The following is a 56686-nucleotide window of genomic DNA, read 5'->3' on the forward strand; positions in this document are numbered from 1 at the left end:
CCTGTCCGCGGGTGGCGGCCCCCCGGGGGGGGGGGGGGGGGGGGCGGGGGGGGGGGGGGGGGGGGGGCCCGGGGGGGGGGGGGCCCCCCCGGCCGCGTCGGGTCAGTCGAGGACGACGACCATCTTGCCCAGGGCCTGGCCGGCCTCCATCACCCGGTGGGCCTCGACGATCTCGTCGAAGCGGAAGGTCCGGGTGGGGCGGGCGCGGAGTGCGCCGGACTCGACCCGGGCGTAGATCTCGTCCAGTGGAACGTCCGAGAGCGGGAAGGCCGGGGTCCCCAGGACGAAGGCGCTGCCGAAGAAGCTGAGCCGGACGCCGCTGGGCAGGTCGGCGATCGGGTCGAAGTCCGCCACGGGGGCGAATCCGCCGAGGAAGCCGACCTGGCAGACCCGGCCGCGCGGCCCGACGGTGCGCAGCGAGTCGCGGAGCACCGTGTTGCCGACGACATCCAGAAGCGCGTCGACGGCGAGGCCCCTGCGTTCGGCCTCCGCGGCCAGCCGCCCGTCGTCGATGAGCACCTCGGAGGCCCCGAGGTCCTTGAGCAGGGGCGCGTGTGCGGGGTTGCGGGTGGTGGCGAGCACCGTTGCGCCGTGGTGGACGGCGAGGCTGACGGCGGCCTGCCCGAGCGAGGAGGTCGCGCCGCGGACCAGCAGGGTCTCCCCGGCCCCGAGGGCGAGGTTGCCGTGCAGGGCGCTGTACGCCGTGGCGTACACCTCGGGCACGGCGGCCAGGTCGGCCCAGGGCAGGGTCGAGTCCACGGCCGCCACGTTGGTCGCGGGGACGGTGACGCGTTCCGCGTAGCTGCCGTTGCGGGTCCGTCCCATGCCGCCGAGGATCGCCACCACCCTTGTCCCGACCGGGAGTTCACCCGAGGGGTCGGCCTCGACGAGGCCGGCGCACTCGATCCCGGGGACGGCCGCCACCTGACCCCAGGCGCCGCTCCGCATGTACGCCTCGGCGTGGTTGAGGCCGAACGCCTTCACCCGGACGAGGACCTCGCCGGCGGCGGGCACCGGGTCGGGCAGTTCCGTGGCGGTGAGGACCTCGGGGCCGCCGTGGGCGGATATGACAATGGCCTTCATGTCCCAAACCTCATTCTTGAATAGTCATTCATCTATAGGGCCGACGAAAGGGCCACCGCGTACGGTGGCCCGAGGTGCCATGGCGTCAGGCGAGCACGGCGAAGGCGTTGTCGACGATCGCCCGCAGCACCGCCTCGTCGGGATTGGCCTTGCCGACGACCATGAGCCCCTGGCAGGTCGCGACCAGCAGCTTGGCACTGCCGCCCGGATCGAGCGAGGCCCGCACCTCGCCCCGGCGCACGGCGTTCTCCAGGGCGTGGGTCATGCACCGCTCCAGACGCGCCAGGTGGCCGCGCACGACGGCCGCCGCCGCGTCGTCCTCGGCGGCGTTCTCGATCGCCGTGTTCACCAGCAGGCAGCCCTGGCGCCCCTCGGGGCTGAGCAGGTCGCACACCAGCCCGTCGAAGTAGCCGCGGACCTCCGCCACCGACGCACCCGCCGCCTCCAGCTCGCCGAGCTTGCGGGGCACGACCAGCTTCGAGTAGCGCTCCAGCGACTGGACGAAGAGCGCACGCTTGCCGCCGGGGAACGCGCCGTAGATGCTGCCGGGCTTCACGCCCGTGGCCTTCACCAGGTCCTCGATGGACGTCGCCCGGTACCCGCGCTCCCAGAACCGCAGCATCGCCTGGTCGAGGACGGTCTCGGGGTCGAACTCACGGGGCCTGGGCATGGGGGAACCATATCTGAATACCTGTTCAAGAACAACGGCCCCGGGAACAACGGCCCCGGTCCGGCCCCCTCACGTCGTGATCACCCGGGCAGCAGCGGGCCGCCGGGACGCTCCGCCGGCACCGGCCGCCCCAGCGGGAGCAGGTACTGGACGGGCTCCTCGATGTCGTCCAGGCCGAGGAGTTCGTGGGCGAGGTCGTCCTGGAGGCCGCCGAGGGGGGTGGTGCCCAGGCCGTGGGCGGCCGAGGTGAGCAGCAGGTTCTGGGTGAGGTGGCCGGCTTCGAGGAGGCCGAGGCGCAGCGCCCGCAGCCCGTAGCGGCGGCGCAGGAGGGCGAGGTCGAGGTAGACGACGAGGACGGCGGGGGCGCTCCCGATGTCGATCGCCGCCGGGTCGCCGGCCGGACGGGAGAGATAGGAGGAGAGCGCCTTGAGGTCGTCGAGCTCGGGCGGCGGGCCGATCGGGCGCAGGCTGCGGTGCTCCGGCAGGCACTCGTAGGTGCCGGGGGGCAGGCCGTCGACGGCGAGGGCGACCAGCCGCAGGCGCACGGTGTGCAGGGCGCCCGCGCTCGGGTACGGGCGGTGGCCGGTGCCCTCGCCCTCGCCCTCGCCCTCGGCGAAGGCCGGCCACAGCAGGCCGCCGAGGGTGGCGGCGGTGAGCGGGCCGGTCAGCGGGCCGCGGCTGGAGCGGCGGGTGAGCAGCGCGTCGGCGAGGGTGACCGGCGGCAGCGGGTCGGCGGGCAGCGGGACGTCGCCGGGCCGGGGCCGCTGGGCCGGGACGGGCGGCAGGTCCCGCAGGGTGGTGTCCTCGGTGCGGCCGATCTGGAACTTGCTGCGTTCCAGGTACTGGTGGTCCGGCGCGTGGTGGTCGGCGGGGAAGAAGGTGAACGGCTGCTCGGTCTCCAGCAGCGTCCGGGCGGCGAGGCGGCAGACCGCGCGCTCCTCGTCCGGGCCGACGCCGAGCCGGTTGAACAGCATGTGCAGCTGCGAGGCCCAGACCCAGGCGAGGCGTTCGGCCGGTTCCGGGGCCCCGGCGGCCCGCATCCGGGCGGCGGCGTCGGCGACCTCGGCGGCCCAGTCGCCCAGCCACGGCGCGGCCGTTCCCGAGCCGAGGGCCGCGCGCAGGGCCCGGGCACGCCCGGCCAGGGCGTCGCGCTGCCGGGCGAACACCGTGTTGACCCGGGTGTGGACGGCGGCGCCGGGCAGCGCCCGGTACTCGGTGACCCAGCGCCAGGAGGCGGCCTGGCGGCGCAGCCAGCGCGAGGCGGCGAGCTCGTCGAGGCCGAGCGCGTGCGCGGTGGTGTGGGCGAGGTCGAGGGCGATCGGCAGGCGGGAGCCGGGGGCCGCGTCCAGCGCGCGCAGGGCGTGCACGGCGGTGCGGGTGGAGCGGGTGAACAGCTCCTCGGCGATCGGCAGCAGGGCCGGGCCGCCGTAGCGCTCGGTCTCGGGCACGTACGGCACCTCGGTGACCTCGCCGTGCCGCGCCGCCCAGGGCTCGTCCAGGGGGGTGCGGCGGGTGGCGAGCCGGGAGAGCTCGGCGGCGAGGGACGCGGGCGGCGCTCCGCGGCCGCGGAGGCGGATCCGCAGGTGGGGGCCGCCCTCGCCGTAGCGGATGAAGAACCAGTCGGTGTCGGCGAGCCCGTCCATCAGCGGGGCGAGGTCGGCGGTGACGAAGGCGTCCGCCTCGTGGGCGGGCAGGGGCAGCGCGAGGTGCAGGCTGTGCCAGCCGGTCGGGGGTGCGGCGTGGCCGGTAGGCGGCCGGTGGGCGGTCGTCACGTCCTGCATGGTCATCGTGTCCTTCCCGGACGGCTGGAGGGCTGACGGGCTAGGGGAACGGGTGCGGGTGGAGCGGCAGTTCGTCGTGGCGCAGCGGGCCCGGGGTACGGCCGAGCCGGTACGGGACCTCCAGCAGCCGGGGCAGGCCCCGGGTGCGGCGGTTGACGTGGCCGAAGGTCATCGGCAGCGTGCCGGGCACGATCACCTTGGCGCAGTGCAGGCCCAGCCGGTCGCGGACGCCGGGCTCGTCCTGGGTGACCACGACGACCTCCAGGCCCTCGCCGGCGAGCCGGCGCACGGTGTCCTCCAGCAGCTCGGTCAGGTCGGTGACCGGTGCGGGGGCGCCGGGCCAGCGCTCGGCCGGGGGCACCGGTGGCGGGCCGGCGAAGAGGAAGTCCAGCCGGGGCTGCGCCTCAGGCAGGGCGTTGAGGCCGACGTGGTCGTCCAGGGTGACGACCAGGTCGGGCCGGTCCAGCAGCTGCCGCAGCCGCTGCGGGTCGCGCGGGCCGCCCGGGGCGGTGGAGCGGTGCGGGGCCTCCTGGACGTTGGTGACCACCTCGGCGACGGCGGAACGGATCGCCGTCAGCGGGTCGTGGTGGGCGCCCGCCGCGAGGAAGGTGCGCGGGGTGTCCGGGTGGCCGCCGTGGTGGCGGCAGAGGGCGATCACGGCGGGGATGCCGAGGTCGTTGGTGGCGTCGAGGAGGGTCAGCCGGTAGCCGAACAGCCAGGCCCGGGCGGCCAGGTCGGCGACCTGCGGGTCCTCGGTGGGGACGGCGACGCCGGGCAGCGGGGTGCCCGCGTACCAGGCCATCAGGAAGGCGTCGCGCTCGGCGACCTCGAACAGGCCGTAGAGCGCGGCCTCCTGGGGGCTGTTGCCGAGTCCGCAGCCGTTGGAGGACTCGTAGACCACGCGGGGGCGGTCGCGGGCCGGCAGGTCCCAGTAGGCGACGTGCTCGGGGACGGCGACCGGACGGCGGTGGGTCAGCGACCAGCCGTGCACCCAGTCGAGTTCCAGGTCCGGGGTGTACGGGACGGTGGTGGCGGCGGGGTGCCCGTGGTGGCCGGGGTCGGGCAGGCCGAGCCGGGCGGGGTCGAGGACGGCGTCGCGGCCGAGGTCGCGCCGCAGGTCGGCGAAGGAGGCGCGCAGGACGGTCCGGCGGCCGAGCGGCCGCATGCCGGCGTACCGCTCCACGGCCTCGAACAGGGCGACCCGTTCGCTGGAACGGAAGTCCTCCGCGCGTCCGTAGCCGCCGTCGTCGACCGTCCGGCCGTCGGTCGCCCAGGCGGTGGTAAGGGCGAACGCCGAGTCCTCGGTGCGGAACAGCCGGCGGACGGGGCCGAAGCGCTCGTCGTGCAGTTCGGCCCGCAACTGCTCGGCGCCCGTACGGTCGTTGGGGCCGCGCAGCACGGCCGGGTCGGGCAGCGGGCGGGGCGTCGCGGGCAGCCGGGCGGCCTCCGCGGTGTCGGCGGGCAGCGGGCGGCAGACGGGGCAGCCGCCGACGGGACGGACCCGGTGGGTGGACCAGGTGGCGCGGGCGCCGTTCACCAGGTGGACGGTGGCGTGGCCGACGCCGACCGGCTCCGGTCCGGCCGCGGACCGGACCGGTGCTTCGGCGGAGGCCGGTGCTCCTACGCGGGCCGGTACGGCTGCGGCCAGCTCGGCGGCGAGTGCGGCCACCGCGTCGCCGAAGGCCGGGGTGCCGGTGCCCGCGAGCGCCAGTTCGGGGCTCTGCCAGGGCACCCGGCCGCCGGCGGTGGCGAGCCGCTGGTACTCGGTGCAGCCGAGGCAGGCGGGGGCGCCGGGGTGCAGGACGGGGCCGACCAGGGTCAGCGCGCCGTCCTCGCGCACCGGCACCAGGCGCACGGGGTGGGCCAGGGCGTGGCGGCTGAGCCGGGCGGCGAGGCCGAGGGTCCACTCGGTGAGGTGGACCACGGCGGTGCCGCGGGTGGTGGCCAGGGCCTGCGCCGGGGTGAGGACGGGGAGTTCGCTCATCGGCTGTCTCCTGAGCGTACGAGTGCGGTGAACCCGCAGCCGTCCAGGGCGTTGGCGAGCGGACGGGCGGCGGGGGTGGCGGGCCGCCACGGGGCGGTGCGCAGGCCGGTCAGGCGGTGCAGGGCGGCGCGCAGGTCCGCTTCGCGGTCGGCGAGTCCGGTGAGCCAGTGGTCGGTCCAGCCCTCGTCCGTCCAGGCGGCCGGGTGGCGTCCGGCGGCGGCGATGGGGGCGGCCGCGCCGGTGAGGGCGGTGTGGTGGGCGGCGGCCAGGCCGCTCCGCCGGGCGAGGAGGCGGGTGAGGGCGGCCAGGGCGGCGTGGGCGACGGCGTCGGCGGGGGTGGCCTCGACGGCTCGGCTCCCGTCGACCTCGGCCAGGAACACCCGCACACCGTGCGGAAATTGACGAATCGTCAGAGATGGCGACCGGCCGAGGAGACGGGCCAGCACGGCCCACCAGTGCGCGGCCTGCGGGTGCTCGCGCCAGGCCGACTCCGGCAGCGCGGGTCCGTGCGAGGCGGGGCCGTCCGCCGCGGCGCGGTCGAGGGCCGCCGCGCGCAGGGCCCGGCCGAGGGCGTGCTCCGGGTCGGCGCCCACCACCGGGGCCGCTCCCCCGTCGACGGCCGCCAGGTGGAGTTCGGCGGACCGGCAGGCGGCGGCCAGCCGGGCGAGGTCCGTCCGGGCCGCGCCGGCCACCAGGGTGCCGGACGGCGTGGCGCAGGAGACCAGGGCGACGGGCAGTTGGGGCAGGTCGCCGGGCGACGGCGCGTCGAGGACGCCCAGCTGTGGATCGCCCAGGACGGTCACCCGTCGGAGGGCCTCGACGAGATCCGTGGGCGGTTCGGCGGCACCGCCCGCGCCCGCCGCCCACGGGTGGTGCTCGGCACGCGTCGGGCGGGCCTCGGCGAGCAGGACGGCGGGGCGACCGGCGAGCAGGCGCGGGTCGTCGCCCGGCTCGCCCGGGTCCGGCAGGCCGGCGACCGCGCACAGCAGCCGCTGAGCGGCCGCGGCGGCGAGCAGGACGGGCAGCGCGCCGGGGTGTCCGGCGACCGGGTTGGTGCCGGGGCCAGGGTCGGTGCCGGGGCCGGTGCCCAGTCGGGCCGCGAGGGCGGCGGCGTCCGCCCGGGTGCGCGCCGGGTCGGCGGGCTCGGTGACGAACCCGTCGTCCGCGCCGCACTGCACCGCGACCGCCACCGGCGGGGCGCCCGCCGAGGCCACCACCCGCCCGGCCGGCAGCCCGGCGTCGGCGACCACCGCCGGTGCGGCCGTCCCGCCCCGGGCGAGGGCACGGGCCACCGCGCGGGCCAGCGGGCCGTCCGGGTCGGCGGCGGACACCACCGGGCGGGTGGCCGCGAGGGCCGCCGCCGCGCCACCCGGCTCCGCCGCCACCGCGCCCGGCCAGCGCGGCAGTCGGGCGCCGCTCGGGTGGTCCACGATCAGGTCGTGCTCGCGCAGCCGGGCGGTGACGGTGGCCAGCGCCGCCGCCACCTTCGGATCGGGGACCGGCGCCGCCGGGTCCGCACCGGGCGCGAGCCGGGCGTCGAGCAGCTTCCACAGCGCGGGGAGCGCGCGGCTGCCCTCCAGGGTGAGACTGCTGCCGCGCCCGCGCAGGTGCAGTCCGTCCCGGAGCCGGGTCACCGCCACGCCCGGGCGCAGGTGGGGCCGTACGACGCCCCCCTGCGGACCCTCGGCCCGGCCGGTCACGCGACGCCCTCCACGGCGGCGATGACCTCGTCCACCCGGTCCTGCCAGCGGTGCCCGGTGAGCTCGGGCACGGTGCGGACCACCAGGTGCGCGGCGAGGTAGCGCTCCACCGGCCGGACGTCGCAGATCGCGAACAGCCGGTACAGGCCGTTGGTGCAGGCCCGGTAGATCAGGTAGTCCGGGCGGGTCCACATCGTGCCGCCGGGGTCGGAGCGGTGCAGCAGCCAGTGGAAGTCGCTGTAGCGGGTGCGCAGGGCGAAGTCCCAGCGGGCGGCGGTCTCCGGGTCGCCGACCGCGGCCGCGCGGGCCCGGTACTCCTCGCGGCTGCCGCCGAGGTCGATCCCGGCCGCGTGGCGCCGCTCCGCGAGGGCCCAGGCGGTCGCCGACCAGTGCGCCCAGTCGCGCTCCCAGCCGCGCGCGCCGCCGTCGGTGATCCGGCCCACCAGTGCGGTGACGGCGCCGCCGACGCGGTCCCAGCGCCGGTCGAAGGCGGCCCGCAGGCTGCCGTCCGGGTCCTCGTGGACGAGGAAGTCCTCCAGGTGCGAGACCATCGAGTAGTGCCCGCCGATCAGCCCCTCCGGGTGCGCGGCGGCGTGGGCGGCGAGCGCCGACACCACCAGCTGGACGCGGGCCTCGGAGGCGTCGCCGTGCGCGCCGAGGAAGTCGCACCCCGCGCCGAGGGCGGGCAGGCCCAGCCGCATCAACTCGTCGCGCAGGTCGGCGGATCCGGCTCCCAGCAGGGCGTTCAGCGCTTCCCCGGCGGACGGGTCGACGGGCAGCACGCGGACGGTGTTGTCCGGCACCAGCGGCCCGTACGGCGGCGCGATCAGCTCGACCCGTCCGGCGACGGCGGCCTCGGCCAGCAGCTGCTCGTCCGTCCGGTCGGCGACCGACGGGTGCGCCGCCGTCCAGGCCCGCAGCCCCTCGGCGGCCCGCTCGGCCGCGGCGGCCACCCGCGCCCCCGGGCCGCGCAGCCGCAGTCGCAGGTGCGGCCCGAACCGCCAGTGCCGCTCGACGTGCGCCTCCAGCCCGTCCGCCGCCGCCTGCCGGGCGGCCGGCAGCACGGCTTCGCGCAGCGCGCGGGCCTTGACGGGCTGGTAGTAGGTCAGGACCACATCGCGGGCGGTCACGGCCTCCGGGCCGTCGGCCAGTTCACTCATCGGACGCCTCCTCGGCAGTGCGGAGCGGGACGGAGGGAAGGGCTGGGGAACGGACTCGCACCCGGGGGCGGGCCGCCGGCTTCCGCGGCACCGTGCCGCGGGCCGCCCGAGGGCCGGCCGGCATTCGCGTGCGACGGCGCCCGGGTCACGGGGCTCCCTCCTCGGGGCCCGTGGCGCCCGCCCGTCCGGGCCGGTAGGTCTCCGCCACCAGCTCGACCGTCCGGGTCGGCTCCGCCGTGCCGGCGATGGCGGGCAGCGCCTCCTCCAGCACCACCCCGTTCGGGTACCGGGTCAGCCACTTGGCGAGGTGGCACAGGTGCAGGGGGTTGCCGAGGTCGACGGGTTGGGGCTTCGGCGCCCGCAGGTGGGCCACGAAGGCGTCGGCGGGTGTGTCCGTGGTGGCGGCGGCCGGTACGGGGTGGAGGAACAGCTGTTCGGGGAGGCCCAGCAGGGCGCGCCAGCGCGCGGTGGCCCCGGCCGGGATCCCGTCGGTGCCGGGGTCCGCGGCGAGGTCGGCGCGCAGGGCGTCGAGGACGGCCGGCGGCAGGTACCAGCGGCGGCGGGCGAAGACGACGTGGCGGTGGCGCAGGCGCGGGGTGCCGGTGACGGTGCCGCCGGGCGCACGGAGGGCGGTGCGGGGCAGCAGCGGACGGAAGTCGACGACGCCGTTGGGGTGGTCGGCGAGCAGCGGGGCGAGCCGCTGGGGCAGCATGACCGGCGCGAGGAAGCCGAGGTAGAGGACGTCCAGCAGTTCGCCGGTGCTCCGCAGGCGGAAGCGGAGCTGGTCGGAGGCGGGGTCGTGGACGAGGTCGAGGTCGGCTTCGACCAGGTTGGTCCAGCGCCGGTCGGGGCCGATCTCGTCGGCGAGCAGCAGGGGGTGGAGGTTGGCGTTGAACCCGCCGACCGGCCGGATCTGGGCCGCGCGGGCTCCCTCGCCGAGGCCGCGGCGGATCTGCCGGGTGACGTCGGCGGCGGCCCGCGGTGTGGTGGCGTCGAGGAACCGGCTGGCGAAGCGCCCCCAGCCGCCGTAGACGTGGTTGACGCACAACAGGCCGTCGGTGGGGTCGGATTGGACGAACCACGAGTAGCTGAGCGGCCGGGCCGCGGTCCAGTCGGGCAGCCGGGCGGCCAGCGCCCGGACCCGCTCGGCGGGGAGGACGATCTCGCCGTCCGCCTCCGGCACGGCCGCGAACTCGGCCCGCAGGGCGGCCAGTTCGTCCGGTACGGCGATGGCGGACCAGGCCTGGGCGGCATCGGCGGCGAACTCCCACGGCGTGCCGCAGACCCCGCCGACGCCGTAGCGGGCGACGAACCGGTCGCAGGCGGCCCGTCGCATCAGGTGGCCGTGGTCGAACAGCTCGGCCAGCGCGGTGAGTTCGGCGAGCGCTGCGCGGTCGGCCCGGCTCGGCCGGCGCTGCGGCGGCGCGGGCGCGTGGACGTCCTCGCTGAGAACGGTGAGCGGTGCGGCCTCGGCGGGGACGGGTCGGCCGGCGGCGGCGAGCACCCGGTGCCAGGTGTCGGCGAGCGCGGCGAGCAGCGCGGGGCGGCGCTCTCCGGGCGCGTCCGCCAACTCGGCCGTCCGGTCCGCCAGGTGGTCGACCAGGGCGACGATCGCGGTGTCCTCCGGCCACTGCCGGAGCCAGTGGGCGAGGCTGCGCAGCGGCTGCGGGTCCTGCGGGTCGACCGGGTCGGTGGGCACCAGCAGGCGGGCAGTGCGGAGCTGGCCGACGAAGCGGCGCACGACGGGGTCGTCCTCCGGGCGGCGGAGGGCGGCGGCGAGGCCGGTGGCGAGGCGGTCCGGGGTGTCCGGGGTGTCGGCGAGCGAGGCGAGCAGCGCCAGTTCGGGCCGGTCGGCCAGCTCGACCTCCTCCTCACGGGTGACGAGGTAGCGGCCGCCCGCGAACACCACCTCGCTGCGGGCGTAGTGGGCACGGCCGTCGGCGACGCGGGCGGCTCCGGTCATCCGGTGCGGCAGGGTGCGGCTGCGCCGGGGGTCGTCGAGCAGGGCCTGGACGAGCGCGGCGACCAGCGTCCGGTTCTCCCGGACCACCGCGTACGGGGGCACCGGCGTTCCGGCGGGCGCGTCCGGCACGGCGTTCGGCGCGGCGTCCCCTGCGGGCCCGTTCGGCGCGGCGTCCCCTGCGGGCCCGTCCGGCAGGCCGTCGCCCGAGGACCAGCCGACCGAGGTGAACCAGGTGAGCGGGCTGGTCTTGGTGGTGGCCCGCAGCGCGTGGCGCAGGACGGCGGCTTCCTCCTTGCGGGCGCGGGCCGGCCGCTCCCCCGTCGAGTCGGCCGCGCGCGCCGTGTTGGCGACCGCGCGCAGCAGGTCGGCGCTGGTGAGGGCGACGGCCCGGGTGAAGGCGGACGCGCGGCAGAGTTCGGCGAGGGCGGCACGTTCGGCGGCGAGCGCGGGCGGGACGGCGTCGGCGAGCGCGGCGAGCAGCCGGGCGCGGCGCTGCCGCAGGTCCAGCCAGTCGGCGAGCCGCGGGACGCGCTCCGGCAGGTCGGCGAGCCGGTCGAGCTGGGCGGCGCGGGGCGGGCGTCCGTTGTGCAGGTCGCGGCGGAGCGGGAGCACGATCCGGCGGTGGAACTCCTCGTCGTGCCCGGTGCGGCTGTCGTACAGGTCGTCGCAGAGGTCGGTCCGCAGGGCCGTCTCCGCGGCTTCGACGGCGCCGAGTTCGGCGAGCAGGCTCCGTACGGCTGCCGACGCTGCGGACTGTGCGGGCCGGGCGAGCACGGTGGCGCGCACCAGGGCGTGGCGGGCGGTGTGGGCGACCGGTGCCGGCACGGGTGCGGGGACCGGGCGGAGTACGGGACGCGGCAGGGCTCGGTTCGGCATGGCGGCTCCCTCCGACGGGCCTGGGCGGTGCACGGCAGGAACCCGGCGCGTCCGCGCGAACGCGCCGGGTTCAAAGTTGTTGCGCTGGTGGTGCGGGGCGGTGCTCGGCGGTACCGGGTGGTTCGGTGGGGCCGGTTCTCAGAAGGTGTCGAGGACCGGCGGGTGCGGCGCGCCGCAGGAGGACGATCCGCAGGAGGTCGAGCTGGGGCCGCCGGAGGCGCCGGTCTCGGGCAGCGCGACGGTGTCGCGCAGCGAGGTGACGGTCAGCTCCCCGAGGTCGAGGCCGTCGAGGGCGAGGATGTCGTCGAGCGCGAGCGTGTCCTGTGTACGGTCGGACATGATGTCTCCCTTGATTCTCGAACGAGGCTTGCCGGACAGTGGTGTGACGAGTCGTGAGCTGATGAATCGTCAGGAAAGCGGGGCGACCATGGTCTCCGGCTGGGCGCAGGAGGACGAGCCCTGGCAGGAGCAGGAGCCCCAGGACGCGCCGTTCTCCGGCAGCGCGACGGTGTCGCGCAGCGCGGTGACGTTCAGCTCGCTGAGGTCGAGGTCCTGGAGGTCGAGAGCGTTGTCGGACATGGCGGACTCCCTTGAGGTGGCAGGCGTGCCGGATGATCCGGAACGGGTCTGCGAAGCGGGTGCTGTGGGATGTGCCGGGCCCCCCGTGGGTGCGTCGGTCGAGGGTCACTCGAACCCTGCTGTCGCGCTGCCCGAGGACGACTCTAGGCCTCGGGAACCCGCCGCCGACATGGCCGACGGGGCGTTTGGCCGGTAGTCCGTGCCCCCACGGCGCATCGCCACCGCCTCTTCAGCGGCGCTTGAGCGATCCGCCAGCGACCTGCGATGTTTCGCCCTCGAACACGACCTGACAGCTCGTCGGGAAAGGTGTACTGGGGCGGGCTCGCCTCACGCACACGGCACGGGCCGGCCCGGTACCCGTCCTTCGGGTACCGGGCCGGCCCGGGCAGCGCGTGACGGCGGGTCAGCGCGCGGCGGTCTTGCGGGTGCGTCGGGACACCGAGTCCAGGACGACGGCGGCGAGCAGGACGGCGCCGGTGATCATGTACTGGATGGCCTGGTTGACGTGGACCAGGTCGAGCCCGGTGATGATCGACTGGATGACCAGGATGCCGAGCAGGGCCGACCAGGTCTTGCCGCGTCCGCCGAACAGGCTGGTGCCGCCGATGACGGCCGCCGCGATGGAGTTCATCAGGACGTTGCCGCCGCCGAGGATCTTGTCCGCGGAACCCTGCTGCGAGGCGATGAACAGACCGCCGAGGGCCGCCATGCCGGCCGAGATCATGAAGACCGAGATCCGGACCCAGGCGACGTTGATGCCTGCGCGGCGGGCGGCCTCCACGCCACCGCCGACCGCGAAGATCTGCCGGCCGTAGCTCGTGCGGCGCAGGACGAAGTCGGTGATGACGACGACGCCGAGGAAGACGAGCAGGGGCAGCGGCAGGCCGCGGTCCTGGTTGAGCATGTAGGCGGCGGTCAGCGCGATGACGGCGAGGACGCCGGTGCGCAGCGCGATCTCGCTCATCGGGCGGGCGGCGAGGCCGGCCGCGCTGCGGCGGCGGGCGTCCATGATCTGCCCGGCGCCGAAGAGCGCGACGCCGAGGACGGCGAGGCCCCAGGTGTAGGCGATGTCGCCGTCGCCGAGGAAGTAGGTGTCCAGGTTGGCGAGGACGCCGTCGTTGACGACGTTGACGGTGCCCTTGTCGCCCAGGACGTACTGCTGCAGGCCGCTCCAGGCGAGCAGGCCGGCGAGGGTGACGACGAACGCCGGGACGCCGATCTTGGCGAAGAAGAAGCCGTGCAGGGCGCCGATCGCGACGGCGGCGGCGATGGCGATGAGGCAGGCGAGCCACTCGTTGTAGCCGGAGCGCACGGACAGGACGGCGGCTATCGCGGCGGAGACGCCGGCGACGGAGCCGAGCGAGAGGTCGATCTCGCCGAGGAGGAGCACGAAGACGATGCCGACGGCGATCAGGCCGGGGCCGGCGATCCACTTGGTGATGTTGGTGAGGTTGTCGGCGTTGAGGAAGTCGCCGGTGACGCTCTGGAAGATGACGCCGATGAGGATCAGGCCGAGGACGACGGGCACGGAGCCGAGGTCGCCGTTCTTCATCTTCTGCTTGAACTCGGCGACGTAGCCGGCCAAACCGGCCTCGCGGACGAGCAGGCGGGGGTCGACCGCGGGGGCGGCCGGTGCGGGGGTGTCGGGGGTGGTCTGCTCGGTGGTCACTTCGCTTCCTCCGCGAGTCGTGCCTGGCGGCGGGTGACGGCGTTCTCGGTGGCGCCGGTGATGGCGGAGATGATCTCCTCGTGCGAGGTGTTCGCCACCTCGAAGACGCCGTTGTTGCGGCCCAGGCGCAGGACGGCGACGGTGTCGGCGACGGCCTTGACGTCGGCCATGTTGTGGCTGATCAGGATGACGCCGAGGCCGCGGTCGCGCAGGCGCTCGACGAGGTCGAGGACCTGGGCGGTCTGCTCGACGCCGAGGGCGGCGGTGGGCTCGTCCAGGATGACGATCTTGGGGTCGCCGACCAGGGCGCGGGCGATGGCGACCACCTGGCGCTGGCCGCCGGAGAGGGCGGCGATGGGGATGCGCACGCTCGGGATGCGGATGGAGAGCGTGTCGAGGAGTTCGCGGGCGCGCTTCTCCATGGCGACCTCGTCGAGCGTGCCGAACCGCTTCAGCTCACGGCCGAGGAAGAGGTTGCCGACCACGTCGAGGTTGTCGCACAGCGCGAGGTCCTGGTAGACGGTCGCGACGCCGAGGGCCTGGGCGTCGTGCGGGCGGCCGATGGAGACCGCCTGGCCCTCCCACTCGATCGTCCCCTCGTCGATGGGGTGGACGCCGGCGATGGTCTTCACCAGCGTGGACTTTCCGGCGCCGTTGTCGCCCACCAGGGCCACCACCTCGCCGGCGTGTACCTCCAGGTGCACGTCGGTCAGTGCCTGGACGGCGCCGAAGCGCTTGGAGACCCCGCGCAACGCCAGTACGGGTGCGCCTGTCACGTGAACCATCTCCTTCTTCCCGCGCACGCCGTGATGGTGGGTCGGCGGCCGGTGTGGCCCGCGCGCCGTGCGGAGCGGGCGGGTGAACGTCGAAAAGGGGCTGTCGGGGCGGGCCGGGGCCTGCCGCGCGCTGCGGGCGGTGCTCCCCGGGGAGGCGGGGAGCTCCGCCCGGGCGGTGCTACTTCAGGCCGGCGGTGGCGCAGGCGGCGGCGTAGTCCGCGGTGCAGATGTCGGCGGCCTTGTACAGGCCGTCGGCGATGACGGTGTCGTTGATGTTGGCCTTGGTGACGACCTTCGGGTCGAGCAGCTTGGCCGGGATGCCCTTGTCGGTGGCGCTGTCGACGCTGGCGGTGGCCACGGACTTGACGTCCTTGCCCTGCAGGAGGTCGACGGCCAGCTCGGCGGCGGTGTCGGCGAGCGGCTTGTAGGCCTTGTAGATGGTGTAGGCCTGGTCGCCGTTGACGATCCGCTGGATGGCGTCGAGGCCGGCGTCCTGGCCGCCGACCGGGACCTTGATGCCCGCACCCTGGAGCTGGGTGATGATGGCGCCCGCCATGCCGTCGTTGGCGGAGTAGACGGCCTGGAAGCCGTCCTTGCCGAGCTGGGTGATCGCGGCACCGATCTTCTGGCCGGCGACGGTGGGCTTCCACTCGCCGGACTGCTCGTAGACGACCTTCTTCACCTTGCCGTCGAGCACCTTGTGCGCACCGGCCTTGAACTGGCCGGCGTTCGGGTCCGCGTCGTCACCGTTGATCATGACGACGTTGGCGTCGGCGGCCTGCGCGCCGAGCGCGTCGACCAGGGCCTGGCCCTGAAGCTCGCCGACCTTCTCGTTGTCGAAGGAGGCGTAGGCGGCGACCGGGCCGGTGGCCAGGCGGTCGTAGGCGACGACCTTCACGCCCTTGGCGGCGGCCTCCTTGACCCAGGACTGGGTCGAGGTGGCGTCGAAGGCGTCGAGGACGATGACCTTCACGCCCTGGGCGATCAGGGTGTCGAACTGCTGCTTCTGCTTGGCGGCGCTGCCCTCGGCGTTGTTGTAGAGCACCTTGCAGTCCGCGCACAGCGCCTTGACCTTGGCCTCGATGAACGGGCGGTCGAAGGACTCGTAGCGGGTCGAGGACGCGTTCTCGGGCAGCAGCAGGCCGATGGACTTGTTGTCGCCGCTCGCGGCGGAGTCCTTCTTGTCGCTGCCGGCCTTGCCGCAGGCGGCCATGGACAGGGCCATCGAGACGGCTGCGGTGGCGATGACGGCGCGACGCATCATTGCGTTCATGTGGGGGTGCCTCCCTGACGTCGCCGCGACAGTGCGGCGGAGTGGGAGGGAGTCAACCCGCATGTGCCAGATGGAGTCAAGAAGTAAATCCAAGGCGAGAGAAGGCGGGGCCTTTTCGTTATCTTCCTGAACGCATCCATCACCTGAAGGGGGTGCCATGAACACGCAATGCGCCATTGTCGCGACTATCAGTGACGATGACGGAGTGCAGGCAGGGACTTCGGCGAAGTCTCGACACAGGCCGGGCGCCTGCTGCGCCCTGGAGTGACGCCTGGGGCTCGTGCGTTCAAGATGTGTCGACTGGGGTATAGTCCGCAGGTCGGCTGCGGACTTCACGGCAGCGGCCCCGCCGAAGCGGCGTCCCGGGCCGACCCACCCCACGGAGCCGACTCACGCACCCGGCACGGACCCTGACGATTCGTCAGCGGTGGCGCGGGCGGACCGCCCCGGCCCCTCAGCCGCGCAAGCGGCGGGGCCCCTCAGCCGCGCAGCCGGCGGGCCCGGAGGTACTCGCGGCCCAGCAGGCGCAGCGCGGCCCCCTTGGCCGGGCGCGCGGAGCGGCGCAGCAGCGCCCCCAGGTCGGCACGGGCGGCGGCGCTGACGAGCCCGTCCACGCCGAGGAGGCAGCGGACCATCGGCCGGTGGGCGGCCGGCACCAGTTCGACGACGGCGCCGCCCTCGGCGAGGGCGCGGTCGGCCCGGTCGAGCAGTTCGCCGAGCAGCGTCCGGACGGCCGGCAGGTCGCGGGCCTGTTCCAGGTCGGCCCGGGTGACGCCGTGCCGGCTCAGGGTGTCCGCGGGGACGGTCAGCCGGCCCTCGGCCAGATCCTCGGCGAGGTCGTTGACGAAGTCCAGCCGCTGGGCGGCGTCGATGTAGGTGCGGCAGGCGGCGCGGTAGGCGGCCTGGTCACCGTCCGGGCCGAGCAGCCCGGCGACGAGCATGAAGCCGGGCAGCGAGTACCCGTCCACGTACGCCTGGTACTCCTCCTCGGTGGCGAACCCGGTGAAGTCGAGGTCCGTCTCCGCCGCGGCCAGGAAGTCCAGGACGTGCCCGCGCAGGGCGGGGTGCGCGGCGACGCTGTTCAGCAGCGGGCGCAGCTCGGGGTCGTCGGTGCGGTCGGCGTCGAGGCTCCCGGTGACCTCCCGCTGCCAGCGGGCGGACGCCGCCCGGCGCTCGGCGAGCGGGCCGCTGTCGAGCAGGGTGTCGGTGCGGTGCATGAAGGCGGCGGCCGCGATCACGTGCGGGACGGTGCGGTCCGGGAGCAGCAGACCGGCAGCCAGGGTGACCTCCCGCTTGTACCGGGCGACCTGCCGGCGCTGTCGGCCGTAGTCGGCCCGCAGCCCGGGGTCGTGCACGCCGGCCGCGTCCAGCGCCCGCTCCCACCTGCTCACTCGCTTCACCCAATCGTCCGTTCGATCCGGACCGAGCGTAGTGGGTGGGAGGCGGACGAGGACGACCCATTCCGGTCCCGACCCGCAGGGCAGGGACCCGAGAATCGGGCCCGGGCGCAGGGACCCGAGAATCGGGCCCGGGCGCAGGGACCCGAGAATCGGGCCCGGGCGCAGGGACCCCAGAATCGGGCCCGGGCGCAGGGACCCGAAGGCGGGGCCCGGACGCCGAGCGGCCGGACCGGTCAGCGCTGGCGGATCGTGGAGAAGCCGCAGGCCGGGGTGCAGAGGGTGACGATGCCGCTGTACCGGTGGGTGGTGCGCCCCTTGGTGACGCTGTGGACGGTGAGCTTCTCCCGCAGGTTGAGCTCCCGGCAGCGCGGGCAGGCCGCGCTGACCGGCTTGCCCCAGGGGCGGTTCGGGTCGAGCTTGGTGTAGGCGACCGCCATCAGGACGACGGCGAGGCCGGCGCCGCCGAAGCCGATGACCCGCCACACGCCGTTGGAGGATTCCCGACGGTCGATCATCTCGTCGTACGAGTAGATGCCCCCGCCGCCGTGGTTGGACCAGATCCGGCACTCGCTGTTCCGGGTCATGGTGTGGCCGTCGCAGGTCGGCGCGGAGTCCGGGTCGGACTTGCCGACGACCAGCGCCAGGAACAGGCCGATCCCGGCCAGGACGCCCAGCACGATCATGGTGGTGGTGCGACTGCGGCCGGTGTGCAGCCGCTTGCGCTCGTTGTACGCCGTATCGATCACAACCTGGGCCATGTTGCCCCCGTCGACCGCCACCACTGTCTCCTGTTGTCCGGATGTCCGCACTGCTCGTGTTCCGAGCCGAATGTCCCCCTCGGCGAGGGGGCGACACGAACCCACCATGATCGACGCGCGATTGCACCCGATTTGGGAAGCTCTTGACCTTTCAGCTTCCGGTCGTGACCGAGGCCAGGTACGCGGCGGCCCGGTCCGGGTCGAGGTACCACCGCGCCACGTCCGCGGGGTCGTTGAAGTTGTTGGCGAAGCGGTCCGCCACCGCCTGGTGCTCACCGGCGGCGACGAGCAGGTCGAGGACGTGCGGGGGCGGCGGGGCGAGCATCGCGTTGGACCAGGTGGTGACCGGGCCCGCGATCTCCCAGAAGCCGTCGAAGGCGGCCTGCTGGAAGTCGCGGTCGAAGGGCTTGTCGCCGTGGGCGAGGATCGCCTCCAGGTAGACCGCCGCGCACTTGGCGGCGTTGTTGGCCCCCTGCCCGGTGACCGGGTCGTTGGTGACCACGACGTCCGCCACGCCCAGCACCGCGGCGCCGCCCGGCAGTTCGCCGACCGGGCGGCGGACCACCGGGGCGAAGCGCCCGGCCAGGGTGGCGCCGGCGTCGGTGAGTTCGACACCGGCGCGGGCCCGGTCGTACTCCCAAGGCGTGAAGGTCCTCATCAACTCCAGTGTCACCCTGAGGTGTTCGGCCGGGTCGCGGAGTCCGTCGAAGGCGTCCGCCGGTCCGCCCGGCATGGCCTCCCAGAGCAGGATGTCGCACGGCCCCGACATGGTCAGGGCGGGCATCACGAAGAACTCGCCGATGCCGGGCACCACGTTGCAGCGCACCGCGGGGAAGTCGTGCTCGGGGCGCGGCGCGAGCCCGTGCACGTAGGCGGCGGCCAGCGCGCGCTGCGGCCGCTCGTGCGGCGAGTGCGCGTGGTCGCGCTCGAACAGCGAGCCCAGCACGCCCTTGCCGGAGGCGACCAGCACCAGATCGTACGAGCCGGCCAGGTGCTGCAGGTCGGCGGCGGTCACCGTGCGCAGCTCCACCCGGCCGCCGCGCCCGGCGAAGGCCTCCAGCCAGGTCGACATCTTCAGCCGCTGGTCGACGGACTGCGCGTAGGCGTCCAGCCGCCCCACCCAGTCGATCACCCGCGGCCCGTCCGGCATGGCCACCGACACCCCGACGCCCTCGATCCGGGGCGCCTCGTCGGCCCACAGGTCGAGGCCGAGGGCACGCTCGGTGCGCAGCGCGGAGTCGAACATGCACTGGCTGGACAGCACCCGTCCGGCGCGCACCTCCTCCGCGCCGCGGTCTGTCAGCACCGTCACGTCGTAGCCGTGGGCCTGCAGCCCCAGGGCCAGTTGGAGTCCGGCCTGCCCGGCACCGACGATCAGAACTCTGCGCATCGCCCCTGCTCTCCTGGTGGTACGTCCCGGCGCGGCGCCGGCTCCGTCCGGCTGCCCAGTGGCCTGGATACCAGTCATCGGCGCGCGCGTCCACGGGCCGCGCAGGGGCGGCCGGCCTCGGGGCCGACGGTCTGGCTCACGAACCGTCAGCGGCCGCTCCGGCGGATCCCGCGGCGGGGAAGACGATCGGGCTGATCAGGTACGGATCCCGCTCCGGCGCCGGGCGGTTGGCCAGCCGCGGCGCCAGCACCGCGAACAACTCGCCGCCCAGCTCGGCGAGTTCCTCGGGGCTGAGCCAGAACGTGCCCTGCCGGTAGGACACTCCCTGGGCCGCCGGGTCGGCGCCGTCCCGGTCGAGGTAGGCGTTGAACTCGGCGAGCAGGACGGCCATCGCGGCCGCGAAGCCCCGGCGGTGGTCCTCGGTCGACATCGCGGCGGCGGTGGCGCCGTCCACCGCCGGGCGGTCCTCGCGCAGCCGGTAGTGCCGTTCCACGGCGCCCCGCACCCGGTGCTCCTCCGCGACCTCCAGGAAGCCCGCCTCGGCGAGCAGCGCGACGTTCCGGTACACCGTCACCTTCGAGACGCCCGACAGCCGTTCGCACAGCTGCGTGGTGGTGAGCACCCGGCCCCCGGCGAGGGCGTGCACCACGCGCAGGCGCACCGGGTGCAGGAGGAGGTCGGCGGGATCGTGGTCCATTGCTCCACGATTTCACAGCCGTTACCATTCTCAAAGATGAAAACGGTCAGCGTCCGGACGGGGATCCGGGCGCGCGGAACGGGGGCACCAGCACATGCGCCGCACACGGCAGGCACCACGGACGGGTCGCACCAGCGGACGGGAGGTGACCGTCAACGGACGGCCGTTGTACGTCGAGGAGTCCGGCCACGGCCCCGACCAGGTGCTCTTCGAGGCGGGCCAGGGCCTCGGCCGCACCTCCTGGGACCCGGTCCTGCCGCTGCTCGCCGACCGCGCCCGGCTGGTCGCGTACGACCGCTCCGGCTTCGGCCGCAGCCCGCGCAGCGACGCCCCGCTGACCGTCGAGGACCTGGCGGCCGACCTGGTCGCCCTGGCGGACGCCACCGTCCCGGACCGCTTCGTCCTGGTCGCCCACAGCATGGGCGGCCTGGTCGCCCGCCTCGCCGCCGAGCGGCTGGCACCCCGGCTGCGCGGGGTCCTGCTGGTCGACCCCACGCCGGAGACCGCCCCGGCCTACGACGCGATGGAGCAGATCACCCGGAGGGTCGACCGCACGCTCGCGGTCGTCGGGCCCCTGATCCGGTTCCGGGCGGCCGCCCGCCTGGCCGGCGGCGAGGTCCGCCGGGTCTTCCCGCCCGAGACCTACGCCACCATGCTCGCCGAGGACTTCGTCCCGGCCGGCATCGCCCAGACCCGTCGCGAGTTCCGCGCGGTGGCCGCCGCCGTCCCCCGCCTGCGGGCCCGGCCGCCGGTGCCCCCGGCCTGCCCGACCGTCCTGCTCTCCGCCGACCGACCCCGGCGGGGCGGCGAACGCAACCACCCGGCGCTCCAGGAACACCAGCGCCGCTGGACCGAGGCCCTGCCCGACGGCCGGTACGAGCACGTGGACTCCGGGCACTTCATCCAGGCCGAGCAGCCCGCGCTCGTCGCCGACCGCGTCCGCGAGCTGCTCGACCGCGACTGACGGGCCCCGCCTCGCCCGACCTCGTCCGTCGCGCATCGCTTGTCGAGCCCCGCGCGCCGCGCATCGCTGGTCGAGCGCCTCGCACTGCGCACCGCGCACGTGGCGACGCGCGGCGCGGCTCACCGAGGCGGCGTCAGGAGCGGGCGGCGAACGGCATCGCGTCGGCCCACTCCCAGCCGCAGCCGGTCACCACTGCCGGTCACCGCTGCCGGTGCCGGGGGCGACAGCCCGGGGCGACGGCCGCCTCAGCCCGTGACCAGCCGTCGGCCGGTGACCTCCTCCGGCCGGATCCGGACCCAGAGCCGGCGGTCGCCGCCCGCCCACGGTGCCGCACCGACCAGGCCGTCCAGGCGTTCCAGCTCCCCCGGGTCGTCCACGTAGTGGGCCGGGCCCAGGGCGAGCACGCTCCAGCCGCGGCCGAGGTACTCGTCGATGTGGTCGACCTGGAAGGAGACCGCGGCGCCCTCCTCCGGCGCGGTGGCGTGGCGCGCACCGGTCCGGTAGGCGAAGGAGGCCCGGTCGACCACGTAGTTGACGGGCAGCACCACCGGCCCCGGCTCGACCGGCAGGCCGATCCGGCCGATGCCGTGGGTGCCGACGAGCTCCCAGCACTCGGCCTCGGTGAGGTTCTCCAGCTGCGGCCGCGGCCCGGGGCCGCCGTGCCCGGGCGGGGCGTCGGCACGGCCCGACAGCAGCTCGTCGGTGCTGCTGCCGAGGGCGGCGGCGATCCGGACGAAGCCCCCCGGGTCGAAGCCGGGCCCGGCTTCGAGGAGGTGCCGCAGGTAGCGGGGCGCCATCGCCGCCCGGCGTGCCAGCTCCTCCTCGCCGAGGCCCAGCTGCTCCCGCCGTTCGGCGATCCGGCGGGCCACGACGGCGGGGTCGGGGGTGTCGTGCACGGTGGTGACTCCTCGGCTTGCCGGGGGTGTTCGGGCCGCGGGCCGGGCGTGACCCCGTACGGGTCCGTCCGCTTGACCAGGGCGGGACCATCCAAGCGCCCACCCTGCGGCAAGTCGAGCAACGGCCCGGCCCGTGCGTGTCGGTTCGCACCGTCGGCGGTGCGACGGCCGCGGGCCGCGGTGCCCGGACCCCGGCCTTGATGTCGTCGTTCGCCGCCGAGCACGCGGCCGTCTTCCGGGACTGACGGGCGGTCACACCAGACAGAAGCTCCGCACCCGGCGCGGCGCTCACCCCGATGTGACCCTCACTCCGGCGCGGCGCTCCCCCGGTCCCACCGCGCCGGGGCGAGCGCCGCGAGCATCACCGCCGCCGTGAGGGCGAACGCCCACGGATAGCCCGTCCCGCCCGCGACCGCCCCGAAGGCGACCGCGCCGACGCCCATCGCCCCGTCGTAGGCGACGTTCCACAGCGCGGTCACGGTGCCGTACCCGGACGGCGGCACCCGGGTGTACATCAGCGCCAGCGTCGCGTTCTGCGCGGCGCCGAAGCCGGCGCCGAACACCGCCGCCCCCGCGACGACCGCCACCGTGCTGTCCGTCCAGGCCAGCAGCAGCATCCCGGCCGCCGCGGCGAGCAGGGCGGGCAGCACCAGCCCGGCCGAGCCGCGCCGGTCCCCGTACCGCCCGGCCAGCCAGCGGGCGAGCGTCGCCGCGCCGGGCTGGACCAGCAGCGCGACCGCGACGGCTCCGCCGGACGGGACGGCGAGCGGCAGGAACGTGACGATGACTCCCGCCGCCAGCGCCGTGGCGCCGAACACCGTCGCCGGTCTCAGCAGCGCGGCACTGCGCAGCCCCTCCCGCAGTCCCACCGCCGGACCGGCCGCGGCCCTGCGGTCCGGGAGGGCGGGGACGGAGGCGACGGCGGCCAGCGGAGCCACCGCCCCGATCGCGAACACCCAGTCCCAGCCCACGTGTTGGCCCAGCCAGACGCCGACCGGCAGGCCGACCACGGACGGCACTCCGGAGACCACCCCGACCAGCGCGAGCCCCTCCCCGCGCCGTTCGGCCGGGATCAGCGAGGCCGTCAGCGCCCCGCCCGCCACCAACGCGGTCGCGAAGCCGATCCCGCGCAGCAGGCAGACCACCACCACCGCCGCCATCGAAGCGGTCGCGGCCAGCACCAGCGCGGGCGCGCCCAGCAGCACCAACCCGGCGGCCAGCACCGGGCGGTAGCCGAACCGGGCGGTCAGCGCGGGCGTGGCCAGCTCGCCCACGACGGTGGCCAGCATCAGCGCACCGGTGGCCAGGCCGGCCGCGTGGTCGCCGCCGCCGGACTCCTGGGCGTACAGCGGGACGGCGGAGAGCAGCAGGTTGAAGCCGACGGAGGACCCGAACAGCGAGACGAAGCGCAGCAGCAGGGCCCGGGTCACCAGTGGCGGCCGGACGGAACCGGCCTCCGGCGACGTGGAGTTGCTCGTCGTGGTCACCCGGTGACGGTATCCGTCCCGACGGGCCACCGGTACGGTCCCGCACCCGGCGCCTTCGCCTCCGCACTCCGGCCCGATCGGCAGTTCGACGCGGCGGCTCCATGCCGCAGTTCGACGCGGCGGATCCGTACGGCAGTTCGACGCGGCAGCACAGGCCGGCCGCTCAGTCCGGCAGCCCAGTCCGGCAGCCCGGTCCGGCCGCTCAGTGCGGCGGCTCGTCGCCCGCCCCGGTGAGCTCCGCGGCCAGCGCGCCCAGGCTCTCCCGCAGCAGCCGCACCAGCGGGTCCTGGTCCCGGCGCGGGTGCCACAGGAGAGTGACCCGCAGCGGCCGCAGCCGGGCGGGGACGTCGACCGGCACGACGCCGAGGCTCGCGCCCGGCTCGCGGACCAGCACGGCGGGGGCGACGGTGACCAGGTCCGTCCGGCCGACCAGCTGAAGCGCGGCGAGGTAGCCGGGGACGACGCAGCGGACGGTGCGGGGCACGCCGGCCTCGCGCAGCTCCCGGTCGAGTGCCTCCTCCGGCCGTCCGCTGCGGGAGACCAGGACGTGCCCGGCGGCGGCGAAGCGCTCGGCGGTCACCTCTCCCCGGGTCAGCCCGTGGTCCGCCCGGACGGCGGCGGTGAGTCCGGCCCGGACCAGGCCGAGCGAGCGCAGGTCCGGGTACTTGGCGGCGTTGACCACGACGGCGAGGTCGGCGGTGCCGTCCCGGACGGCTTCGGCGCCGTCCCGCCCGCCGTCGGAGGCCAGCAGGCGCAGTTCGGCGGCGGGGGCGGCCGCGGCGAGGCGGGCGAGCAGGTCGGCGCTCCTGGTGACGATCAGGTCCTGCGGCGCGACGACGGTCAGGCTGCGGTCGAGCGGGCGGGCCTGACGGTCGAGGAGCTCCTCGGCCTGTTCGAGCCAGAGCCTCAGGCGCGGTCGGAGGTCCACGGCGGCGGCGGTGGGCCGCAGGCCGCGGCCGGAGCGCACCAGCAGCGGGTCCTGGAAGGCGCGGCGCAGCCGGCCGAGGGCGCGGCTGGTGGCCGGGACGGAGAGGTTGAGCCGGTCCGCGGCGCGGGTGACGGAGCTCTCCTGCAGGAGGGCGTCGAGGACCACCAGCAGGTTGAGGTCGACCGAGGACAGTTGCACCAGGTGAAAGTATCAGTTGCCATTTTGCCGATTGCTGCAAATCCGCAGGCCGCCTAGGTTCGAGGCAGAGCGACCGCAGCCCGCCCGACCGGCCCCGCGCCGGGGCGCGCCCCGCCCGTCGCCGCTTCCCGCCTCGACCCGGAAGGGGTCCCCCATGCCGTCCGCCGTGCCCCGACACGTCCACCGGCCGCCGCGCGAACACCGGGTCCTCGGCCCGACCGGCCTGACCGTCGTCTGCGGCGCCTCACTGTTCATCACCAGCCTCGACTCCACCGCGGTGAACGTCGCGCTGCCCACCCTTCGCTCCGAACTCGCGGCCGGGCCCTCGCAGTCGGCCTGGATCGTGGACGCCTACACGCTGACCCTCGCGGTGCTGCTGCTCCTCGCCGGGGCCCTCGGCGACCGCCTCGGGCGGCGCACCATGTTCCGCGCCGGACTGCTCGTCTTCGGCGTCGGCTCGCTGGGGTGCGCACTCGCCGGCAGCCCCGACCAGCTGATCGCCGTCCGTGTCCTGCAGGGCTGCGGCGCCGCGCTGCTCGGCCCCAACGCGCTGTCCACCCTGACCACGGCGATCGAGGACCCGGTGCGCCGGGCCCGGGCGATCGGCTTCTGGGCGGCGATCTTCGGGCTGGCCGCCGCCGTCGGCCCGCTGGTCGGCGGCTCGCTCATCGACGCGCTGGGCTGGCGGTGGATCTTCCTGGTCAACCTGCCGGTGGTGGTCCTCGCGTTGGCCGCGTCGGTGCGCATACCGGAGACCAGGGGCGGTGCGCCCCGTCCGTTCGACCCGGTCGGGCTGGCCCTGGGCGCGGTCGCCGTGTTCGGCGTCACCGAACTGCTCATCCACGGCGCCCACGCCGGCTTCGGCGGCGTCACCCCGCTGGTGTGCGGGGCCCTGGCGGTGGGCGGCGGAGTGGCGTTCGTGGCCGTCGAGAAGGAGCGGGCGCACCCGGTGTTCCCGCTCGCGCTGCTGCGCCGCCCGACCTTCACCGCCGCCACGGTCAGCGCGGTGCTGGCGTTCGCGATCCTCGCCGGTTTCCTGTTCGTGTCCAGCGTGTACTGGCAGCAGCAGCGGCACGCCTCCGCGCTGGAGACGGGACTGGCGTTGCTCCCGGCGACGCTGATGATCGCCGTGGTGTCGCCGCTGAGCGGCCGGCTCCTCCTGGTGGTCGGGGCGCGCCGGCTGCTGGTGGGCTCCGGCCTGCTGCTGGCGCTGGGCGCCGGACTGCTCGCCCTGGCGGCCGGGGGCGACGGCTACCTGCCGTACGCGGCCGGGTACCTCGTGCTCGGGCTCGGCTTCGGCCTGGTCAACCCACCGATCACCAACACCGCGGTGACCGGTCTGCCGGCGCAGCAGGCGGGCGTGGCCTCCGCGCTCGCCAGCACCTCCCGCCAGCTCGGCAGCACCCTGGGCGTGGCCGTGCTGGCCTCGGTCGCAGCCGGTCCGCACCTCGACCAGCGGCGCGCCTGGCTGATCGCGCTCGGACTGGGCCTGGCCGTCGCGGCGATCAACGCGCTGGCCGGCCGCCCGCGCCGCCGGGTCGAGGCCGCAGCGGCACCGGGCGCGAAGCAGCCGGAACGCGCCGGCGCCCGCTGAAGCCCTGTCCGCTGAGGCGCCGTCCACTGAAGTGCCGTCCGCCGGGGCGCGGTCCGCTGACGAGCCGCCTGCTCAGGGCCGTCGGCGCGCGCGGCGGAGCCGGTGGCAAAGATCCGTCAAAACCGGCCCGCACCCGTCTGTCCGGCCCGGCGGGCCGGGAGCATACTGTCCTGCGCGGCTCGCACCGAGCGACAGGGCCCACCCGGACCCGGCCCGGCTGCGCCGCGACGGGGGAGGTCGGAATCGTGGCAGTGGCCGTGATCGTCGCCGTGGTGGTCCTGCTCTGGCTGGTGACCGGTGTGCGGGTGGTGCAGCAGTACGAACGCGGCGTGGTGTTCCGCCTCGGGCGGGTGAGCGGCCGGGTCCGCGAGCCCGGAGTCACCCTGCTGCTGCCGGTGCTGGACCGGATGCGCAAGGTCAACGTCCAGGTCGTCACCATGCCGGTGCCCGCGCAGGAGGGCATCACCAAGGACAACGTCTCGGTCAGCGTCGACGCCGTGCTGTACTTCCGGGTGATCGACCCGATCCGGGCCACCGTGGACGTGCAGAACTACGCCTTCGCCATGCTGCAGGTCGCCCAGACCTCGCTGCGCTCGGTCATCGGCAAGAGCGAGCTGGACGACCTGCTCTCCGGCCGGGAGAACCTGCACCAGGGGCTGGAGGTCATGCTGGAGAGCCCGGCGACCGGCTGGGGCGTGCACATCGACCGGGTGGAGATCAAGGACGTGAGCCTGCCCGACTCGATGAAGCGCTCGATGGCCCGCCAGGCCGAGGCCGACCGCGAGCGCCGGGCCCGGATCATCACCGCCGACGGCGAGTTCCAGGCCGCGTCCAAGCTCGCCGAGGCGGCCACCAGGATGGCCGAGACCCCGGCCGCGATGCAGCTGCGACTGCTGCAGACCGTGGTCGAGGTCGCGGCGGAGAAGAACTCGACGCTGGTGCTGCCGTTCCCGGTGGAGCTGCTGCGCTTCTTCGAGGCCTCCGCCGCCCGGATCGCGGACGGACCGGCCGACGGCGGCAAGACCGCCGGGGCCACGGCACAGCCGCCCGCCGTGCCCGCCCAGACCCCGGCCGACGGGAGCTGACCGTCCACGCGGACCACCCACGCGGACACCACCCACACGCACACCACCCCACGCGGCCGTTCCGGGCACCCGCCCGGCCCGGCCGCCCCGGGTTCCCGCATACCCATAGGTCGTCCCTATGACCCCATAGATCGAAACCGACTACACCCGTGCCCCACCTCGGGGTTGGCTGAACGGGTCCAGACCACCTCCTGCTGCGCACCCACCGGAGGACCGCCCGTCATGCCTCGCCCGATCAGAGTCGCGATCGTCGGAGCCGGCCCCGCCGGCATCTACGCCGCCGACGCCCTGCTGAAGTCCGACGCCGCCCGGACGCCGGGCGTCTCGATCGACCTGTTCGAGCGGATGCCCGCGCCGTTCGGTCTGATCCGCTACGGCGTCGCACCCGACCACCCCCGCATCAAGGGCATCGTGACGGCCCTGCACCAGGTGCTCGACAAGCCGCAGGTGCGGCTGTTCGGCAACGTCGACTACCCCGCCGACCTCGCCCTGGACGACCTGCACCGGTTCTACGACGCCGTGGTCTTCGCCACCGGCGCGACCGCCGACCGTCCGCTGGACCTGCCCGGCGTCGACCTGGACGGCTCCTACGGCGCGGCCGACTTCGTCTCCTGGTACGACGGCCACCCGGACGTGCCCCGCAGCTGGCCGCTGGGCGCCGAGAAGGTCGCGGTGCTCGGCGTCGGCAACGTCGCGCTGGACGTCGCCCGCATCCTCGCCAAGACCGCCGAGGAGCTGCTGCCCACCGAGATCCCCGGGAACGTCCACGAGGGCCTGAAGCACAACCGCGCCCGCGAGGTGCACGTCTTCGGCCGCCGCGGCCCGGCCCAGGCCAAGTTCAGCCCGATGGAGCTGCGCGAGCTGGACCACTCCCCCACCATCGAGGTGATCGTCGACCCCGAGGACATCGAGTACGACGCCGGCTCGATCGCCCAGCGCCGCGCGGTCAAGCACGTCGACCTGGTCGCGGCGACGCTGGAGAACTGGGCGATCCGCGACGTCGGCGACCGCCCGCACCGCGTCTTCCTGCACTTCTTCGAGTCCCCGGCGGAGGTCCTCGGCGAGGACGGCCAGGTGGTCGGGCTGCGCACCGAGCGCACCGAGCCGGACGGCACCGGCAACGTGCGCGGCACCGGCCGCTTCACCGACTGGGACGTGCAGGCGGTCTACCGGGCCGTCGGCTACTACTCGGACGAGCTGCCCAAGCTGCCCTTCGATCCGGTCTCCGGCACCGTCCCGCACACGGCCGGCCGGGTCCTGGACGGCGACGGCTCACACCGCACCGCGACCTACGTCACCGGCTGGATCAAGCGCGGCCCGGTCGGCCTGATCGGCCACACCAAGGGCGACGCCAACGAGACCGTCGCCTGCCTGCTGGACGACCACGCCGCCGGCCGGCTGCCCGGCGCCGCCGAGCCCGACCCGGCGGCGATCGAGGAGTACCTGCGCGGCCAGGGCGTGCGGTACACCACCTGGGCGGGCTGGCAGCTGCTCGACGCCCACGAGCGCGCACTCGGCGAGGCCGAGGGCCGCGAGCGGGTCAAGGTCGTCGAGCGCGAGGAGATGCTCCGCCGCAGCGGGGCGTGAACACCTCCCGCGCCTTCACCGAAAACCTCCGGAATTCCCCCCGGAACCCTCGCCGGTAACCGCACCGGACCGCTCCGGTCGGGATTCCTGCTCGATTCCGGCTTGATTCCGGCCGATTCCGGGGGAGGGAATTCCCGAGGGCCGCTGCCGATCGCCGTACCGCGCCCGTCAGGGGCGGACGATCGGCAGCAGCACCTCGTCCACGATCTCCTCCGGGTCGAGCTGCACCGCGTCCCCGCCGCACATCTTGATCCGGTACAGCATCAGCGCCGGCACCACGTCGGTGACCAGCGGGGTGACCGCCCCCGGGCGGACCTCGCCGCGTTCCGTCCCGCGGTCCAGCACCTCGGCGAGCAGTGCCGTCGTCGGCTCGACCACCCGCTCGAAGACGATCGCCACGAAGGCGTGGGCCCGCTGGTGGTCGAGTTCGCTCATGATCGCCCGGACGGCGGCGCCCAGCTCGCTGAACATGGCGGCGCGCAGCCTGGCCACGACTTCCAGCAGGTCACCGCGGAGACTGCCGGTGTCGGGGGCCGACGCGCCGGGCGGCAGGCTGGCCCTCAGCGCGTCCATCACCAGATCCTCCTTCGAGGACCAGCGGCGGTAGAGCGCGGCCTTCCCGGTCTGCGCGGCGGCGGCCACGCCCTCCATGGTCAGCCGGGCGTAGCCGTCGGTGGTCAGTTGTCGGAGGACCGCCTCGTAGATGGCGCTCTCCAGCGCCTCGCCGCGTCGCCGCAGCGGGGCGCCCGCCACCGGTCCTCGCACGGCATCCGTTTCAGCGGTCATGGCTGCGCACCTTCTCCAGTCGTCCTTCCTCGATCCCATCGGTACACGCGCTCACCCGCGCCGCGGTTCTCCGGACCACCGAATCTCCGTTCGGGGCCGCAGTCGGCGCCCGCGGGCGAGCGGGTTGTCCCGTTCCTCCGGCCATTCCCCGTCACGGGGCTACTGACGATGTTAGTGAACGAACCCGTTCCCTCCCAACCCTGTCACGGGCCGGCGTCAGCGGCCGAGCAGCGACACGGCCAGCTCGCGCAGCGCGTCCGCCAGCCGCTCCCCCTCGCCCTGCTCCAGCAGGCGCAGGATCGGGTCGCTGTGCAGCGCGCCGAGCAGGATGTGGGCGGTGAGTTCGGCGTCCAGCTCCGGCCGCTGCTCGGCGAGCAGGGCGGCGAGGTGCTCGTGCCACGCCCGGTAGACCGGGTGCGCCTCGCGCGGCCCCTGGTCGGGCGAGGGCGGGTTCGCGGAGACCGCGTGGCCGAGCGCGGCCAGCAGGCTCTTGTTGCGGGAGACGACGTCGACCACCGCGTCCAGGAAGGCCAGCAGCCGCTCCCGGGCCGGGGCGCCGGGGCCCAGCGGCGGTGGCCCGCAGCGCACCGCCTCCTCCAGGTCGAAGGCCCGCTCCTGCATCAGCGCCCGCATCAGGCCCATCCGGCTGCCGAAGCGGTGGAAGACGGTGCCCTTCCCCACTCCGGCGGCGGCCGCGACCTGCTCCATCGAGATCTGCTCGGGCCGGTGGCCCGCCAGGAGCTCCTCGGTCGCCCGCAGGATCGCGCGCCGGTTGCGGGTCGCGTCGGCGCGTTCGCGTCGGCCGTCCGTCATCGAGTCCTCTTCCCTGTTCGCCCGGCGCCCCGTGGACACCCGGTCGACACTCCGGCGGACAACTGGACTGCCGGTCCAGTACGGCAGCAGGCAAGAACCTGACCGCCGGTCAAGTTTATCCCGGACCGGCCCACGGGGCGGAAAGGAGGCACCCGCGCGCCGGGTCCGCCACCACCGGCACGGAGCCCCCGACGTCCCGACGCCGACGGAGGCCGACGCCCCGGCCCCCGTCCCGGTCGGATCGCCGCACCGGCTGGCACCGGGTGCCAACTGGCCTACTTGCGGCGAGAGTTCGCCCGGATACGCTTCGAACAGAGGCTCCCCGGTGCCCGCGCCACGAACCGTGAGCGCGCTCCCGCCCGGCGGGACCGGGACGGGACCGTCGCCCCATGCGGACGGGGCGCGACCGGCGGTGGCATGGAGGAGCAGGCCGGCACGACCGACCTGCGAAACCCACCGTGGAGGTCACCATGACCGACAGAACGGCCAGCACGGCGCTGCTGGCGGCCGGTGCCGCGGCGTTCTTCGCCGCGATCAGCGTCGCCGCGGCCGCCCGGGCGTGCAGGTGCCCGGTCGAGCACGGCGCAGGCGGCCACCGAGCGAAGCGCCGACCGCACATCGGGCACGTGCCCGGAGGCGGCGGCCCCAAGGGCCTGTGCCCCAACCCGCCGAACTGCAACTGAACCCGCCATCGATCCCCCGTCCTCGAACCTGGTCACGGATCCCGCCCCCGGAGCGCCCGTCGCGCCGGGGGCGGGCCCGGTCCGGACCGGGCCCGCAGCCGCAGCAGCCCGGCCAGGCGGCCGCGCTCAGCCGCTCGCGGGCCGGCGCGGGAGCACCGCGTGCACCCGGGTGCCGCGCCCGAGGGCGTCCACCGTGCAGCTGCCGCCGATCTCCGCGGCCCGCTCGGACATCGACCGCAGCCCCACCCCGGGATCTGCCGGTCCGCGGCGCCCCGGGCCCTGCCCGTCGTCCTCGACGAGGAGTTCCAGGTCCCCGCCGTCCACCCGCACGGACACCGTGGCACTGCTCGCCCGGGCGTGCCGCAGCACGTTGTTCAGGGCCTCTGCGGTGATCCGGTAGACGGCGACCTCCACGGCGGCGGGCAGCTCCGGCAGCGGGTCCGGCTCCAGCCGGGCCGTGACGGCGAGGTCGTCGCCGCTGAAGGTCTCCGCGAGCCGGCCCAGCGCCCGCGACAGCCCGTAGTCGCCCAGCGCGGTGGGGCCGAGCCGGTCGGTGATCCGCCGAACCTCCCGGACCGCCGTGGCCAGGTCGTCCGAGACCCGCGTCAGCGTGGCCGAGAACATCGCCGGGTCGTCCACCGCGGCCGCCCCCTGCAACCGCAGCCGCAGACCCGCCAGCATCGGTCCGAGTCCGTCGTGGATGTCGCGGCGCAGCTGGCGGCGCTCCTCCTCGCGGGCCGCGACGATCTGCTCGCGGCTGGCCCGCAGGTCCTCCATCAGCTGCAGCGAGGCGACGGCGGGCGCCGCCTGGTCGGCGAGCGAGCGCAGGATGTCGCGGTCGCTGCAGTCGAGGGCCCGCTGGCCCGAGCGCGGCGCGACGGTGAGCCGGCCGATCTCGGCGCCCCGGTGCACCAGGGCGAAGGCCTCGCCGTTGCCGGAGCGGTCGCCGACGGCCGCCAGCGGGCGTTCGCCGCCGCGCGTGGAGACGGTCAACGCCACGCCGGAGAGCCGGAGTTCGTCACTGACCGTGGCACAGAGCACGGCGGGCACGTCCTGCGGGTCGACGGTCTGGCTGACCCGTCCGGCCAGGCTGCGCAGCACCTGGTACGGCTGGGCGCGCGCGCCGTAGTACCAGCGGTCGACGACGCCCGAGGCCCAGCGCACGCCCCGGGGCAGGCCGGCCGCGAGCAGGAAGACGGCGGCGACCAGCAGCAGCGCCCCCGCACCGCGCCGGCCGGGCATCAGCATGGTGGAGAGCACGCAGGCCACCAGCACGAACACCACGACCAGCCCGGCGGCGATCAGCAGCCCGACCAGGACCCGCCGGGCCGCCCGGTCGAGCCGCCAGGAGCCGTCGCGGACGACGATCACGGCCAGGGTGAGCGTCCACAGCGCGGAGGCCACCGCGAACGCGATGTAGGAGGGGGTGCTCTGGTCGTCGAAGTAGTAGCCGAGTTCGGCACCGCCCCACAGCAGGTAGACGCCGAGGGCGATCAGGACGTTCTGCCGGCGGCGCCGGGGCATCCCGCGGGTGCGGGCGAGCGGGACGAGGACCACCAGGACGGTCAGCACCACGAACACGACGAGCTGGGTGAGGTGCAGCCGGTCGTTGAAGGCCCGCAGCCAGCCGGCGACGGCGGTGTCGGCGAGCGGGTTGGGCCGGCCGAACACCGTGGGCTGGTAGACGTAGTAGCAGGCCTGCGGCAGCATCCACAGGGCCACGGCGCCGATCGCGAACCACCACCGGCGGCTCGGCAGCGCCCCGTCGGGCAGGAACAGCGGCAGCGCGTGCCAGAGCGTGCCGCTGACCGTGTAGCCGATCGACGTCAGGACCACCACGGCCCCGACGACGCGCGGATCGTCCACCTCGACCCAGACCGGGGTCTGGGCTGCCAGCGGGACGATCAGCGCCGTGCCGTAGGCGAGCAGCACCCAGCCGAGTTGGTTCCCCGGCCGGTGGGCGTGCAGCAGCACCCCGCCGGCGACGGCGGCGAGGCCGTACCCCAGGACCGCCAGGTGGTGGACGGGCTGGGAGAGCCCGGCGGCCCCCTGGTGGCTCAGGACGTAGCCGATCCACAGTCCGCCGGCCACCAGGCAGACGACGGCGCACACGCCCGCCATGGCCAGTTGGCGCTCCGCCGGGCGGGACCGGGGCCGGGACCGGGGTCGCCGCCAGGCTCTCCGCGCACTCTCCGCAGCCATGAGCACCCCGTCCTCTCCGACGACCCACCGGATGCCAGAAGTCTCCTGCACCCGGTGTCCCGGGCACATGAGGCAGCGGCCCCGGCGGGGCGACGCACCCCGGACGGGCGTCCACCGGGCAGCGGGGAGCCGGGGCGGCGGGGCGGCGGGGCGGGGGCTACGCGCCCAGGTCGACGGCCAGGCAGTTGTAGAACCTCCAGGAGCCCTCGGGGTCGTACGGGTCGCCCGCCCGGCGGCCCGGCGCGGTGTCCACCTCCTCGGTCATGTCCTCGAAGCGGATGCGCTCGGGAAGCCTCCCGTAGCGCGCGTGCCACGCTTCGGCGGCGGGGTCGCGGGTGTGGTCCTCGTCCGTGGCCACTCTCCACTTCGCCGGTCCCGGGCGGCTCCTCGGTGCCGCCGACGACGCCACCAGCGTGCGCGCGCATCCATCACCTGTCAAGCAGGTGATGACGCGGGTGGGCTCCACACCCCGCCGCCCGCACACACGTGTGTGCTCCGCTCCGCCCGGTCCAGGTCGACTCCGGGCCGTCGGCCCGGGCCAACGCCCCACCCGCGGCGCCCAGTTACCGGGTGGTACGGGCCTGACGACACCGCTAGTGTCCCTTTCCGGCGTGGTACCGGCCGGGCCGGCACTGCCCGGCCGGGGCCACGGCGGAGCCGTTCACCCGCACCGTCACAAGGAGACACGTCCATGGTCAACCCGGACCCGACCGGCCGGGGCCGCGCGCAGGAGACGGTGGAGGCAGCGCTCGACCGCGCCGCCGCGACCGAGCACCTCAACGCGTTCATCACGCTCGACACCGAGGGAGCGCTCGCCGCCGCGGCCCGCCACGACGCCGATGGCGGGCGCGGGGCGGAGCAGCAGGGGCAGCAGGAGAAGCAGGAAGATCCGGCCCCCTGGTGCCTCGTCGTCAAGGACAACATCCACGTCGCCGGCCTGCCCAACACCGCCGGCACCCCGGCGCTCGCCGAGTTCGTCCCCGCCACGGACGCACCCGTCGTACGGGCCCTGCGCGCCGCGGGGGCGATCGTCGTCGGCAAGACGAACATGCACGAGCTGGCCCTGGGAGCCACCTCGTGCAACCACGCCTTCGGCGCCGTCGGCAACGCCACCGACCCCGCCCTCTTCGCGGGCGGCAGCAGCGGCGGCACGGCCGCGGCGGTGGCGGCGGGCGTCGCCGACGCCGGGCTCGGCACCGACACCGGCGGCTCGATCACCATCCCCGCCGCCCTCAACGGCATCTACGGCCTGCGCCCCAGCGCCGGGCGCTACCCCTCGGCGGGCGTCACGCCGTTGAGCCCCACCCGGGACACACCCGGCCCGATGGCGAACACCCTGGACCTCCTCCTGACGCTGGACACCGTCGTCACCGGCGCGACCGGGAGCCCGCAGGACCCGGGACGCCGGCTCCGGCTGGGCCTGCCGAGGCACGTGTTCACCGAGGATCTGGAGGGCCCGGTCCGGGCCGCCTGGCAGGACGCCGTCGACCGGCTGACCACCGAACGGACCACCTGGGTCCCGGTGGACACGGCGCACCTGGTCGAGCACGACTCCCGGATCGGATTCCCGCTGGTCTTCGGCGAGTTCGCCGACGCCCTCGGCCGCTACCTCGACGAGCACCGCGCCGGACTCACCCCGGCCGAGGTCCTCGACGCGGTCTCCGCCCCCGTCATCGGCGACATGCTCAAGGCCACCGCCCTGCCCACCGGCCCCGGGTACCCCGGGGACGCCGCCCTCCAGGGGGCGCTCGCCCGGCGCCGCGTGATGCAGGCGGCCTACGAGGACCTGTTCACGGCCAACGGCCTGGACGCGATCCTCAGTCCCACCGTCCCGGTGTGCGCCCGGCCGCTGCACCGCTTCGAGGACTCCCTCCCCCTCAACGGGCAGGACGTGCCCACGTTCTTCACCCTGATCCGCAACACCTCCCCGGCCGCCGTCGCCGGCCTGCCCTCGGTCACGGTGCCCCTACCGGTCACCGCGTCGCCGCCCGTCGGCCTGCAGCTGATCGGGCGCCGGTGGGCCGACCGGGAGCTGCTGTCCGTGGCCGTCCGGGTCGACGCCCTGGTGCGGCGCGGGTAGCCCGCCATCGCGTCACCGCCTTGACAGGTAACGCGACGCCACGACAAACTCATCACCAGTCAAAGCGGTGACGGAGTCGGCACCAGCCGGCCCGGCCATGTCCGGAATATCCGAAAAGGGGTTTGTCGTGGCAAGCATCAAGGGTGGGCGCAAGCGGCTGATGGCGGGTGCGGTCGCAGCGGCCACGGCGGGCCTGGCGCTGTGCGCGTTCACCGCCCCCGGCTCCGCGCTCGGCGCGGGCGGCGCCGCCGGGGCCGGGGCCGACGCCTTCGGCGGCCGCGCCAAGCCGACCGTCGTCCTGGAGCACGGCGCCTTCGCCGACGGCTCCAGCTGGAACGGCGTCATCGCCGAACTCCGCGCCGACGGCTACCCCGTGGTCGCCGCGGCCAACCCGCTGCGCGGCCCCGCCTCCGACGCCGCCGCCCTGCGCACCGTCCTCGACCACATCAAGGGCCCGAAGGTCCTCGCCGGGCACTCCTACGGCGGCACCGTGATCAGTGAGGCCGCCACCGACGACCCCGACGTCAAGGCCCTCGTCTACGTGTCCGCCTTCCTGCCCGCCCCCGGCGAGACCGCCCTGGAGCTCACCAACAGGTACCCGGGCTCCACCCTCCCCGGCGCCCTGGACCCCGTCACCTACCGGCAGGGTGACGGCAGCACCGCCACCGACCTCTACATCAAGCAGGACGCGTTCCGACCCCCGGGTCGGAGGGCACCAGGGTCGACGTCGAGCTCACCCGGCACCCGACCACCGTCAAGGGCAGGATGCTCGCCGCGCTCCTGCCGGTGGCGGCTCCGCCGTCCCTGCGCAAGTCCTTCGCGGGGCCGTTGCGCGCCAAGTGAGCCCCGCCGCAGCCGGGTTCCGCGGGTCCGGCGCGGCGGGAGGACGACCGGAGGGGCCGACAGCCATGCGCTGTCGGCCCCGTCGTCGTGCCCACCGCTCCGGCCCTCCCCGGATCCGGCCCCGAACCGGCCCGGCTCCGGGGAGGAGGCAGTCAAATGACGGTGCCTCCGGCGGGGCCGACTCTGCCCGCCGCACCGCCCCGGCTTCGTGAACGCCCCGCCGCGCACCGCCCTTCGACGGTCAAGTGACCGATGCGCGGGGGCCCACCCCCGGCGGAGAGTGAGGGCCGCACAGTCCGCACCTCGGAGGGGAACCATGCCATGCACCGTGACCGACCACCCCTGCGGGCACACCCGACGGCCGCACACCTGCCGCCCCTGGTCCTGGACGTCGACCGGATGCTCGACGAGTTCACCCGGCTCCCCTCGCGGGCGGAGTTCCGCTTCGACCCGCGGACGCCCGCGGTGATCGCCGTCGAGTTCCTCGCGGAACGCGGGCCGAGCCTCGTCTGGCGGTTCGGCCGCGCGCTCCTGCACGGCGGGCTGACGGCGATGAGCGGCTGCGGCGACGTACGGATGCGGCCGGGCCGGGCCGACGAGCAGCCGTCCTCCTGGCTGCTCCTCGAAACCCCGGAGCTGGAGGCCCTCTTCGAGCTGCCGACCGGACCGCTGGCGGCCTGGCTGGACGCCACCTACCGGATCGTCCCGGCCGAGGCGGAGCTGGAGGGCATCGGCTGGGACGCCTTCCTCCACGGACTGCTCGACCACCCGGGAGCGCCGCCCGAATGAGCCCGCCGGAGACCGGCCGCGAGGATGACTTGCCCGGCCTCTACGTCACCTGCCAGAGTGGTGATACAAGGGGGGTTGTCGTCAGCCCCGGGCGCGGGCGTGCTCACACGTGCGCCTCCGCACCGGCCGCTCCAGGACGACGCTCCACCGCAGGCCGCACACCCGCGGCCGACGAGGAGGATTGACGTGAAGAGCACCAACCCGGTCTTCTCCCGCTGGGGCGCCGCCCGTTTCGCCGCCCCGGCCGAGGCATCGACGCGCCGGCCGGTCCGCACCCCGGCCGGGGGCCCACCGGCGGCCGGCCCCCGCACCGACGGAGCCCCCGCCGCAACGCCCGTCGTTACCCTAGAGCCTGACGCCCAGACAGGCCTGCTGGCCGCCCCGGCCGCCCCCGCGATGACCCTGGACGACGTGGTCGTGCGCACCGCGACGACGCTCGGCACCGTGGTGCTGACCGCGGTGCTCTCCTGGCTCCTCCTGCCCGTCGACGAGGCGGACCTCGGCCGCTCGTACGGGATCGCCCTGGGCGCCGCCGTCGTCGCGTTCGCCCTCGCGATGCTCCAGGCCGTCCGGCGGCTGCCGTCCCCGGCCCTGATCCTCGGGTACGCGGCGTTCGAGGGCGTGTTCCTCGGCGTGATCTCCGGCGCGACCTCGACCTACTTCGCCCCGGGTGCCGTCGTCCAGACCGTCCTCGGCACCTTCGCCGTGTCGGCGGCCGTGCTGGTCGCCCACCGGATGCGCTGGATCCGGGTCACCCGCCGGTTCACCGGCTTCCTCGCCACCGCCGCAGCCGGCTTCCTCCTGCTGCTCCTCGCCGACCTGCTCTTCTCCGCCCTCGGCGTGGGCCACGACCTCGGCGTCCACAGAGGCGTCCTCGGCCTGCTGTTCGGCGCCGTCGGCGTCCTGCTCGGCGCGGGCTTCCTCACCCTGGACCTCCGGCAGGTGGAGGACGCCCTCGCCGAGGGCGTCCCCCGCGAGCAGGCGTGGCTCGCGGCCTTCGGCCTCACCACGACGCTGGTGTGGATCTACCTGGAGGTGCTGCAGGTCCTCACCGTCCTGGACGGCGACGACTGAGCTTCCCCGGCGCCGGAGGGGCATGCGCAGCACGCGCATGCCCCTCCGGCGCGTCCGCGCCCGCACACCCACCTGCCGACCGACCACACACCGGCCCGAACACCGACCACACCGACCCGAACACCGAGCGATCAGGAGACACCTCATGGACACCGACGAGCCCTGCCCGTACCGGGACGGCCGAGTGGTCCTCGATCCCGCCTTCAAGGCGGACGCCCCCGCCCGCTACGCCGCGCTCCGGAAGCTCGGCCCCGTCCACCCCGCCGAGTTCCAACCCGGCCTGACCGGCTGGCTGGTCGTCGGTCACGACCTGGCCCGCGAGGCGCTGACCCACCCGGCCCTGCTCAAGGACGCCACCCCCGCCGCCGGGGCGCTGGCCGCGGCCGGCTTCGTCCTGCACGAGCCCTCGGTCGGGCCAGGCGCGCAGATGCTGGAGGCCGACCCCGAGCACACCCGGCTGCGGTGTCGATCCCCCGGGGGAGCCTGGTCGCGGTCGCCCTCGGCTCCGCCGGACACGACGCCCCGCAGACCGACGGCGGGGGCGCCCCGGCCGGCCTCGACGTGGCCCGGCCCGCCGCCCGTCACCTGGCCTTCGGGCACGGCGTCCACTACTGCCTCGGCGCTCCGCTCGCCCGGTTGGAGGCCGCCGTCGCCCTGCGCACCCTGCTGGCGCGCGTGCCGGAGCTGGACCTGGCCGTCCCGGTGGACTCGCTCGACTGGATCGGCTCCGGAATCATCCGCGGCGTGCGGTCCCTCCCGGTCCGCTACCGCGTCGGCTGACACCCGGCCGGCGCCACCCGCGCACCCGCCCCGGCGCCCCCCGGGCGACGGGAACGCGAAGGGCCCGGCCCGCGCCACGAGGGCGTGGGCCGGGCAGAAGCGGAGGGGACCGGTGCCGTCAGACACCTCGGGGTACCTGCACAGATCGCGACTGACGCTCTGCTGTCAACGCGCCGACGCGGAGGGGCCAGTGGAAAACGGCGGCGGCCTTCGCGGAACAACCTGCTACGCTGCGCGTGACCTGACGTTCGTGTGATCGAGGAGTGGCAGACATGGCGGGTGACGACGACATCTCCGGGTGAGATCCGGATCTGACGGCCACCGGCCGGCGCATCCGAAGCGCCGCCGCCGAAGTGGTCGGCTTCGTCGTACCCCTTTCCCGTGTCTGCCCAGGGCAGCGCTCCAGAGCCCTGCCCTCACCCCCTTTCGAGGTCACCTCCATGTCCGACGCCGCCGTCGTCTGCTCGAACCTCTCCTTCGCCTGGCCGGACGACACCCCGGTCTTCCGCGACCTGTCCTTCACCGTGCCCGCCGGCCGGACCGGCCTGGTCGCCCCCAACGGCTCCGGCAAGAGCACCCTGCTCAAGCTGATCGCCGGTCAACTCGCCCCCGCTACCGGCTCGGTGACGGTCAGTGGCACCCTCGGCTACCTCAGCCAGAGCCTCCCCCTGACCGGGGACCTCACCGTCGCCGAGGTACTCGACGTCGCCGCGGTCATCAGCGCCATCGACGCCGTGGAGTCCGGCGACGTCGACGAGCGGCACTTCACCACCATCGGCGACGACTGGGACATCGAGGAGCGCACCCGCGCCCAGCTCGACCGGCTCGGCCTGGGCCACCTCGACCTGGACCGCAGCCTGAGCACGCTCAGCGGCGGCCAGATCGTCTCGCTCGGCCTCGCCGCCCAGCTCCTCAAGCGCCCCGACGTCCTGCTGCTCGACGAGCCCACCAACAACCTCGACCTGGCCGCCCGGCGGAAGCTCCACGACGTGCTGGCGGACTTCAACGGCTGCCTGCTGCTGGTCAGCCACGACCGCGCGCTGCTCGACCGCATGCAGGGCATCGCCGAACTCGACGGCGGCGAACTTCGCTACTACGGCGGCGACTTCACCGATTACGAGGAGGCCGTGCGGGCCGAGCAGGAAGCCGCCGAGAGGAACGTCCGCAACGCCGAGCAGGAGCTGAAGCGGGAGAAGCGGGAGATGCAGCAGGCCCGCGAACGCGCCGAGCGCCGGGCGAGCAACGCCGCCCGCAACCTCAAGAACGCCGGTCTGCCCCGCATCTTCGCGGGGAACATGAAGCGCGGCGCCCAGGAGTCGGCGGGCCGGTCCGGCCAGGTGCACGCGACCCGCGTCAGCGAGGCCAGGGCCCGGCTCGACGAGGCCGGCCGCGCCCTGCGCGACGAACAGCGGCTGTCCCTGGAACTGCCCGACACCCAGGTGCCCGCCGGGCGCAACCTGTTCCTCGGCGAAGGGCTGCAGGTCCGCCACGGCGGCCGGGCCGTGTTCGCCGACGGAGGTGTCGACCTGAACGTCCGCGGCCCCGAGCGCATCGCGCTCACCGGGCCCAACGGCGCGGGCAAGTCGACCCTGCTGCGCCTGATCACCGGCGAACTCGCCCCGGACGACGGGCTGATCACCCGCAACGACGGCCGGATCGCCTACCTCTCGCAGCGGCTGGACCTGCTCGACCAGGAGCGCACCGTGGCGGAGAACTTCGCCGCCTTCGCGCCCGAGCGGCCCGAGGCGGAGCGGATGAACCTGCTCGCCCGCTTCCTGTTCCGCGGCGCCCGGGCGCACCTGCCCGTGCGGGTGCTCTCCGGCGGGGAGCGGCTGCGCGCCACCCTCGCCTGCGTGCTGTGCGCCGATCCGGCCCCGCAGCTGCTGCTGCTCGACGAGCCGACCAACAACCTCGACCTGGTCAGCGCGGGGCAGTTGGAGAGCGCACTCAACGCCTACCGGGGCGCGTTCCTGGTGGTCAGCCACGACGAGCGGTTCCTCACCAAGATCGGGGTGAACCGCCGGCTGCGGCTGGCCGACGGCACACTGCAGGAGACCGGGGCCCCCGCGGTGTGAACCGCCGGTGCGTGGTCCGGCCCGCGTCCGGGGCTTCGCGCCCGGCGGGCCGACCACCGCGGGAGCCGGACGGGCGGTGCGCGCAGCCGTAACCGCTCCCCGCACACCTGGCCGGTGCGCGCAGCCGTAAACCGCTCCCCGCACACCGGCCGGTCCTTGCACCCCTGACAGTCACCTGTCAGGATGGTGATGTGAACCTTGACCATGTCTTCGTGTGCGGACACCCGGCCCTCGACTTCGCCGCGACCCTCCGCGCGCGGCGGTCGACCCGGTTCGAGATGTTCGTGACGCCCGAGCGGCTGAACGCCTGGTACCTGGACTGCGGACTCGTGGACACCATCACGCCCGGCGACGAGCAGGACGTCCGGGAGGCGCAGACCGTGCGCGAGGCCGTCTACCGGCTCGTCACCAGCCGCCTCGCCGAGGAGGACTTCGACCGCGAGGCGCTCGCCGTGCTCAACGCCGCCGCACGCAGGACCCCCGTGACGCCGCAGCTCACCATGGCCGGCCGGCACAACGAGGCGACGCCCGGACAGGCCCTGGCCACCGTCGCGCGGCACGCCGTCGAACTGCTCAGTGGTCCGGACGTCCCCCTGCTGAAGGAGTGCGGCAACCCGGAGTGCACGCGGGTCTACATCGACCGCTCGCGGGGCATGCGCCGCCAGTGGTGCGGCATGGAGTCCTGCGGCAACAAGATAAAGGCCGCCGCCTACCGCGCCCGGAAGAAGACCTCGCCCGCCGTGGGCGCGCACTGACCGCACCGGCCTCGCCGGCCGCTCCGACCGACATGCTCGGTGACGGCACCGGGCAGGACTCCTCGACCGTGGATCCGGGCGGGGCCGGCTGACCCGTCGGCCACCGGCCACGGCCCCCGGCACCACCGCCGTCACCTGCGGTGCCGCACACCCGACACCTGCGCACACCCGCCAGGGGCGTGACGTCGGAAAACGTTTCCATCACCGGTCGAGGTGGTGACCGGTTGATGGCAGCCGCATGCATCACCAGTCAACGTGGTGATGCACGTCTGCCTCTGCACACCGCCCGGCACCACCCGGCCTCGCCCGGGCCGAGCTTGACGCCCGCTCAGGCTTCCATCACCCTTCCACTAATCGAATAGTGAAAGGGTTCAATGCCGATGCCCCTGGCCCCCTCCCCGCACAGCCCGCCCCAGCCCCCGCCCCCACCTCAGCCGCGGCCCCAGCCGCCGGCGGCCCCGTCCCGCCACCCCGCCCGCACCCCGCGCCTGTCGCGCCACCCCGCCGCACTGGCCTGGGGCCTGGCCGAGGTCTTCGCCGCGCTCTACGTCTGCGTCGCCGCCAACCGGCACCGCCGCGGCCTCACCAAGGCCTACGACCTGGGGATCTTCGAACAGGCCATCCGGGCGTACGCGCACCTGCGGGCGCCGATCGTGCCGCTCAAGGGGCCCGGATACCACCTGCTCGGAGACCACTTCCACCCGCTGATCGCCACCCTCGCCCCCGCGTACCGGGCCTTCCCGACGCCGCTCACCCTCGTGGTCGCCCAGGCGCTGCTCATGGCGCTGGCCGTCGTCCCGCTGACCCGCTGGGCCCACGAGGTGGCCGGGCCGCGGGTGGCCCTGGTGGTCGGCTGCGTCACCGGGGCCTCCTGGGGGATCGTCAGGGCCGCGGCCGACGACTTCCACGAGATCGCGTTCGCCGTCCCGCTGCTCGCCTTCGCCGCCACCGCGCTCGGCCGGCGCCGCCCCCTGGCCGCCGCGCTCTGGTCGCTTCCGCTGCTGCTGGTCAAGGAGGACCTGGGCCTGACCGTCGCCGCCGTCGGCCTGCTGATCGCCTGGCAGGCCCGGCAGGACCGCCGCACCCCGCTGCCCGGTCTCGCCCTCGCCGCCGTCGGCCTCGCCGCGACCGCGGTGACCGTGCTCGTGGTGCTGCCCGCGTTCAACTCCGGCGGGGGCTTCGACTACTGGCAGCAGCTGGACGGCGGCGGGCAGTCCGCGCCGTGGGCGCTGCCGCTGCGCCTCCTGTGGCCGCCGGTCAAGTGGCTGCTGCTGTTCCTGCTCGCCGCCACGGCCGGCTTCCTCGGCCTGCGCTCTCCGCTCGTCCTGCTCTGCGTGCCCACCCTGGCCTGGCGGCTGCTGTCCGCCAACTCGCACTACTGGGGCGTCAGTTACCACTACAGCGCGGTGCTGATGCCGATCGCGGTCGCCGCCCTGGTCGACTCCCTCGCCCGATCCCGGGACCGGCACCCGACCGTCGGCGAGGCCACAACCGCCGGCGAGGCCGCAACCAGGCCCGCCCCGCTCCCCCGCCGCGCCCGGCGCGCACTGCTCGTCAGCGCCCTGGTGACGGTCGTGACGCTGCCGCTCTACCCGCTGCACGAGGTGGTGATGCCGGAGGCCTGGCGCACCTCGCCGCGGCTCACCGAGACCCGGGCGATGCTCCGGCTGATACCGGACGACGCCACGGTGGCCGCCTCCAACCGCCTGGCGGCCCAGCTCACCGACCGGGCGGAGGTCACCCTGGTGTGCCGGGAGCCGGCCCGGCCCGGTCCGGAGTGGGTGGTCGTCGATCTGCTCGATCCGAGCGTGCGGGCCCCGTGCGCCGTCGCCGACACCGCCCGCATGCTGACGGTCTACCAGGAGTCGGGCTACCGGCGGTTGGTCGACCGGGACGGCCTGCTGCTGCTCAAACGCCCCTGACCGGGCCGTTCGTCCCGCCCCTCCCCCGGTTCGGCTTGACCCGCGCGCCGCAGTGGGCCACCATTCCGCTATTGAACTAGTGAAAGGCCGGAACGCCGGTGATCGAGTACCGCATCGAGCGGCGCAGCGGCGTCTCCACCTACCAGCAGATCGTCCAGCAGACCAAACAGGCCCTGCGGCTCGGGCTGCTGCAGCCCGGGGACAAGCTGCCGACCGCCCGTGAGGTGGTGGAGCTGACCGCGATCAACCCCAACACCGTGCTGAAGGCCTACCGCGAACTCGAACGCGAGGGGCTGGTCGAGCCCCGGCCGGGGCTCGGCACCTTCGTCCGGCGGTCACTCGCCCGGCCGGAGGCGGCGGCCGACGGTCCGCTGCGCGCGGACCTGGTCGGCTGGGTGGACCGGGCCCGGGAGGCGGGCCTGGAGCGCGAGGACATCGCCGCGCTGATGGCCTCCGTCCTGGAGCAGCGTTTCGACACCGGGGTCTCCCCGGCAACACCGAACTGAGAACAGTGGGGGGACCGGGTGGAAGACCCGACGACCATGACGCCCGCGCTGGAGGCCGTCGGCCTCGGCAGGCGGTACCGGGGTGACTGGGCCCTGCGCGACTGCGACTTCACCGTCCCGACCGGGCGGATCTGCGGCGTGGTGGGCCCCAACGGAGCCGGCAAGAGCACCCTGCTCTCCCTCGCTGCCCGGCAACTAGCCCCCACCGAGGGCGAGTTGCGAGTGTTCGGCGAGGCCGCCGGCACACCGGAGCAGCGGGCCCGGGTCGCGTACGTGGCCCAGGACAAGCCGCTCTATCCGGGCCTCAGCGTCGCCGAGACGCTGCGGATGGGCCGTGAGCTCAATCCGGTCTGGGACCAGGAGACGGCCCAAAGCATCGTCGACCAGGGCGAGTTGCGGCCCAAGGCGCGGATCGGCTCGCTCTCCGGCGGGCAGCGCACCCGGGTCTGCCTGGCGCTCGCCCTCGGCAAGCTCCCCGACCTGCTGCTGCTCGACGAGCCGATGGCCGACCTCGACCCGCTCGCCCGCCACCAGCTCATGGGCACCCTGATGTCCGCGGCCGCCGAACGCGGCGCCACCATCGTGGTCTCCTCGCACATCCTCCCCGAGCTGGAGGGCGTCATCGACCACCTGCTGCTCGTCCAGCGGGGAGGGATCCGACTCGCCGGCGACCTGGAGGAGATCCTGGACGGGCACCAGCTGGTCACCGGGCCCGCCGGGTCCACCGCGCTCCCGGCCGACCTGGTCGTCGAGCAGCGCGTCGGCGGACGCCGGGCCACCGCGCTGGTGCGCACCGGTGAGCCGTTGGACGGTGCGTGGGAGAGCGAGCGGCCGAGCCTGGAGGAGCTGCTGCTCGGCTACCTCCGCGCACCGGCCGACGGGCACCCCACCACCGAGCACCCGGCCGACGGGAACCTCGCCACGAACCACGCGAACGACGAGCACACGAACGACGAGCACACGAACGACGGGGCCGCCGCATGAGCACGAACGTCCTGCCCGACCGCGCCACCGCACCGGCCAGCCGCCGCCCCGCCGCCCCCGGGCTGCGCGGGATGCTCTGGCTGACGACACGTCAGAACAGGGCGGTGCTGTGGACCTTGGCGGCACTGCTGGTCCTGGTGGCGGCCGACCTCCTCTGGATCCACCTCGCCAGCCGGCACACCATCGGCGTCCTGCGGCGCACCGGCTGCTACAGCCCCTCGACCTGGTCCGGCACCCGCTGCTGGACCCTGCTCTCGCCGATCGACCGTCCGACCTACTGGTTCGTCGAGATACTCCAGCCCGCGGTCACCGCCGTCCCGCTGCTGATCGGCGTCTTCGTCGGCGCGCCGCTGCTGGCCCAGGAGTACGAGCGCGGCACCATCCGGCTGATCCGCGCGCAGTCCGTCAGCCCGGTGCGCTGGCTGGCCGCCCGGCTCGCGGTGCCCGGCATCGCGGTGCTGGTCTTCAGCGGCGCGCTCGCCTCCCTGATGACCTGGGTGTGGTGGACGGACATCGTGCACGGGCCGGTCGCCTTCGACCCGCCGTTCCAGTTCTTCACCTACCCGGCCCTCGGGGTCGCGCCGATCGCCTGGTCGCTGTTCGCGCTGGCGCTGGGCGTCCTGGTCGGCCGGCTGGTGCGCCGGACGCTGCCCGCGATGTTCCTCACCGGCGCGCTGGTCGCGGGCGCCCACGGCCTGATGAGCCTGGTCCGCCCGTACTTCCACCCGATCGTCGAGACGGTGGTCCCGACGGACGCCGGACATTCCTTCATCGGGCAGCCCACCAACGCGTGGCTGGTCGAGCGCGGTTCCGTCCTGGCCGACGGCAGCCGCATCTCCGACGACACCTGCCAGTCCTCCCCCTGCGACGGGGCCACCGCCGTCTGGCTCCGCTACCACCCGGCCGACCACCTCGTGCCGATCCAGCTCGTCGAGGCCGGCATCCTGCTGGCGCTCACCGCGGTCGCCCTGCTGGTCGTGTTCCGCCGGATCCGCGCCTGAGGCTCTCGTCCTCCGGCAGGGCCGGAGGACGAGCCGAGGCCCGCGAAGGCCGCTCAGGCCTTCTTGACCACGCTGGACTTGAGCTGCATGGCGCCGAAGCCCTCGATGCGGCAGTCGATGTCGTGGCCGTCGACCCCGTCGACCAGGCGGATGTTGCGCACCTTGGTGCCGGCCTTGATGCCGGAGGCGCTGCCCTTCACCTTCAGGGCCTTGACGACGGTCACGGTGTCGCCGTCGTTCAGCACGTTGCCGACCGAGTCCTTGACCACCCGCTCCCCTCCCCCGGCGGCGGCCGCGCCGGCGTCGGCTGGCGCCCACTCGTGGCCGCACTCCGGGCAGACCATGAGGGCGTCCATCTCATAGGTGTACTCGCCGCCGCACTGCGGGCACGCGGGAAGGTTGTCGCTCATGTGATCAGGATATCCGCTCACCCGAGGGGCGTTTCCGCTGCTCAGCCGGTACGGGCGGGCGCCGGCACCGCTCCGCCGGGGCCAGGCCGGCACCCGGCGGAACGCCCCGGGAGGCGCCGGCCGCGTCCACTGCCGATACTGGGGCGGCACCCGGGCCCGCCGGGCACCGAGCCCGGGGCCGCGGGGCACCGCACCCGGGCGGACGGGCCCCGCCCCCGCCGCCCCGATCCAGCGCGGAACCGAGGAGGACGCCATGACCGGATCCGTGGTCGTCGGCTTCGACGGCTCGCCGGAGAGCCTGGCCGCCGCCGAGTGGGCCGCCCGTGAGGCGCAGCGCCGGGGCCTGCCGCTCCGGATCCTCCAGGCGTGGCCCCTGCCGAAGCGGGACGTGGTCGGCAGCGACGAGAGCTACCGGCACGTCCGGTCGCAACTCGCCGCCCGCGAGGCCGCCCTGCGCGCCCTGGTGCCCGGGGTGGAGGTCTCCTCCGCCACCGAGTCCGCCGCGCCCGCCGAGGCGCTGGAGGCCGCCGCCGGGAGCGCCGCCGTACTGGTGCTCGGCTCACGCGGACTGAGCACCGTCCGCGGCTTCCTGGTCGGCTCGGTGAGCCAGGAGGTACTGCGCCGGGCCGCCTGCCCGGTGGTGCTCGTCCGGGCGGGCGAGGAGGAGCCGGACGGCCCGGTGACGGTGGGCCTCGATCTGGCGCACCCGGCCGATCCGGTGCTGGCCTTCGCGTTCGAGGCCGCCGCGCTCCGCTCGGCGCCGTTGCGCGTGGTGCACGTCTGGTCCCCGCCGGCCGGCAGCGAGCACATGTCCTACGGCGCGATCGGCGGGCTGGAGGGCGAGGTGTCCGGCGACGAGCGGGCCGACCTCTCGGAGGCGCTGGAGTCCTGGCGGGCCCGGCACCCCGAGGTGGCCGTGACGGCCGACCTGGTCCGGGGCAGGCCCGCGGTCGAGCTCGTGGACGCGGCGGCGACGGCCCGGCTGCTCGTGGTCGGCCGCCGCAGTCATCACCGGCCGCTGCGCCACCACCACCTGGGCCCGGTCGCGCACGCCGCGATCCACCACGTCCACTGCCCGGTCGCCGTCGTCCCGTACGGCTGAACCGGCCGGCCGGAGGGGCGGCCTCGCGGCCCGTCAGCCGAGGTCGGCGCCCCCGCGCCCGAAGCAGGGGTAGCCGGGCAGCGGGTCCACCCGCCAGCCGTCGGCGACCTCGCGGAGCAGGCGCCGCATCGTCTCCGTGAACGCGGGGAGCCCGTCCAGCCGCGCCGCCGTCTCCCAGCGGTGCCTGAGCACCTGGCGCCGGGTCGGCACCGGCCGCCGGGTGCGGTGCATCGGGCCGTCCTCGGCGGTGCGCGGCAGCAGCCCCAGGGTGGCGTGCACCGTCCACACGGCCACCGCCCGCCGCATCCCGTCCTCCCACACCGCGTCCTCGGCCAGCGCCGGGTACACCGGGACGACCTCGGCCCGGTACGCCGCCTCGATCCGCCGGGCGAGCCCGTCCGGCAGCGCGAACACGCACCAGCACGAGGAGAACGGCATCCGGCAGTACGCGGCGGTCAGGAACACCGACTGGAAGTCGGCGGCCTCGAAGTCGAGCAGCCGGAGCCCGTCCGGGGTGAGCAGGTTGTTGTCCGGGCAGGTGTCCCCCGGTGTGAAGGCCGGGTACTCCTCCCCACCCGCCGTGCCGATCCGCGCGAGCTCCGCGCCGAGGCCGTCCGGTACGGCGACGCCGGCCGCCTCCAGCACGCCGGGCAGGGCCGCGGCGGCGCGGGCGATCCACGGGTCCTCCGCCCAGGTGGGCGTGCCCGTGTCGTACCGCGCCCACAGCCGGGTGAGGTCGGCGCGGCGGTCCACCGAGCGGGCCGCCAGCCGGCCGAGCCCGACCGCCCAGGCCAGCAGGCCCTCCTCGGCGGCCTTGGGGTCGTCCCCGAGCAGCAGGTCGGCGAGCGTCGGCGCGTCGCCGAGGTCCGCCAGGACGAGCAGCGGCACCTCGCGGTCCACCCCGAGCACCTCCGGGCCGGCCAGGCCGAGCGCGAGACCGGCCGCTTCGGCCGTGAAGCCGCGCAGGGCGTCCCGCCCGCCGGTGTAGGCCTTGACGACGACGCTCCGCCCCTCCGCCGTCCGGCAGCGCAGCACGGTGGTGCGGGTGCTCCCGCCCAGGTCGACGGGATCGGACAACCGGGTGGCCAGGAGGCGTTCGGCGGCACGCGTGATCTCGTTCACCCGGGCATCCTGTCACCCGGGCGCCCGCTGCCGGGCCGCTTCCGCCGAACGCCCGCCGTCATACGTTTGACCCCACGGCCCGCCCCCACGGCCCGCCCCCACGGCCCGACCCCGCCACCCGATCCGCTGCCCGATCCGACGCCCCACCCGCCACCCGACCGCACCCGTCCCGCACCCCGAGGAGCCCGCCATGGCCGACCACACCCGCACCCACCTGCTCGCCGCCATCGGGCTCGCGAACAGCGCGCGCGAGCGCGGCAACCACCCCTTCGGCGCGGTGCTGACCGACGCCGCCGGGAACGTCCTGCTCACCGCCGAGAACTCCGTGCTGACGGACCGCGACGTCACCGCCCACGCGGAGCTCAACCTGGTCCGCCGGGCCTCCCGGACCCTCGACCCGGCGCAGCTGACCGCGGCCACCCTGTACAGCAGCACCGAACCGTGCGCGATGTGCGCCGGCGCGATCTACTGGAGCGGCATCCGGCAGGTCGTCTACGCGCTCGGAGCGTCCGAGCTGATCGCCATCGCGGGGGCCGACCCGGAGGAGCCGGTGCTCGACCTGCCGTGCCGACGGGTCTTCGCCGCGGGCGGCGACACCGTGGAGGTGTCGGGCCCGCACCTGTTCGAGGAGGCGGCCGCGGTGCACGCGGGCTACTGGGGATAGCCGGGCGGGGCGGCGGCCCGCGCTACAGTCCGTCCCATGAGCGAGCCCGTGCCCCCGCCCTTCGGCAGCTTCCCGACCGCCTTCGCCGCGCTGGAGGTGTGCGACGACCTGGCCGCCCCCGTGGCCGACGCCCTGAAGAACTGGGACGCCCGGGACGCGGCCGCGTCCGTGCTCTACGTGGACACCGACCCGGAGAAGGCGGACACCGCGGTCTTCTGCGCCGCGTACGACACGCCGCCGGAGCTCTCCGCGAACTGCGTGGTGGTCGCCGCCAAACGCGCCGGCGAGGTCACCCATGCCGCGTGCCTCGCCCTGGCCACGACCCGGGTGGACGTCAACCGCGCGGTCCGCACGCACCTGGGGGCGCGCAAGGCGTCCTTCGCGCCGATGGACGTCGCGGTCGAGCTGACCGGCATGGAGTACGGCGGCATCACCCCCGTGGGCCTGCCCGCCGCCTGGCCGCTGCTCATCGACGAGGCGGTGGCCGCGGCCCCGTACGTCCTGGTCGGCAGCGGCCGGCGCCGGGGCAAGCTGATCCTCCCGGGCCGGGCGCTGGCCCGGCTGCCCGGCGCCCAGGTGCTGCCGGGCCTGGCCGGCTGAGCGGCCGGCCCCGACGCCGGCCCCGCCGCCGGGCCGCCGTCACCCGGCTGCCGGTAAGTACTGGCGGCGGCCCCGGGCGGCGCGCACCGTGGTGGAGGGGGCGACGACCGACAGGACGGTGCACATGGACGCGAACGAATCCGCTCCCCGCGTCGTGGTCGGCGTCGACGGCTCGCCGTCGTCGCACGCCGCGCTGCGCTGGGCGATCCGGCACGCCACGCTGATCGGCGGGGTCGTCGATGCGGTGGGCGCCTGGGAGCCGCCGAGCCACTTCGGCTGGTCGGCGCCGGTGGTCGACATGGCCCTCGACCGGGACGTGGCCGACCGGAAGTTCGCCGACGAGCTCCAGTCGGTGCTCGGCGAGGACCATCCGGTGGAGATCCGCCCGGCACTGGTGATGGGCGACGCCTCGGACGTGCTCCTGGACGCGTCGCGGGGCGCCGAGGTCCTGGTCGTCGGCAGCCACGGCCACGGCGGCTTCACCCGGGCCCTGCTCGGCTCGGTCAGCACGCGCTGCGCGCAGCACGCCACCTGCCCGGTGGTCATCGTGCGCGCGCAGTGATCCGCACGGGGTGACGGGGCCGGCCCGGTGGGAGAATGCCGGTGTGGGGCCGCCGGTTGAGTCGGAGCTCGTGGGCCGGGCCGCGCTGCTGACGTCGCTGTGCCGCGCGGTGGACGGCGCCGCGGCGGGCCGCGGCGGGCTGGTGCTGCTGGCCGGGGAGCCGGGGATCGGGAAGACGGCGCTCGCCGCCGAGGTGGTGCGGTACGCCCGGAGCAGCGGTGTGACGGCGGTGTGGGGCCTGTGCGAGGACGGGGGTGTCGCACCCGCGCTGTGGCCCTGGCAGCAGATCGTGCGCGCGGTCACCGGACGGGCCGGGCCGTTCGCCCCGGAGCCGCCCGGCCAACAGCCGCTCGCCGAACAGCCCCCCGGGGAACAGTCAGCCGGGGATGAGCTCCCCGGGGAGGGTCCGCCGCGGCGCACGTCGGCTCCCGCCGGCGGCGCGGACTCCCGGCTCGCCCTGTTCGACCGGATCGCGGGCCTGCTGCTGCGGGACGGCCGCCCGCTGGTGGCGGTCCTGGACGACCTGCAGTGGGCGGACCCGGCGTCGGTGCTGCTGCTCGGCCACCTGGGCCGACGCTCCCGGCACGAGCCGCTGCTGCTGATCGGCACGTACCGGGACGTCGAACTGCCCGACGACCACCCCCTGCCCGCGCTGCCCGGCGCCGAGGTGGTGGTGCTCGGCGGCCTGGACGCGACCGGCGTCGGCACGCTGCTGGAGCGGTTCGGGCCGCCCGCGACGCCGGAGGCGGCGGCCCTGGTGCACCGGAGGACCGGCGGCAACCCGTTCTTCGTCCAGCAGGTCGCCCGGCTGCGCGCCGCCGCCGCCGACAACCCGGCCGGCAGCGACAACCCGACGGTGCCCACGGCCGTCGGGCAGACGGTGGCCCGGCGCCTGGCCCGGCTGCCGGACCGGACGGCCCGGGCGCTCGGCACCGCCGCGGTGCTCGGCCGCGCCTTCACCGCCGACCGGCTCGCCGGCGTCGCGGCCGTGCCCCGGGCCGAGGTCCCCGGCCTGCTGGAACCCGCGCTGCGCGCGCGGATCGTCGCCCGTGACGGCCCGGACGGCTACCGGTTCGTCCACGACCTCTTCCGGGCGGAGCTGGTGGACCGGCTCGATCCGGCCCGCCGCGCCGAACTCCACCTCGCCGCCGCCCGGGCCCTGGCCGACACCGCCGGCCCGGCCGAGCTGGCCTGGCACCACGGCCAGGCCCTGCCGTTCGGCCCGGTCGAACCGGCCGTCCGGCACGCCGTCCGGGCCGGCGAGGAGGCGATGGCCCTGCTCGCGTACGAGGAGGCCGCCCGGTGGTGGCAGCAGGCGGTACGGCTCACCGCCCCGGACGATCCCGCGGCACTGCGGTTGCGCGCCGACCTGGCGGAGGCCGAACTGCGCGCCGGGGCGAGGGATTCGGCCGCCCGCCGGTTCGCCGAGGTGGCCGAGGCCGCCCAGGCGGCGAACCGGCCGGACCTGCTGGCGGCGGCCGCGCTCGGGCTCCACGAGGCGGGCGTCCGCAGCGACGACTCCCCGCGCGAGGTGGTCGACCGGCTGGAGCGCGCCGAGGCGGCCCTGGCCGGCGGGCCGCACGCGGCCGTGCACGCCGAGGTGCTCGCGGCCCTGGCCCGGGAGCTGGCCGACGGGCCGGAGCGGGACACCCCCCGGGCCCGGGACCTCGCCCGGCGGGCCGCGGACCGGGCCCGCGCCGCCGGCGATCCGCACGCCCTGGCCACCGCGCTGTTCGCGCAGCACGACGTCACCTGGGCGCCGGGCACCGCGCAGGACCGGCTGGCCCTCGCCGACGGCATGGTGGCGGCGGCGGTGGCGGCGCACGACACGGCACTGGAGTTCGAGGGCACGCTGTGCCGCTTCGTGGCGCTGCTGGAGCTCGCCGACCCGGGCGCGGCGGACGCGCTGCGCCGGGCGGCGGACGCGGCCGAGCGGTCCCGGCTGCCGCGCGCCCGCTACCTGGTCCGCTCCCGCGACGCCGCCTGGGCGCTGCTCCGCGGCCGCTACCGCGAGGCCGATCAACTGTCCGCCGAGGCATCCGAGTTGGCCGAGGCGATCGGTGAACCGGACGGCGCCGGGGTGAGCGCCACCCAGCGGATCGCCGGAGCGCTGGCCCGGGAGGGGCCAGCCGGGGTCGCGGCCACGCTGGCGGAGTGCGGCGACGCCGGGCTGCCGCCGGAGTTCCTGCCGCACTGGCGCTGCTTCGACCACCTGGCGGCCGACGAGCCCGGGGCGGCCGCCGCCGTGCTGCGCGCGCTGCCCGCCGCCGAGGTGCTGTCCCGCTACCGGTGGCGGGCGCTGGCGGGCCTCGCGTTCGACGTGGAGATCGCCGTGGCGGCCGGCGTTCCGGAGGTGCGCGAGGACCGCTACCGGCGGCTGCTGCCGTACGAGCGGGAGACCATCGTGATCGGCGGCGGTGTCGCCGTCCTCGGCCCGGTGGCGCTCTACCTGGGCCTGGCCGCCACCGGGCCGGAGGCCGTCCGGCACCTGACGGACGCCCTGGACGGCGCCGACCGCCTCGGCGCCCGGCCCGTCGCCGTCCGGGCCCGGCTCGAACTCGGCCGGGCGCTGCTGGCCCGCGATCCGGCGGGCGAACGCGGTCGCCTGCTGCTCGCCCAGGCGCTGGCCGCCGCCGAGGAGCTCGGCCTTGACTGGCTGCGCGACGACGCCCGGGCCACCCTCGCACGGGCGGACAGCGACCACGTGTTCCACCGGGACGGCCAGCTGTGGACGCTCGGGTACCGCGGCCGCACGGTGGTCCTCAAGGACGCCAAGGGCCTGCACGACCTGGCGCTGCTGCTGTCCTCCCCCGGCCGGGAGGTCTCCGCCACCCGGCTGCTGGGCGGCCCGGACCACCCGCCCTCCGGCAGCGACGAGCGCGCGGACGAACGGGCGCGCGCCGCCTACCGGGCCCGGCTGGACCGCCTCGACGGGGAGATCGCCGAGGCCCGCGAGCTCGACGACGTCCCCCGGCTGGCCCGCGCCGAGGAGGAACGCGACGCGCTGGTCGCCGAGTTGCGCGGCGCGTACGGCCTCGGCGGGCGCCCGCGCCGCCTCGGCGACGCCGGGGAGCGGGCGCGCACCACCGTCACCGCCCGGATCCGGGACACCATGCGCCGGATCGAGCGCGAGCACCCCGAGCTGGGCCGGCACCTCGCCGCGTCGGTCACCACCGGCCGGGCGTGCGCCTACCGCCCCGCGCAGCCGGTGCACTGGCAGCTGTGACCGCCCGACGGCCCGCCGGGCGCCCGTCCCACAGCTTGTGAGGCGGTTTCCCACGCCTCTCGGTCACCAGCACTTCCGAAGAGGTGATCGAGATGGCACCCGCCACCGAAACCGCAGCACCGGCCGAAACCGCAGCACCGGCCGAAACCGGAACGCCGAGCCCGACCCCGACCCCGACCCCGACCGAACCCTCGCCGCCGACCGGTTCCACGCCCCCGACCGTCGACCCCGACCGGCTCGAAGCCGCCGTCGGACACGTCTTCGGCGAGCTCGGCGTCAACTGCACCGCGCCGCTGATCGTGCTGGGCGACCGGCTCGGCCTGTTCCGCACGATGGCCGGCGCCGGCCCGCTCACGTCCGCCGAACTGGCCGCCCGCACCGGCCTGGTGGAGCGCTACGTCCGGGAGTGGCTGCGCGGCGTCGCCGTGGCCAGCTACCTGGACCACGACCCGGCGACGGACGGCTTCACCCTCACCGACGAGTACGCGGCCGTCCTCGCCGACGACGGCTCCCCGACCGCGCTGATCGGCGTCTTCCCCGGCCTGATCGCGCTCTGGGCGGACCTCGACCGCATCGAGGGCTTCTTCCGCACCGGCGGCGGCATGGGTTGGGGCGAGCACCACCCGGCCCTCGGCCTGGCGCAGGAGCGCTTCACCCGCCCCGCGTACGTGCACGGCCTGATCGCCGCCTGGATCCCCGCCGTCGAGGGCATCGTGCCGAGGCTCGAAGCCGGTGCCCGGGTCGCCGACGTCGGCTGCGGCCACGGCCTCTCCTCGATCCTGATCGCCCAGCGGTGGCCGCACAGCACCGTCGTCGGCTTCGATCCCGACGACGCTGCCGTCGCCCGGGCCCGGGCGTCCGCCGCCGAGGCCGGGCTCGACGGGCGGGCCGTCTTCGAGGTCGCCGACGCCGCCGGCTACCCCGGCGACGGCTACGACCTGATCACCTTCACCGACTCGCTGCACGACATGGGCGATCCGGTCGCCGCCGTGGCGCACGCCCGGGCCGCCCTCGCGGCGGACGGCGCCGTCCTGGTCGTCGAGCCGCTGGCCGCCGACCGCTTCGCCGACGACTTCGCCAATCCCTACGCCCGCGTCGGCTACGCGATCTCCACCCTGGTATGCACCCCGTCCTCGCTCGGCCAGACCGGCGCGGCCGCGCTCGGCACGATGGCCGGCGAGGCCCGGCTGCGGGAGGTCCTGGCGGCGGGCGGGCTCACCCGTGTGCGGCGGATCGCCGAGGACAGCGCCCCGCTCAACATCCTCCTGGAGGCCCGGCCCTGACCCCCGCGCGGGTGCGCCGGGCTGCGGCGCACCCGCCGTGTGCCGTCCGCACCCGCCGGGTCCGGTCAGGCGGCGCCGCTGACGCCCGGGACGACGAAGCGCCGGTGGAGCGGACTGAACGTCGTCTCCGGTGCGCCGGGGATGCCGGCCTTCTCGACCGCCGGGGCCAGCCGTTCGGCGAAGAACGTCTCGAACGCCTGCTGGGAATCCCACACGTCGGTCACGTGCAGGCCCTGCGCGTCGAACCAGGCGACGTGCAGCTGCGCACCCGCCGGTTCGAGCTCCTCCCAGCGGACCTCGTCACGCACCGTGTCGTACTGCTCCGGAGTGGCCCCGACCCACCGCATCGACATCACCACAGCCATGTCACAGCTCCCTTGCCGACTCGTCGTGACGCGAATCCCGCGCTGCTTCCACGAAACGCCCCCGCCGGCCCGTGCGCACCTCGACCCACACCGGTTCCCGAAGGTTCATCACGGATTCATGACGATAGGACAGCCGGCGGCCGAGAATGAGGGAAGGCTAACCTTCCTAAGGTTAGCCTTCCCTCATGAACAGTCTGCTGTTGGCCGCGAACACGGCCGGATACACCACGCCCCAGCTCTGGCGGATCCTCACCAAGACGGGCTACTTCATCGGCCTCAGCGGAGCCATCGGCACCACCGTCACCTACGCCACCACCGTCCTCCCGTCTCTGCGGGCCGCCGAACGCACCGGCGGCGAGGACGGCACGCACGACGCATCCGTCCTGAGATCCAGATCGGCGGTGTACCTCGCCTGGGCGGGCGTGGTGCTGCTGGTCGCCGGCTACTTCCAGCTCGCCGCCCGCGTCGCCCGCTCCGGCAAGGGCATGCCCTTCGGCGACGCCCTCGCCCCCGACCGGATCCTGGACTTCCTCCGGGCCCCCGCCGCCAAGGGCGCCTGGATCGCCCAGGGCACGGTCTACCTCGTCCAGAACGCCGCCCTGCTCGCCACGGCCGCCGCCTTGACCGCCCTGTTCGTCCCGGCCGTCCGCCGCCACACCGACCGCGTCGCCCTCGCCGCCCTGCCGGCCGCCCTCGCCGTCACCCTGATCGCCGCCGTCCCGACCACCGCGCCCGCCGACCTCGACCGCCGGCTCGACCTCGTCCTCGACCAGGTCCACATCGTCTCCGGCACCGTCTGGCTCGGCGGCCTCGCCCTGCTCGTCGCCCTCGCCGGCGCCCGCGGCCGCCTCGGTGACGCCGCCGGCCCGCTGTGGGCCGACCTGTGGCGCCGTTTCAGCCTCGTCGCCATGGTCTGCGTCGGCGCCGTCGTCGTCTCCGGCCTCTGGCTCACCTGGAAGCACGTCGGCTCGGTGTCCCAGCTGTGGACGACCGGCTACGGCCTCGCCCTGCTCGTCAAGGTCCTCCTCGTCCTCGCCCTGGTCACCGCCGGCGCGTTCAACCAGTTCTGGCTGATGCCCCGGATCGCCCGGGCCCGCCGCGCCGACGACACCGCCTCCCTCCACCACCTCACGCTGCACCACTTCCCGAAGGTCGTGTGGGGCGAGGTCGCCCTCGGGGGCGCGGTGCTGGCGGTCGTGCCGTTCCTCGCCGGCTCCGCCCGTACCGAGGCCGGCAGCGCCAAGGCCGTCTCCTCCGGCAGCCTCTTCGCCGCCGGCGCCGCCCTGGTCCTCGCCCTCGCCGTCTCCCTGTACGGCACGGTCAAGGCCTCCGACGCGCTGTCCCGCCGCGCGCCGGCCGCCCCGGCCGCGTCCTGACACCCACGCCCTGACACCCGCACCCCACCCGCGCGCGCCGCCGGTCCGGACCTCCTCCGGACCGGCGGCGCGCGTTCCGGCGTCCGGCCCGGATGCGCCCCGGGGCGCGAGGTGGTCGACTCGACACGAGGGGAAGTGTCGGGGTTGCCACCGGGAGGAGCCGTACCGATGCCCAAGGTATCCAA

Annotated in this window: 50 protein-coding genes (1 of these 50 cut by a window edge); 24 read left to right on the forward strand and 26 right to left on the reverse strand. The window is 75.3% G+C overall.

Annotated elements, in window-relative coordinates; genetic code table 11:
* Nucleotides 1-102: 102 nt before the first annotated feature.
* The 16 genes from ACIGG8_RS04500 to ACIGG8_RS04575 all read right to left on the reverse strand — a co-directional run bounded on the left by ACIGG8_RS04500 (nucleotide 103) and on the right by ACIGG8_RS04575 (nucleotide 19759).
* A complete protein-coding gene (locus ACIGG8_RS04500; protein WP_396545767.1) occupies nucleotides 103-1083 on the reverse strand; it encodes a zinc-binding dehydrogenase in 981 nt (326 codons plus the stop codon).
* 85 nt (nucleotides 1084-1168) lie between these two features.
* Nucleotides 1169-1753 (reverse strand): TetR/AcrR family transcriptional regulator, encoded by a 585-nt coding sequence (locus ACIGG8_RS04505; protein ID WP_396545769.1) that lies wholly within the window; start codon nucleotides 1751-1753, stop codon nucleotides 1169-1171.
* A gap of 80 nt (nucleotides 1754-1833) precedes the next feature.
* Complete coding sequence (locus tag ACIGG8_RS04510) at nucleotides 1834-3534, reverse strand: thiopeptide-type bacteriocin biosynthesis protein (protein ID WP_396545771.1); 1701 nt, start codon at nucleotides 3532-3534, stop codon at nucleotides 1834-1836.
* A gap of 40 nt (nucleotides 3535-3574) precedes the next feature.
* A complete protein-coding gene (locus tag ACIGG8_RS04515) occupies nucleotides 3575-5518 on the reverse strand; it encodes a TOMM precursor leader peptide-binding protein (RefSeq protein ID WP_396545773.1) in 1944 nt (647 codons plus the stop codon).
* Nucleotides 5515-7218: a hypothetical protein gene (locus ACIGG8_RS04520; protein ID WP_396545775.1), complete on the reverse strand. Its 1704-nt coding sequence runs from the start codon at nucleotides 7216-7218 to the stop codon at nucleotides 5515-5517. The genes ACIGG8_RS04515 and ACIGG8_RS04520 overlap by 4 nt, the downstream gene beginning before the upstream one ends.
* Nucleotides 7215-8378: a hypothetical protein gene (locus ACIGG8_RS04525; protein WP_396545777.1), complete on the reverse strand. Its 1164-nt coding sequence runs from the start codon at nucleotides 8376-8378 to the stop codon at nucleotides 7215-7217. Before ACIGG8_RS04525 ends, ACIGG8_RS04520 begins: the two co-directional genes overlap by 4 nt.
* Nucleotides 8379-8523: 145 nt before the next feature.
* Nucleotides 8524-11217, reverse strand: a complete 2694-nt coding sequence (locus ACIGG8_RS04530; protein ID WP_396545779.1) for a lantibiotic dehydratase — start codon at nucleotides 11215-11217, stop codon at nucleotides 8524-8526.
* Nucleotides 11218-11355: 138 nt separating this feature from the next.
* The gene (locus ACIGG8_RS04535) at nucleotides 11356-11556 is read right to left on the reverse strand and encodes a thiazolylpeptide-type bacteriocin (protein WP_396545780.1); all 201 of its coding nucleotides are present in this window, start codon (nucleotides 11554-11556) and stop codon (nucleotides 11356-11358) included.
* A 69-nt stretch (nucleotides 11557-11625) separates the two neighbouring features.
* Nucleotides 11626-11796, reverse strand: a complete 171-nt coding sequence (locus tag ACIGG8_RS04540) for a thiazolylpeptide-type bacteriocin (protein WP_350523097.1) — start codon at nucleotides 11794-11796, stop codon at nucleotides 11626-11628.
* A 403-nt stretch (nucleotides 11797-12199) separates the two neighbouring features.
* Complete coding sequence (locus ACIGG8_RS04545) at nucleotides 12200-13465, reverse strand: sugar ABC transporter permease (protein WP_396545781.1); 1266 nt, start codon at nucleotides 13463-13465, stop codon at nucleotides 12200-12202.
* A complete protein-coding gene (locus ACIGG8_RS04550) occupies nucleotides 13462-14250 on the reverse strand; it encodes an ATP-binding cassette domain-containing protein (RefSeq protein ID WP_350523100.1) in 789 nt (262 codons plus the stop codon). Before ACIGG8_RS04550 ends, ACIGG8_RS04545 begins: the two co-directional genes overlap by 4 nt.
* Nucleotides 14251-14419: 169 nt before the next feature.
* On the reverse strand, nucleotides 14420-15514 hold the full coding sequence (locus ACIGG8_RS04555; protein ID WP_350523101.1) for a substrate-binding domain-containing protein: 1095 nt from the start codon (nucleotides 15512-15514) through the stop codon (nucleotides 14420-14422).
* A gap of 479 nt (nucleotides 15515-15993) precedes the next feature.
* Nucleotides 15994-16905 (reverse strand): phytoene/squalene synthase family protein, encoded by a 912-nt coding sequence (locus tag ACIGG8_RS04560; RefSeq protein ID WP_396545782.1) that lies wholly within the window; start codon nucleotides 16903-16905, stop codon nucleotides 15994-15996.
* Between the two features lie 242 nt (nucleotides 16906-17147).
* Entirely contained in the window at nucleotides 17148-17693 is a 546-nt protein-coding gene (locus ACIGG8_RS04565; protein ID WP_396545784.1) for a hypothetical protein, read from the reverse strand.
* Nucleotides 17694-17823: 130 nt separating this feature from the next.
* On the reverse strand, nucleotides 17824-19062 hold the full coding sequence (locus ACIGG8_RS04570) for a styrene monooxygenase/indole monooxygenase family protein (RefSeq protein WP_396545786.1): 1239 nt from the start codon (nucleotides 19060-19062) through the stop codon (nucleotides 17824-17826).
* Nucleotides 19063-19198: 136 nt separating this feature from the next.
* Nucleotides 19199-19759: a helix-turn-helix domain-containing protein gene (locus ACIGG8_RS04575; protein ID WP_396545788.1), complete on the reverse strand. Its 561-nt coding sequence runs from the start codon at nucleotides 19757-19759 to the stop codon at nucleotides 19199-19201.
* 145 nt (nucleotides 19760-19904) lie between these two features.
* On the opposite strand from ACIGG8_RS04575, the gene ACIGG8_RS04580 reads away from it, so the two are divergent.
* A complete protein-coding gene (locus tag ACIGG8_RS04580) occupies nucleotides 19905-20723 on the forward strand; it encodes an alpha/beta fold hydrolase (protein WP_396545790.1) in 819 nt (272 codons plus the stop codon).
* Nucleotides 20724-20968: 245 nt separating this feature from the next.
* Here the strand turns inward: ACIGG8_RS04580 and ACIGG8_RS04585 are convergent, their stop codons facing one another.
* The 3 genes from ACIGG8_RS04585 to ACIGG8_RS04595 form a co-directional block, all read right to left on the reverse strand.
* Entirely contained in the window at nucleotides 20969-21619 is a 651-nt protein-coding gene (locus tag ACIGG8_RS04585) for a helix-turn-helix domain-containing protein (RefSeq protein WP_396545792.1), read from the reverse strand.
* Between the two features lie 305 nt (nucleotides 21620-21924).
* On the reverse strand, nucleotides 21925-23106 hold the full coding sequence (locus ACIGG8_RS04590) for an MFS transporter (RefSeq protein WP_396545794.1): 1182 nt from the start codon (nucleotides 23104-23106) through the stop codon (nucleotides 21925-21927).
* Nucleotides 23107-23308: 202 nt separating this feature from the next.
* Nucleotides 23309-24232, reverse strand: a complete 924-nt coding sequence (locus tag ACIGG8_RS04595; RefSeq protein ID WP_396545796.1) for a LysR family transcriptional regulator — start codon at nucleotides 24230-24232, stop codon at nucleotides 23309-23311.
* Nucleotides 24233-24386: 154 nt separating this feature from the next.
* On the opposite strand from ACIGG8_RS04595, the gene ACIGG8_RS04600 reads away from it, so the two are divergent.
* The 3 genes from ACIGG8_RS04600 to ACIGG8_RS04610 all read left to right on the forward strand — a co-directional run bounded on the left by ACIGG8_RS04600 (nucleotide 24387) and on the right by ACIGG8_RS04610 (nucleotide 28498).
* Nucleotides 24387-25826: an MFS transporter gene (locus ACIGG8_RS04600; protein ID WP_396545798.1), complete on the forward strand. Its 1440-nt coding sequence runs from the start codon at nucleotides 24387-24389 to the stop codon at nucleotides 25824-25826.
* A 242-nt stretch (nucleotides 25827-26068) separates the two neighbouring features.
* Nucleotides 26069-26911: a slipin family protein gene (locus ACIGG8_RS04605; protein ID WP_396545993.1), complete on the forward strand. Its 843-nt coding sequence runs from the start codon at nucleotides 26069-26071 to the stop codon at nucleotides 26909-26911.
* Between the two features lie 222 nt (nucleotides 26912-27133).
* Nucleotides 27134-28498 carry an FAD-dependent oxidoreductase gene (locus tag ACIGG8_RS04610; protein WP_396545800.1) on the forward strand — a complete coding sequence of 455 codons (1365 nt, stop codon included), beginning with the start codon at nucleotides 27134-27136 and terminating at the stop codon, nucleotides 28496-28498.
* 168 nt (nucleotides 28499-28666) lie between these two features.
* Here ACIGG8_RS04610 and ACIGG8_RS04615 read toward each other — a convergent pair whose 3' ends face one another.
* Together ACIGG8_RS04615 and ACIGG8_RS04620 are read right to left on the reverse strand one after the other, a co-directional pair.
* Nucleotides 28667-29284, reverse strand: a complete 618-nt coding sequence (locus ACIGG8_RS04615; protein ID WP_350523115.1) for a TetR-like C-terminal domain-containing protein — start codon at nucleotides 29282-29284, stop codon at nucleotides 28667-28669.
* Nucleotides 29285-29500: 216 nt separating this feature from the next.
* Nucleotides 29501-30097 carry a TetR/AcrR family transcriptional regulator gene (locus ACIGG8_RS04620; RefSeq protein ID WP_396545802.1) on the reverse strand — a complete coding sequence of 199 codons (597 nt, stop codon included), beginning with the start codon at nucleotides 30095-30097 and terminating at the stop codon, nucleotides 29501-29503.
* Nucleotides 30098-30567: 470 nt separating this feature from the next.
* Between ACIGG8_RS04620 and ACIGG8_RS04625 the strand changes: the two genes are divergently transcribed.
* Entirely contained in the window at nucleotides 30568-30780 is a 213-nt protein-coding gene (locus ACIGG8_RS04625) for a hypothetical protein (protein WP_396545804.1), read from the forward strand.
* A 126-nt stretch (nucleotides 30781-30906) separates the two neighbouring features.
* Here the strand turns inward: ACIGG8_RS04625 and ACIGG8_RS04630 are convergent, their stop codons facing one another.
* Both ACIGG8_RS04630 and ACIGG8_RS04635 read right to left on the reverse strand, forming a co-directional pair.
* On the reverse strand, nucleotides 30907-32901 hold the full coding sequence (locus ACIGG8_RS04630) for a sensor histidine kinase (RefSeq protein WP_396545806.1): 1995 nt from the start codon (nucleotides 32899-32901) through the stop codon (nucleotides 30907-30909).
* A gap of 238 nt (nucleotides 32902-33139) precedes the next feature.
* Entirely contained in the window at nucleotides 33140-33340 is a 201-nt protein-coding gene (locus ACIGG8_RS04635) for a hypothetical protein (protein ID WP_396545807.1), read from the reverse strand.
* 333 nt (nucleotides 33341-33673) lie between these two features.
* On the opposite strand from ACIGG8_RS04635, the gene ACIGG8_RS04640 reads away from it, so the two are divergent.
* The 11 genes from ACIGG8_RS04640 to ACIGG8_RS04690 all read left to right on the forward strand — a co-directional run bounded on the left by ACIGG8_RS04640 (nucleotide 33674) and on the right by ACIGG8_RS04690 (nucleotide 45791).
* A complete protein-coding gene (locus ACIGG8_RS04640; RefSeq protein ID WP_396545808.1) occupies nucleotides 33674-35062 on the forward strand; it encodes an amidase family protein in 1389 nt (462 codons plus the stop codon).
* Between the two features lie 127 nt (nucleotides 35063-35189).
* Nucleotides 35190-36065, forward strand: coding sequence for an alpha/beta fold hydrolase (locus ACIGG8_RS04645; RefSeq protein ID WP_396545809.1), 876 nt, complete (start codon nucleotides 35190-35192; stop codon nucleotides 36063-36065).
* Between the two features lie 161 nt (nucleotides 36066-36226).
* Nucleotides 36227-36694 carry an SsgA family sporulation/cell division regulator gene (locus ACIGG8_RS04650; protein WP_396545810.1) on the forward strand — a complete coding sequence of 156 codons (468 nt, stop codon included), beginning with the start codon at nucleotides 36227-36229 and terminating at the stop codon, nucleotides 36692-36694.
* Between the two features lie 186 nt (nucleotides 36695-36880).
* A complete protein-coding gene (locus ACIGG8_RS04655; protein WP_396545811.1) occupies nucleotides 36881-37768 on the forward strand; it encodes a Bax inhibitor-1/YccA family protein in 888 nt (295 codons plus the stop codon).
* A 462-nt stretch (nucleotides 37769-38230) separates the two neighbouring features.
* Nucleotides 38231-38548 carry a cytochrome P450 gene (locus tag ACIGG8_RS04660; protein ID WP_396545812.1) on the forward strand — a complete coding sequence of 106 codons (318 nt, stop codon included), beginning with the start codon at nucleotides 38231-38233 and terminating at the stop codon, nucleotides 38546-38548.
* Between the two features lie 440 nt (nucleotides 38549-38988).
* Nucleotides 38989-40623, forward strand: coding sequence for a ribosomal protection-like ABC-F family protein (gene abc-f, locus ACIGG8_RS04665; protein ID WP_396545813.1), 1635 nt, complete (start codon nucleotides 38989-38991; stop codon nucleotides 40621-40623).
* 191 nt (nucleotides 40624-40814) lie between these two features.
* Nucleotides 40815-41378 (forward strand): CGNR zinc finger domain-containing protein, encoded by a 564-nt coding sequence (locus tag ACIGG8_RS04670; protein ID WP_396545814.1) that lies wholly within the window; start codon nucleotides 40815-40817, stop codon nucleotides 41376-41378.
* A 380-nt stretch (nucleotides 41379-41758) separates the two neighbouring features.
* Nucleotides 41759-43300 carry a DUF2079 domain-containing protein gene (locus ACIGG8_RS04675; protein ID WP_396545815.1) on the forward strand — a complete coding sequence of 514 codons (1542 nt, stop codon included), beginning with the start codon at nucleotides 41759-41761 and terminating at the stop codon, nucleotides 43298-43300.
* Between the two features lie 98 nt (nucleotides 43301-43398).
* Entirely contained in the window at nucleotides 43399-43806 is a 408-nt protein-coding gene (locus tag ACIGG8_RS04680; RefSeq protein WP_350523129.1) for a GntR family transcriptional regulator, read from the forward strand.
* 18 nt (nucleotides 43807-43824) lie between these two features.
* Nucleotides 43825-44790, forward strand: coding sequence for an ABC transporter ATP-binding protein (locus tag ACIGG8_RS04685; RefSeq protein WP_396545816.1), 966 nt, complete (start codon nucleotides 43825-43827; stop codon nucleotides 44788-44790).
* Entirely contained in the window at nucleotides 44787-45791 is a 1005-nt protein-coding gene (locus ACIGG8_RS04690; protein ID WP_396545817.1) for a hypothetical protein, read from the forward strand. The genes ACIGG8_RS04685 and ACIGG8_RS04690 overlap by 4 nt, the downstream gene beginning before the upstream one ends.
* A gap of 53 nt (nucleotides 45792-45844) precedes the next feature.
* On the opposite strand, the gene ACIGG8_RS04695 is transcribed toward ACIGG8_RS04690, so the two are convergent.
* Complete coding sequence (locus tag ACIGG8_RS04695; RefSeq protein WP_396545818.1) at nucleotides 45845-46201, reverse strand: zinc ribbon domain-containing protein YjdM; 357 nt, start codon at nucleotides 46199-46201, stop codon at nucleotides 45845-45847.
* A gap of 253 nt (nucleotides 46202-46454) precedes the next feature.
* On the opposite strand from ACIGG8_RS04695, the gene ACIGG8_RS04700 reads away from it, so the two are divergent.
* Nucleotides 46455-47303 carry a universal stress protein gene (locus ACIGG8_RS04700; RefSeq protein ID WP_396545819.1) on the forward strand — a complete coding sequence of 283 codons (849 nt, stop codon included), beginning with the start codon at nucleotides 46455-46457 and terminating at the stop codon, nucleotides 47301-47303.
* A gap of 33 nt (nucleotides 47304-47336) precedes the next feature.
* Here ACIGG8_RS04700 and ACIGG8_RS04705 read toward each other — a convergent pair whose 3' ends face one another.
* The gene (locus ACIGG8_RS04705) at nucleotides 47337-48425 is read right to left on the reverse strand and encodes a hypothetical protein (RefSeq protein ID WP_396545820.1); all 1089 of its coding nucleotides are present in this window, start codon (nucleotides 48423-48425) and stop codon (nucleotides 47337-47339) included.
* A 190-nt stretch (nucleotides 48426-48615) separates the two neighbouring features.
* Between ACIGG8_RS04705 and ACIGG8_RS04710 the strand changes: the two genes are divergently transcribed.
* The 5 genes from ACIGG8_RS04710 to ACIGG8_RS04730 all read left to right on the forward strand — a co-directional run bounded on the left by ACIGG8_RS04710 (nucleotide 48616) and on the right by ACIGG8_RS04730 (nucleotide 54760).
* Nucleotides 48616-49089: a nucleoside deaminase gene (locus tag ACIGG8_RS04710; protein ID WP_396545821.1), complete on the forward strand. Its 474-nt coding sequence runs from the start codon at nucleotides 48616-48618 to the stop codon at nucleotides 49087-49089.
* 36 nt (nucleotides 49090-49125) lie between these two features.
* Nucleotides 49126-49689: a YbaK/EbsC family protein gene (locus tag ACIGG8_RS04715; protein WP_396545822.1), complete on the forward strand. Its 564-nt coding sequence runs from the start codon at nucleotides 49126-49128 to the stop codon at nucleotides 49687-49689.
* A gap of 124 nt (nucleotides 49690-49813) precedes the next feature.
* Nucleotides 49814-50251, forward strand: coding sequence for a universal stress protein (locus ACIGG8_RS04720; RefSeq protein WP_350523137.1), 438 nt, complete (start codon nucleotides 49814-49816; stop codon nucleotides 50249-50251).
* Between the two features lie 43 nt (nucleotides 50252-50294).
* Nucleotides 50295-53477 (forward strand): ATP-binding protein, encoded by a 3183-nt coding sequence (locus ACIGG8_RS04725; RefSeq protein ID WP_396545823.1) that lies wholly within the window; start codon nucleotides 50295-50297, stop codon nucleotides 53475-53477.
* A 92-nt stretch (nucleotides 53478-53569) separates the two neighbouring features.
* Nucleotides 53570-54760 carry a class I SAM-dependent methyltransferase gene (locus ACIGG8_RS04730; protein WP_396545824.1) on the forward strand — a complete coding sequence of 397 codons (1191 nt, stop codon included), beginning with the start codon at nucleotides 53570-53572 and terminating at the stop codon, nucleotides 54758-54760.
* A 65-nt stretch (nucleotides 54761-54825) separates the two neighbouring features.
* Here the strand turns inward: ACIGG8_RS04730 and ACIGG8_RS04735 are convergent, their stop codons facing one another.
* Complete coding sequence (locus tag ACIGG8_RS04735) at nucleotides 54826-55125, reverse strand: hypothetical protein (protein WP_350523140.1); 300 nt, start codon at nucleotides 55123-55125, stop codon at nucleotides 54826-54828.
* A 185-nt stretch (nucleotides 55126-55310) separates the two neighbouring features.
* Between ACIGG8_RS04735 and ACIGG8_RS04740 the strand changes: the two genes are divergently transcribed.
* Complete coding sequence (locus ACIGG8_RS04740) at nucleotides 55311-56501, forward strand: CopD family protein (RefSeq protein WP_396545825.1); 1191 nt, start codon at nucleotides 55311-55313, stop codon at nucleotides 56499-56501.
* Nucleotides 56502-56669: 168 nt separating this feature from the next.
* On the forward strand, nucleotides 56670-56686 hold the beginning of the coding sequence (locus tag ACIGG8_RS04745; RefSeq protein WP_396545826.1) for a hypothetical protein. 367 nt of this gene lie beyond the right edge of the window; the window shows 17 of its 384 coding nt (coding positions 1-17); the start codon lies at nucleotides 56670-56672; its stop codon lies off the right edge, out of view.

The sequence above is a fragment of the Kitasatospora sp. NPDC085464 genome (assembly GCF_044541955.1).
GTDB lineage: Bacteria > Actinomycetota > Actinomycetes > Streptomycetales > Streptomycetaceae > Kitasatospora.

What these genes read in the sequence shown, in the direction of transcription:
- ACIGG8_RS04500 (WP_396545767.1), bottom strand. Translation starts at nt 1,083, where the DNA reads ATGAAGGCCATTGTCATATCCGCCCACGGCGGCCCCGAGGTCCTCACC.
- ACIGG8_RS04505 (WP_396545769.1), bottom strand. Translation starts at nt 1,753, where the DNA reads ATGCCCAGGCCCCGTGAGTTCGACCCCGAGACCGTCCTCGACCAGGCG.
- ACIGG8_RS04510 (WP_396545771.1), bottom strand. Translation starts at nt 3,534, where the DNA reads ATGCAGGACGTGACGACCGCCCACCGGCCGCCTACCGGCCACGCCGCA.
- ACIGG8_RS04515 (WP_396545773.1), bottom strand. Translation starts at nt 5,518, where the DNA reads ATGAGCGAACTCCCCGTCCTCACCCCGGCGCAGGCCCTGGCCACCACC.
- ACIGG8_RS04525 (WP_396545777.1), bottom strand. Translation starts at nt 8,378, where the DNA reads ATGAGTGAACTGGCCGACGGCCCGGAGGCCGTGACCGCCCGCGATGTG.
- ACIGG8_RS04530 (WP_396545779.1), bottom strand. Translation starts at nt 11,217, where the DNA reads ATGCCGAACCGAGCCCTGCCGCGTCCCGTACTCCGCCCGGTCCCCGCA.
- ACIGG8_RS04535 (WP_396545780.1), bottom strand. Translation starts at nt 11,556, where the DNA reads ATGTCCGACCGTACACAGGACACGCTCGCGCTCGACGACATCCTCGCC.
- ACIGG8_RS04540 (WP_350523097.1), bottom strand. Translation starts at nt 11,796, where the DNA reads ATGTCCGACAACGCTCTCGACCTCCAGGACCTCGACCTCAGCGAGCTG.
- ACIGG8_RS04550 (WP_350523100.1), bottom strand. Translation starts at nt 14,250, where the DNA reads ATGGTTCACGTGACAGGCGCACCCGTACTGGCGTTGCGCGGGGTCTCC.
- ACIGG8_RS04555 (WP_350523101.1), bottom strand. Translation starts at nt 15,514, where the DNA reads ATGAACGCAATGATGCGTCGCGCCGTCATCGCCACCGCAGCCGTCTCG.
- ACIGG8_RS04570 (WP_396545786.1), bottom strand. Translation starts at nt 19,062, where the DNA reads ATGCGCAGAGTTCTGATCGTCGGTGCCGGGCAGGCCGGACTCCAACTG.
- ACIGG8_RS04575 (WP_396545788.1), bottom strand. Translation starts at nt 19,759, where the DNA reads ATGGACCACGATCCCGCCGACCTCCTCCTGCACCCGGTGCGCCTGCGC.
- ACIGG8_RS04600 (WP_396545798.1), top strand. Translation starts at nt 24,387, where the DNA reads ATGCCGTCCGCCGTGCCCCGACACGTCCACCGGCCGCCGCGCGAACAC.
- ACIGG8_RS04610 (WP_396545800.1), top strand. Translation starts at nt 27,134, where the DNA reads ATGCCTCGCCCGATCAGAGTCGCGATCGTCGGAGCCGGCCCCGCCGGC.
- ACIGG8_RS04615 (WP_350523115.1), bottom strand. Translation starts at nt 29,284, where the DNA reads ATGACCGCTGAAACGGATGCCGTGCGAGGACCGGTGGCGGGCGCCCCG.
- ACIGG8_RS04620 (WP_396545802.1), bottom strand. Translation starts at nt 30,097, where the DNA reads ATGACGGACGGCCGACGCGAACGCGCCGACGCGACCCGCAACCGGCGC.
- ACIGG8_RS04625 (WP_396545804.1), top strand. Translation starts at nt 30,568, where the DNA reads ATGACCGACAGAACGGCCAGCACGGCGCTGCTGGCGGCCGGTGCCGCG.
- ACIGG8_RS04630 (WP_396545806.1), bottom strand. Translation starts at nt 32,901, where the DNA reads ATGGCGGGCGTGTGCGCCGTCGTCTGCCTGGTGGCCGGCGGACTGTGG.
- ACIGG8_RS04640 (WP_396545808.1), top strand. Translation starts at nt 33,674, where the DNA reads ATGGTCAACCCGGACCCGACCGGCCGGGGCCGCGCGCAGGAGACGGTG.
- ACIGG8_RS04650 (WP_396545810.1), top strand. Translation starts at nt 36,227, where the DNA reads ATGCACCGTGACCGACCACCCCTGCGGGCACACCCGACGGCCGCACAC.
- abc-f (WP_396545813.1), top strand. Translation starts at nt 38,989, where the DNA reads ATGTCCGACGCCGCCGTCGTCTGCTCGAACCTCTCCTTCGCCTGGCCG.
- ACIGG8_RS04675 (WP_396545815.1), top strand. Translation starts at nt 41,759, where the DNA reads ATGCCCCTGGCCCCCTCCCCGCACAGCCCGCCCCAGCCCCCGCCCCCA.
- ACIGG8_RS04690 (WP_396545817.1), top strand. Translation starts at nt 44,787, where the DNA reads ATGAGCACGAACGTCCTGCCCGACCGCGCCACCGCACCGGCCAGCCGC.
- ACIGG8_RS04695 (WP_396545818.1), bottom strand. Translation starts at nt 46,201, where the DNA reads ATGAGCGACAACCTTCCCGCGTGCCCGCAGTGCGGCGGCGAGTACACC.
- ACIGG8_RS04700 (WP_396545819.1), top strand. Translation starts at nt 46,455, where the DNA reads ATGACCGGATCCGTGGTCGTCGGCTTCGACGGCTCGCCGGAGAGCCTG.
- ACIGG8_RS04710 (WP_396545821.1), top strand. Translation starts at nt 48,616, where the DNA reads ATGGCCGACCACACCCGCACCCACCTGCTCGCCGCCATCGGGCTCGCG.
- ACIGG8_RS04715 (WP_396545822.1), top strand. Translation starts at nt 49,126, where the DNA reads ATGAGCGAGCCCGTGCCCCCGCCCTTCGGCAGCTTCCCGACCGCCTTC.
- ACIGG8_RS04720 (WP_350523137.1), top strand. Translation starts at nt 49,814, where the DNA reads ATGGACGCGAACGAATCCGCTCCCCGCGTCGTGGTCGGCGTCGACGGC.
- ACIGG8_RS04730 (WP_396545824.1), top strand. Translation starts at nt 53,570, where the DNA reads ATGGCACCCGCCACCGAAACCGCAGCACCGGCCGAAACCGCAGCACCG.
- ACIGG8_RS04735 (WP_350523140.1), bottom strand. Translation starts at nt 55,125, where the DNA reads ATGGCTGTGGTGATGTCGATGCGGTGGGTCGGGGCCACTCCGGAGCAG.
- ACIGG8_RS04740 (WP_396545825.1), top strand. Translation starts at nt 55,311, where the DNA reads ATGAACAGTCTGCTGTTGGCCGCGAACACGGCCGGATACACCACGCCC.